Annotated in this window: 45 protein-coding genes, 1 pseudogene and 1 riboswitch (1 of these 47 only partly in view); of the genes and pseudogenes, 25 read left to right on the plus strand and 21 right to left on the minus strand. The window is 50.0% G+C overall.

The window, feature by feature from the left end:
* Positions 1–1,823, minus strand: the 5' portion of a protein-coding gene (locus AACS05_RS13290; protein ID WP_045443927.1) for an ATP-dependent DNA helicase. 88 nt of this gene lie to the left of the window's left edge; only the first 1,823 of its 1,911 coding nucleotides appear in the window; its start codon is at positions 1,821–1,823; the stop codon falls past the left edge of the window.
* 130 nt (positions 1,824–1,953) lie between these two features.
* Between AACS05_RS13290 and AACS05_RS13295 the strand changes: the two genes are divergently transcribed.
* The gene (locus AACS05_RS13295) at positions 1,954–2,298 is read left to right on the plus strand and encodes a RidA family protein (RefSeq protein ID WP_045443929.1); all 345 of its coding nucleotides are present in this window, start codon (positions 1,954–1,956) and stop codon (positions 2,296–2,298) included.
* Between the two features lie 6 nt (positions 2,299–2,304).
* Here AACS05_RS13295 and AACS05_RS13300 read toward each other — a convergent pair whose 3' ends face one another.
* Positions 2,305–2,490: a YoaH family protein gene (locus AACS05_RS13300; protein ID WP_045443940.1), complete on the minus strand. Its 186-nt coding sequence runs from the start codon at positions 2,488–2,490 to the stop codon at positions 2,305–2,307.
* Between the two features lie 83 nt (positions 2,491–2,573).
* Between AACS05_RS13300 and pabB the strand changes: the two genes are divergently transcribed.
* The 4 genes from pabB to AACS05_RS13320 all read left to right on the plus strand — a co-directional run bounded on the left by pabB (position 2,574) and on the right by AACS05_RS13320 (position 7,794).
* Positions 2,574–3,935 (plus strand): aminodeoxychorismate synthase component 1, encoded by a 1,362-nt coding sequence (pabB, locus tag AACS05_RS13305; protein ID WP_045443943.1) that lies wholly within the window; start codon positions 2,574–2,576, stop codon positions 3,933–3,935.
* A gap of 3 nt (positions 3,936–3,938) precedes the next feature.
* Positions 3,939–4,517, plus strand: a complete 579-nt coding sequence (locus AACS05_RS13310; protein ID WP_045443946.1) for a CoA pyrophosphatase — start codon at positions 3,939–3,941, stop codon at positions 4,515–4,517.
* Positions 4,518–4,700: 183 nt separating this feature from the next.
* The gene (gene sdaA / locus AACS05_RS13315) at positions 4,701–6,065 is read left to right on the plus strand and encodes an L-serine ammonia-lyase (protein WP_045443949.1); all 1,365 of its coding nucleotides are present in this window, start codon (positions 4,701–4,703) and stop codon (positions 6,063–6,065) included.
* Positions 6,066–6,195: 130 nt separating this feature from the next.
* A complete protein-coding gene (locus AACS05_RS13320) occupies positions 6,196–7,794 on the plus strand; it encodes an EAL domain-containing protein (protein ID WP_045443961.1) in 1,599 nt (532 codons plus the stop codon).
* Between the two features lie 6 nt (positions 7,795–7,800).
* Here AACS05_RS13320 and yoaE read toward each other — a convergent pair whose 3' ends face one another.
* Complete coding sequence (gene yoaE / locus AACS05_RS13325; protein WP_045443964.1) at positions 7,801–9,360, minus strand: CNNM family cation transport protein YoaE; 1,560 nt, start codon at positions 9,358–9,360, stop codon at positions 7,801–7,803.
* Entirely contained in the window at positions 9,348–9,557 is a 210-nt protein-coding gene (locus AACS05_RS24995; protein ID WP_071828967.1) for a protein YoaL, read from the minus strand. Before AACS05_RS24995 ends, yoaE begins: the two co-directional genes overlap by 13 nt.
* 262 nt (positions 9,558–9,819) lie before the next feature.
* Here AACS05_RS24995 and manX point away from each other — a divergent pair, with 262 nt between their 5' ends.
* The 5 genes from manX (at position 9,820) to mntP (ending at position 14,008) form a co-directional block, all read left to right on the plus strand.
* The gene (gene manX / locus AACS05_RS13330; RefSeq protein WP_045443967.1) at positions 9,820–10,785 is read left to right on the plus strand and encodes a PTS mannose transporter subunit IIAB; all 966 of its coding nucleotides are present in this window, start codon (positions 9,820–9,822) and stop codon (positions 10,783–10,785) included.
* A gap of 58 nt (positions 10,786–10,843) precedes the next feature.
* Positions 10,844–11,644, plus strand: a complete 801-nt coding sequence (locus AACS05_RS13335; RefSeq protein WP_045443971.1) for a PTS mannose/fructose/sorbose transporter subunit IIC — start codon at positions 10,844–10,846, stop codon at positions 11,642–11,644.
* Positions 11,645–11,656: 12 nt separating this feature from the next.
* Complete coding sequence (locus AACS05_RS13340; protein ID WP_045443974.1) at positions 11,657–12,508, plus strand: PTS mannose transporter subunit IID; 852 nt, start codon at positions 11,657–11,659, stop codon at positions 12,506–12,508.
* A gap of 60 nt (positions 12,509–12,568) precedes the next feature.
* Positions 12,569–13,027, plus strand: coding sequence for a DUF986 family protein (locus AACS05_RS13345; protein ID WP_045443977.1), 459 nt, complete (start codon positions 12,569–12,571; stop codon positions 13,025–13,027).
* Positions 13,028–13,224: 197 nt separating this feature from the next.
* Positions 13,225–13,325, plus strand: a riboswitch (yybP-ykoY riboswitch).
* Positions 13,326–13,441: 116 nt separating this feature from the next.
* Positions 13,442–14,008, plus strand: coding sequence for a manganese efflux pump MntP (gene mntP, locus AACS05_RS13350; RefSeq protein ID WP_045449666.1), 567 nt, complete (start codon positions 13,442–13,444; stop codon positions 14,006–14,008).
* On the opposite strand, the gene rlmA is transcribed toward mntP, so the two are convergent.
* From rlmA to mgrB, 6 genes are all read right to left on the minus strand, one after another.
* Entirely contained in the window at positions 14,005–14,814 is an 810-nt protein-coding gene (gene rlmA / locus AACS05_RS13355; protein WP_045443980.1) for a 23S rRNA (guanine(745)-N(1))-methyltransferase, read from the minus strand. The genes mntP and rlmA overlap by 4 nt on opposite strands.
* Before the next feature lie 63 nt (positions 14,815–14,877).
* Positions 14,878–16,623 carry a peptidoglycan glycosyltransferase FtsI gene (gene ftsI / locus AACS05_RS13360; protein ID WP_045443983.1) on the minus strand — a complete coding sequence of 582 codons (1,746 nt, stop codon included), beginning with the start codon at positions 16,621–16,623 and terminating at the stop codon, positions 14,878–14,880.
* A 219-nt stretch (positions 16,624–16,842) separates the two neighbouring features.
* Complete coding sequence (gene cspE / locus AACS05_RS13365; RefSeq protein ID WP_001062678.1) at positions 16,843–17,052, minus strand: transcription antiterminator/RNA stability regulator CspE; 210 nt, start codon at positions 17,050–17,052, stop codon at positions 16,843–16,845.
* A 12-nt stretch (positions 17,053–17,064) separates the two neighbouring features.
* Positions 17,065–17,208, minus strand: a complete 144-nt coding sequence (locus AACS05_RS13370) for a DUF2627 domain-containing protein (protein ID WP_003034983.1) — start codon at positions 17,206–17,208, stop codon at positions 17,065–17,067.
* Positions 17,209–17,846: 638 nt separating this feature from the next.
* Positions 17,847–18,128: a YebO family protein gene (locus tag AACS05_RS13375; RefSeq protein ID WP_045443989.1), complete on the minus strand. Its 282-nt coding sequence runs from the start codon at positions 18,126–18,128 to the stop codon at positions 17,847–17,849.
* Positions 18,129–18,202: 74 nt separating this feature from the next.
* The gene (mgrB, locus tag AACS05_RS13380) at positions 18,203–18,346 is read right to left on the minus strand and encodes a PhoP/PhoQ regulator MgrB (RefSeq protein ID WP_045443992.1); all 144 of its coding nucleotides are present in this window, start codon (positions 18,344–18,346) and stop codon (positions 18,203–18,205) included.
* Between the two features lie 164 nt (positions 18,347–18,510).
* On the opposite strand from mgrB, the gene AACS05_RS13385 reads away from it, so the two are divergent.
* Complete coding sequence (locus AACS05_RS13385) at positions 18,511–18,750, plus strand: YobH family protein (RefSeq protein WP_045444005.1); 240 nt, start codon at positions 18,511–18,513, stop codon at positions 18,748–18,750.
* A 119-nt stretch (positions 18,751–18,869) separates the two neighbouring features.
* Here AACS05_RS13385 and kdgR read toward each other — a convergent pair whose 3' ends face one another.
* Positions 18,870–19,661, minus strand: coding sequence for a DNA-binding transcriptional regulator KdgR (gene kdgR, locus AACS05_RS13390; protein WP_045444008.1), 792 nt, complete (start codon positions 19,659–19,661; stop codon positions 18,870–18,872).
* A gap of 175 nt (positions 19,662–19,836) precedes the next feature.
* Between kdgR and AACS05_RS13395 the strand changes: the two genes are divergently transcribed.
* Positions 19,837–21,210, plus strand: coding sequence for an MFS transporter (locus AACS05_RS13395; protein WP_045444011.1), 1,374 nt, complete (start codon positions 19,837–19,839; stop codon positions 21,208–21,210).
* 48 nt (positions 21,211–21,258) lie between these two features.
* On the opposite strand, the gene htpX is transcribed toward AACS05_RS13395, so the two are convergent.
* The 4 genes from htpX to AACS05_RS13415 all read right to left on the minus strand — a co-directional run bounded on the left by htpX (position 21,259) and on the right by AACS05_RS13415 (position 25,682).
* Positions 21,259–22,140, minus strand: a complete 882-nt coding sequence (gene htpX / locus AACS05_RS13400; RefSeq protein ID WP_045444014.1) for a protease HtpX — start codon at positions 22,138–22,140, stop codon at positions 21,259–21,261.
* A 193-nt stretch (positions 22,141–22,333) separates the two neighbouring features.
* Positions 22,334–24,382, minus strand: a complete 2,049-nt coding sequence (gene prc / locus AACS05_RS13405) for a carboxy terminal-processing peptidase (protein ID WP_045444017.1) — start codon at positions 24,380–24,382, stop codon at positions 22,334–22,336.
* 19 nt (positions 24,383–24,401) lie between these two features.
* The gene (gene proQ, locus AACS05_RS13410; protein ID WP_045444020.1) at positions 24,402–25,088 is read right to left on the minus strand and encodes an RNA chaperone ProQ; all 687 of its coding nucleotides are present in this window, start codon (positions 25,086–25,088) and stop codon (positions 24,402–24,404) included.
* 96 nt (positions 25,089–25,184) lie between these two features.
* Positions 25,185–25,682, minus strand: a complete 498-nt coding sequence (locus tag AACS05_RS13415) for a GAF domain-containing protein (protein ID WP_045444023.1) — start codon at positions 25,680–25,682, stop codon at positions 25,185–25,187.
* A 128-nt stretch (positions 25,683–25,810) separates the two neighbouring features.
* Between AACS05_RS13415 and yebS the strand changes: the two genes are divergently transcribed.
* The 5 genes from yebS to AACS05_RS13440 all read left to right on the plus strand — a co-directional run bounded on the left by yebS (position 25,811) and on the right by AACS05_RS13440 (position 31,953).
* Positions 25,811–27,094, plus strand: a complete 1,284-nt coding sequence (gene yebS / locus AACS05_RS13420; RefSeq protein ID WP_045444026.1) for a membrane integrity lipid transport subunit YebS — start codon at positions 25,811–25,813, stop codon at positions 27,092–27,094.
* Positions 27,063–29,696, plus strand: a complete 2,634-nt coding sequence (locus AACS05_RS13425; protein ID WP_045444028.1) for a PqiB family protein — start codon at positions 27,063–27,065, stop codon at positions 29,694–29,696. The genes yebS and AACS05_RS13425 overlap by 32 nt, the downstream gene beginning before the upstream one ends.
* 203 nt (positions 29,697–29,899) lie before the next feature.
* Complete coding sequence (gene rsmF, locus AACS05_RS13430; RefSeq protein ID WP_071828971.1) at positions 29,900–31,321, plus strand: 16S rRNA (cytosine(1407)-C(5))-methyltransferase RsmF; 1,422 nt, start codon at positions 29,900–29,902, stop codon at positions 31,319–31,321.
* Positions 31,322–31,421: 100 nt separating this feature from the next.
* Complete coding sequence (locus AACS05_RS13435; RefSeq protein WP_167493956.1) at positions 31,422–31,658, plus strand: YebV family protein; 237 nt, start codon at positions 31,422–31,424, stop codon at positions 31,656–31,658.
* Positions 31,659–31,761: 103 nt separating this feature from the next.
* Entirely contained in the window at positions 31,762–31,953 is a 192-nt protein-coding gene (locus AACS05_RS13440) for a YebW family protein (RefSeq protein ID WP_045444034.1), read from the plus strand.
* Here the strand turns inward: AACS05_RS13440 and pphA are convergent, their stop codons facing one another.
* Positions 31,954–32,595 (minus strand): protein-serine/threonine phosphatase, encoded by a 642-nt coding sequence (gene pphA / locus AACS05_RS13445; protein ID WP_045444037.1) that lies wholly within the window; start codon positions 32,593–32,595, stop codon positions 31,954–31,956.
* 560 nt (positions 32,596–33,155) lie between these two features.
* On the opposite strand from pphA, the gene AACS05_RS13450 reads away from it, so the two are divergent.
* On the plus strand, positions 33,156–33,560 hold the full coding sequence (locus AACS05_RS13450; protein ID WP_045444040.1) for a DUF1398 domain-containing protein: 405 nt from the start codon (positions 33,156–33,158) through the stop codon (positions 33,558–33,560).
* A 238-nt stretch (positions 33,561–33,798) separates the two neighbouring features.
* Here the strand turns inward: AACS05_RS13450 and AACS05_RS13455 are convergent, their stop codons facing one another.
* Positions 33,799–34,131 carry an EmrE family multidrug efflux SMR transporter gene (locus AACS05_RS13455; RefSeq protein WP_045444043.1) on the minus strand — a complete coding sequence of 111 codons (333 nt, stop codon included), beginning with the start codon at positions 34,129–34,131 and terminating at the stop codon, positions 33,799–33,801.
* 433 nt (positions 34,132–34,564) lie between these two features.
* Between AACS05_RS13455 and AACS05_RS13460 the strand changes: the two genes are divergently transcribed.
* The 4 genes and pseudogenes from AACS05_RS13460 (at position 34,565) to AACS05_RS13475 (ending at position 36,541) form a co-directional block, all read left to right on the plus strand.
* A complete protein-coding gene (locus AACS05_RS13460; RefSeq protein WP_045444046.1) occupies positions 34,565–35,413 on the plus strand; it encodes an alpha/beta fold hydrolase in 849 nt (282 codons plus the stop codon).
* 142 nt (positions 35,414–35,555) lie between these two features.
* Positions 35,556–35,962: pseudogene (locus tag AACS05_RS13465) on the plus strand (hypothetical protein); the annotation flags it as partial.
* A complete protein-coding gene (locus AACS05_RS25000; protein WP_048221302.1) occupies positions 35,949–36,209 on the plus strand; it encodes a hypothetical protein in 261 nt (86 codons plus the stop codon). The pseudogene AACS05_RS13465 and the gene AACS05_RS25000, both read left to right, overlap by 14 nt.
* Entirely contained in the window at positions 36,206–36,541 is a 336-nt protein-coding gene (locus tag AACS05_RS13475; protein WP_223306999.1) for a tyrosine-type recombinase/integrase, read from the plus strand. The genes AACS05_RS25000 and AACS05_RS13475 overlap by 4 nt, the downstream gene beginning before the upstream one ends.
* Before the next feature lie 336 nt (positions 36,542–36,877).
* Here AACS05_RS13475 and AACS05_RS13480 read toward each other — a convergent pair whose 3' ends face one another.
* From AACS05_RS13480 to yobA, 3 genes are read right to left on the minus strand one after another with little or no spacing between them, the layout of a single operon-like run.
* Positions 36,878–37,216 (minus strand): YebY family protein, encoded by a 339-nt coding sequence (locus AACS05_RS13480; RefSeq protein ID WP_045444052.1) that lies wholly within the window; start codon positions 37,214–37,216, stop codon positions 36,878–36,880.
* 15 nt (positions 37,217–37,231) lie between these two features.
* Entirely contained in the window at positions 37,232–38,104 is an 873-nt protein-coding gene (copD, locus tag AACS05_RS13485) for a copper homeostasis membrane protein CopD (protein ID WP_045444054.1), read from the minus strand.
* Positions 38,105–38,107: 3 nt separating this feature from the next.
* Entirely contained in the window at positions 38,108–38,482 is a 375-nt protein-coding gene (gene yobA / locus AACS05_RS13490; RefSeq protein ID WP_045444057.1) for a CopC domain-containing protein YobA, read from the minus strand.
* 144 nt (positions 38,483–38,626) lie between these two features.
* Between yobA and AACS05_RS13495 the strand changes: the two genes are divergently transcribed.
* From AACS05_RS13495 to exoX, 3 genes are all read left to right on the plus strand, one after another.
* The gene (locus AACS05_RS13495; protein ID WP_045444060.1) at positions 38,627–38,857 is read left to right on the plus strand and encodes a DNA polymerase III subunit theta; all 231 of its coding nucleotides are present in this window, start codon (positions 38,627–38,629) and stop codon (positions 38,855–38,857) included.
* A gap of 106 nt (positions 38,858–38,963) precedes the next feature.
* The gene (locus tag AACS05_RS13500) at positions 38,964–39,620 is read left to right on the plus strand and encodes a carbon-nitrogen hydrolase family protein (RefSeq protein ID WP_045444063.1); all 657 of its coding nucleotides are present in this window, start codon (positions 38,964–38,966) and stop codon (positions 39,618–39,620) included.
* Between the two features lie 22 nt (positions 39,621–39,642).
* A complete protein-coding gene (exoX, locus tag AACS05_RS13505; RefSeq protein WP_045444066.1) occupies positions 39,643–40,305 on the plus strand; it encodes an exodeoxyribonuclease X in 663 nt (220 codons plus the stop codon).
* Here the strand turns inward: exoX and AACS05_RS13510 are convergent.
* The coding region (locus AACS05_RS13510) for a prolyl oligopeptidase family serine peptidase (RefSeq protein WP_223307000.1) at positions 40,287–40,873 on the minus strand (587 nt) is incomplete at its 5' end. The genes exoX and AACS05_RS13510 overlap by 19 nt on opposite strands.

Below are 40,873 nucleotides of genomic sequence, written 5' to 3' on the forward strand. Positions count from 1 at the left end.
GCGCCATAGGGTCGCATCACCAGCCGGTTGTCACAAATCACCAGCACACCGCGATCGTCAGCATCACGTATCAAACGCCCCACCCCCTGTTTCAGGGTGATAACCGCATCCGGGAGCTGGACTTCGTCAAAAGGATCGCCGCCGCGCAGGCGGCAATCTTCCATTCGCGCTTTCAACAATGGATCGTCCGGTGAGGTAAACGGCAGCTTGTCGATAATAACCAGCGAAAGCGTATCACCACGCACGTCCACCCCTTCCCAGAAACTACTGGTAGCCACCAGTAAAGCATTCCCCGCGCTAACAAACTGTTGCAGCAGTTGCCCTTTGCTGGTCTCTCCCTGCAACAACACGGGAAGCGTCATGGTGGCGCGAAACTGTTCCGCCAGGTCGCGCATCATCGCGTGCGAGGTACACAGCATAAAACAACGACCGTTGTTCGCCTCGATGATTGGCCGCAACATAGATGCCAACTGGCGCGCCGCCCCTGGCTGATTGGTTTGCGGTAGATTACGTGGTACGCACAGCAGCGCCTGACGCGTGTAATCAAAGGGGCTAGGCAGCAGCATCGACTCTGCCTGTTCAATACCCAGCCGCGCCGTAAAGTGGTGGAGATCATCGTTTACCGACAACGTCGCTGAGGTGAAAATCCAGCAGCCCGGTTTTTGTTCCATCACTTCTTTGAATTTATCCGCCACCGTGAGTGGCGTCAGCGCCAGGGTGAAATGGCGCGAGGTGCATTCATACCAGTAGCTGAACCCTGGCTGGTTAATCTCTTTTAGCCGTTTCAAACGGGTGCGATACAACGTGGCTCGCTCAAACGCCGCATCCAGCAGTGCCGAACGTCCCAGAGAAAGTTTTGCCACGTCGTAACACAGCTCCAGGGTATCATCGAGCAGTAAAAATGCTCTCTGCACACGCTGATCCGCCAGCAGCTCCCGCAGGTTGCCGCGATAGCCCGGCTCACCCAGTTGCAGGCGAAAATCCTGTGCGCTTTGAGCAAGACGGTCAGCACACTTTTGTAGCTGTTGAGTATCTTTCAGCTCGGTGCGATACGCGATGGTAATGTCCTTTGCCAGGTCGAGAAGTTGGCGGCTGGAGAGTGACTGACCAAAATACTGGCTGGCGATATCCGGTAGCTGATGGGCTTCATCGAAGATCATCACGTCAGCCTCAGGGATCAGTTCACCGAACCCACTCTCTTTCACCACCATATCGGCAAGAAACAGATGGTGGTTTACCACTATAACGTCTGCGTCCATCGCTTTTTTACGCGCTTTGACAACAAAGCACTCTTTATACAGCGGGCAGTCGCTGCCCAAACAGTTGTCGTTGGTGCTGGTCACCAGCGGCCAGGCCTGTGAATCTTCGGCCACACTGACACAGGTGCTGATGTCTCCATCGAGGGTTTGATTTGACCACGATCGTAACAGAATAACGTCGCTTAATATCTGGACCGGCAGGTCACCGCCCGCCAGTGCCTGTTGTTCAAGTCGCTCCAGGCAAAGGTAGTTGGAGCGCCCTTTCAATAGCGCCAGTTTGCCGGTGAATTTCAACGCTTTTGCCACAGTAGGCAGATCGCGGCTGTAAAGCTGATCCTGCAGTGCTTTCGATCCGGTAGAGATGATGACTTTCTTTCCAGCGCGCAGCGCGGGGGCAAGATAGGCGTAGGTTTTCCCTGTTCCGGTCCCGGCCTCTACGACAAGCGGCTGTGATTTTTCAATGGCATGCGCGACGGCCAGGGCCATCTGTCGTTGTGGTTCACGTGGTTTAAAACCCGGTATCGCTTTAGCCAACTGACCGTCTGCTGCAAAATCGTCCGTCACACTACCCCCTGTTCATTTGAACAGGGATTATGTCAGGCCATCGGGTCTTTCGCCAGTTGAAGAGGTGACGTCAGACTGACATTATGGCAGTCTTGCGGCGTAAAAATGGAAATTTAACGAGGAAAAATGTATGACTATCGTGCGTATTGATGCCGAGGATCGTTGGTCTGACGTGGTGATTCACAACAACACGTTGTATTACACCGGTGTGCCGGAAAATCTGGATGCAGACGCATTCGAACAAACGGCAAACACGCTGGCGCAAATTGATGCTGTGCTGGAAAAACAGGGCAGCAACAAGTCACGTATTCTTGATGCTACCCTGTTTCTGGCTGACAAGAACGATTTTGCCGCTATGAATAAGGCCTGGGATGCCTGGGTTGTTGCCGGTCACGCCCCGGTACGCTGCACCGTACAAGCCGGGTTAATGAACCCAAAATACAAAGTTGAGATAAAGATTATCGCTGCGGTGTAACCGACGTTACTCGTCTTCGTCTTCATCTTCAAAACGCGCCACGATCCGTTCGCCGGTATGGCTGGCGCGTAATTCAGCAGCCACTTTCGTAATCGCCTCGCCACTGCTCATCCCCTGGGATATCAGTTCATGAATGCGTTCAACCGCCTGTTGCTGCTGATCGTGCGTGAGTGAAGGTAAACCTGCAATCATGGTGAACTCCTGCTAAATTATTAGCGCTAATTATTTCATGCTACCCGGCACATAGCCAGTGAAGTAGCAACGAGTCAGGACTGATGAAGACGTTATCTCCCGCTGTAATCACACTACCCTGGCGTCTGGACGCCGCTGAGCACTATTTTGCCACATTAAGCCACCAGCCCTGGGCAATGCTTTTGCATTCAGGCCATGCCGACCATCCGCATAGTCGCTTTGATATTCTGGTCGCCGACCCCATCACAACGCTGGTCACACGTGCTGAAGAGACCGTTGTGCATGACCGGCACGGTACTATGCAAACGGTTGATGATCCGATGACGGTCTTACACTCGGCGCTGACATCGCTGGCTATTCAGCCCGATTATAATCCCGATCTTCCGTTTCAGGGAGGCGCGCTGGGTCTGTTTGGCTATGATTTAGGCCGCCGTTTTGAATCTCTGCCAACGGAAGCCGAACAGGATATCACGCTACCGGACATGGCGGTTGGCATTTACGATTGGGCGCTGATTGTCGATCATCAGTTGCAAAAGGTGTCACTACTTAGCCACTCCGATGTGCAGGCACGACGCCGTTGGCTGGAAAATCAACAGATATCCGTGCGCGAACCGTTTTCGTTAACATCCTCGTGGCGGTCCAATATGACCCGTGCGCAGTACGGTGAAAAATTCCGTCAGGTGCAGCGTTATCTGCACAGCGGCGATTGCTATCAGGTCAATCTTGCCCAGCGCTTTCAGGCGCATTATCAGGGCGATGAGTGGCTGGCGTTTGTACGTCTAAACCATGCGAACCGCGCCCCGTTCAGTGCATTTTTACGTTTTGAGGAAGGGGCGATTCTCAGCCTTTCGCCTGAACGTTTTATTCAGTTAGAAAACCAGCACATCCAGACGCGTCCCATTAAAGGCACATTACCCAGACTGGACTCCCCTGATGCCGATCGCCTGCAGGCTCAAACACTGGCGAACTCTCCAAAGGATCGGGCGGAAAATCTGATGATCGTCGACTTGATGCGCAACGATATAGGCCGCGTTGCCGTGCCAGGCTCGGTAAACGTACCAGAACTCTTTGTGGTTGAGCCGTTCCCAGCCGTGCATCATCTGGTCAGTACCATCACCGCGCATTTGCCAGAGACGTTGCATGCAACAGATTTGCTACGCGCAGCCTTCCCAGGAGGGTCAATTACCGGCGCGCCGAAAGTTCGGGCAATGGAAATTATTGATGAACTGGAGCCACAAAGACGTAACGCCTGGTGCGGCAGTATTGGTTATCTGAGTTTTTGCGGCAATATGGATACCAGTATCACCATCCGTACTCTGACAGCTGTAGACGGACAGATCTACTGCTCTGCGGGCGGCGGCATTGTTGCAGACAGTCAGGAAGACGCGGAATATCAGGAAACGTTTGATAAAGTGAATCGTATTTTGCACCAACTGGAGAACTAAACAGTGGAATACAGCAACCTGACGCTTGATGATTTTTTATCGCGCTTCCAGCTTTTGCGTCCGCAAATAAACCGGGAAGCGTTAAACCAGCGCCAGGCAGCTGTACTTATTCCTGTAGTCCGGCGCGCGCAACCAGGACTCCTGTTGACCCAACGTTCCGTTCATCTACGCAAGCACGCCGGACAGGTCGCTTTTCCCGGCGGTGCCGTGGACAGCAGCGATGCTTCACTGATTGCCGCCGCGTTGCGCGAAGCACAGGAAGAAGTCGCGATTCCGCCCGAATCAGTGGAAGTGATCGGCGTTTTGCCTCCGGTCGACAGCGTAACGGGCTTCCAGGTCACTCCGGTAGTGGGGATAATTCCACCTAATTTGCCCTATCGGGCCAGCGAAGATGAAGTTTCCGCCGTTTTTGAAATGCCGTTGGCACAGGCCCTGCATTTGGGACGCTACCATCCACTGGATGTTTATCGTCGTGGCGATTCTCATCGGGTCTGGCTCTCCTGGTATGAGCATTATTTCGTCTGGGGAATGACCGCTGGGATAATTCGTGAGCTGGCGCTGCAAATTGGCGTGAAACCCTGACTATACTTATCTTTACGCGCAGAAGACACAACCTGAAACTCCCGTCACAACATTAGTAAAATCGCGGTTATCTATTAGTTTAATTCATGTGAATAGTTAAGCCGATCGCCGCGTTCCCTCTTACACTATGCGCAGTTATAACATCGTTACTGGAAAGCCCAGTCGCCCTGTAGGAGTATTATCGTGATTAGTCTATTCGACATGTTTAAGGTGGGGATTGGTCCCTCATCTTCCCATACCGTAGGGCCTATGAAGGCAGGTAAACAGTTCGTCGATGACCTGGTCGAAAAAGGATTACTGGACAGCATTACTCGTGTTGCCGTCGACGTGTATGGTTCACTGTCGCTCACGGGTAAAGGTCACCACACCGATATCGCCATTATTATGGGTCTGGCAGGTAATGAACCTGCGACCGTAGACATTGACAGCATTCCCGGATTTATCCGCGACGTAGAAGCGCGTGGTCGCCTGCTGCTTGCGCAAGGCCAGCACGAAGTTGATTTCCCGCAGAATGACGGAATGCGTTTTCACAACGGTAACCTGCCGTTGCATGAAAACGGTATGCAGATCCATGCGTACAACGGCGAAACCGTCGTTTACAGCAAAACATACTATTCGATCGGCGGTGGATTCATCGTTGATGAAGAACATTTTGGCCAGGATGCAGCGAATGAGGTCAGCGTGCCTTATCCGTTCAAGTCCGCAACCGAAATGCTGGAGTACTGTAACAGCACTGGCTTGTCGCTCTCTGGCATGGTGATGCAGAACGAACTTGCGCTGCACAGCAAGAAAGAGATTGAAGAGTACTTTGGCAACGTCTGGCAAACCATGCAGGCCTGTATTGACCGTGGGATGAATACCGAAGGGATTCTGCCGGGTCCGTTGCGCGTTCCTCGCCGAGCTTCTGCCCTGCGCCGTATGCTGGTCTCCAGCGATAAACTCTCCAGCGATCCGATGAATGTGATCGACTGGGTGAACATGTTTGCGCTGGCCGTTAACGAAGAGAACGCCGCCGGTGGCCGCGTGGTGACTGCACCAACCAACGGTGCCTGCGGCATCGTGCCTGCGGTACTGGCTTATTATGACCATTTCATTGAGTCCGTCAGCCCGGATATTTATACCCGCTATTTCCTGGCGGCCGGTGCAATTGGCGCATTATACAAAATGAACGCCTCTATCTCTGGCGCGGAAGTGGGCTGTCAGGGCGAGGTTGGCGTGGCATGCTCGATGGCTGCGGCAGGTCTGGCGGAACTGCTGGGTGCAAGTCCTGAGCAGGTTTGTGTTGCTGCCGAAATCGGTATGGAGCACAACCTGGGGCTGACCTGTGATCCGGTTGCCGGACAGGTTCAGGTGCCTTGTATTGAACGTAACGCGATTGCCTCCGTTAAGGCTATCAACGCTGCACGAATGGCAATGCGTCGTACCAGCGCCCCGCGCGTCTCGCTGGATAAAGTCATTGAAACAATGTACGAAACCGGCAAGGACATGAACGCCAAATACCGTGAAACATCACGCGGTGGCCTGGCGATTAAAGTCCAGTGTGACTAATACTTATTTTTCGCCCATCTGCGACGGATGGGCGAATTTACTTCCTCATCCTCGTCTAGCGTAATTTTCCCCACTACACTTGCTCTGTTGCTGTTGGCTAATGTGACCAACGGCTTATCGGGCGGCCCGCATGCAAACAGCACAACGGATCATCAAAACTTATCGTCGTAACCGCTTAATCGTCTGCACAATTTGTGCACTGCTGACGCTCATACTCACATTGTCTGCCCGATTTATTTCGGAGCGTAATTTAAATCACCATTACACTGTCACTTTTGCCAATCATGCCGTAGAAGCGCTGGATAACGTGCTCCTTCCCCTACAGGCCGGACGCGATGTGCTACTGCCGTTGATAGGTTTGCCCTGTTCCGTGGCGCGTTTACCCCTGAGCAAACATGCCGCCAGACTACAGACAGTGCGCTCTATAAGCCTGATCCAGCGCGGCATTCTCTATTGCTCAAGCATTTTTGGTTATCGCAATACCCCAATTCGCCAGCTACAACCTGAGTTGCCCAGCCGGGAGCCGCAGCTTCTGTTGTCTACCGACCATTCGCTTATCAAAGGCAGCCCTATTCTTACGCAATGGTATCCGTCGTCTGTTGATGGTGAAGATGGCGTTCTGGAGATCGTCAATATTGATTTGTTATCAACGATGCTGCTTGAGCCTCAGCCGCCGCAGATAACCAAAGCAAGTCTGACTGTCGGCAACCGTCACCTGCTTTACGGTCAAGGTGTTGTAGATACGCTGCCTGCACTTGATGATGAAAAAAGTTACCAGTTGTCATCACAACATTTTCCTTTCGCAATCAGCGTTACAGGCCCTGGGGCCAGCGAGCTGGCGTTAAAAAATCTGCCTACTCAATTACCCTTAGCGGTGATGCTCAGCCTGTTAGTGGGCTACCTTGCATGGCTGGCTACGGCCAACAGAATGAGTTTTTCCTGGGAAATCAATCTGGCCCTCGCTGCACGCGAGTTTGAGTTATTTTGCCAGCCTCTGCTAAATGCCAGCACCCAACAGTGCACCGGTGTTGAAATCCTCTTGCGCTGGAATAACCCCCGTCAGGGCTGGATTTCGCCTGAAGTTTTCATTCCTATTGCTGAAGAGCACAACCTGATCGTACCGCTGACCCGCCATGTCATTGCAGAAACCATTCAGCAACGACACGTTTTCCCGATGAGCAGCCAGTTTCATATCGGTATCAACGTTGCCGCCAGCCATTTTCGCCATGGAACGCTGTTAAAAGATCTCAACCAATACTGGTTCAGCCAGCACCCTATTCAGCAGTTAGTCATTGAGTTGACTGAGCGTGATGCCTTGCTTGATGTGGATTATCGGGTAGTGCGCGAATTACATCGTATGGGGATTAAACTGGCCATTGACGATTTTGGTACCGGAAACAGCTCACTCTCCTGGCTGGAAAAGTTACGTCCGGATATTCTGAAGATTGATAAATCATTCACCTCCGCGATTGGCACTGACGCCGTGAACTCGACGGTTACCGACATCATCATCGCGCTGGGGAAAAAACTAAATATTGAACTGGTGGCTGAAGGGGTAGAAACGCAGGCGCAGGCACAACATTTGCGGCGTCATGGCGTGCATGTATTGCAGGGATTTCTCTATGCCCAGCCGATGCCGCTGCGTGATTTTCCTAAATGGTTGGCGGGCAGTGCACCACCAACCGCCCGGCATAAGGGCCATATCATGCCCCTTATGCCGTTTCGCTGAACCTAATTATACGTCTTCGTCGTGAGCCGATTGTTCTTTAACAATGCGAACTAAATCCACACGGTAATCGTTGGCTTCGACAATCGTAATGCTCAGCGGAGCGACCTCAATAACATCCCCGACACGCGGAATGTGGCCGTTAACCGCAATCACCAATCCAGCCACCGTGGCGATATCCTGGTCTTCATCCACCAGCGTATCAACGTCCAGCGCCTGCTGCAGAGCATGCAGATCGGTTCCACCTTTCACCAGCCAGCTACCCGCTTCGGCAACTATCTCGGGCGTTTCATCGGCATCCGGGAACTCACCGGCGATGGCTTCTAATACATCCAGCGGTGTCACCAGCCCCTGGACGACGCCGAACTCGTTAGTGACGATAACAAAGCTACCGCGGGCGCGACGCAATACACCTAACAAATTAATCGGATCCAGCGTTTCCGGTACAACGATAGCCGGAGAGGCTGAAGCAATTGCAGCCACGTCTACGCCATCCTCAAGCGCCACCAACAGCTCTTTTGCCCGAACGATACCGATAATTTCGTCAAGCTCACCACGACACACCGGGAACAGGCTGTGCGGAGAAGAGAGCAGCTGTTCTCGGATTTCCGCCACGCTCAGGTCAGCATCAACCCAACTGATTTCACCACGCGGCGTCATAATGCCACGTAATGAACGCGATGCCAGGGACAGAACGCCGTTGATCATGTAACGCTCTTCTTCAACGAACTCCCCTTCTGGTACAGGTACCGGCACCGGATTGTCAGATTCAAGCTGCGCACCGGTCTGACGCTTACCGCCCATCAGACGCAGAATGGCATCGGCCGTACGTGCACGCAGCGGCAATGTCGACTGGTGGCGAATAAAGTTACGGCGGGCAATCTGGTTAAACAGTTCGATAATGATCGAGAAGCCAATGGCCGCGTACAGATAACCTTTCGGAATGTGGAAGCCAAACCCTTCGGCGACCAGACTCAAACCGATCATCAGCAGGAAGCTCAGACACAGCACCACGACCGTTGGATGTTGATTCACAAATCGTGTCAGCGGCTTTGATGCCAGCAGCATTACCGCCATCGCTATCACGACAGCAGCCATCATAACCGGCAGATGGTTCACCATACCCACCGCGGTAATTACTGCGTCCAGGGAGAAGACCGCATCCAGGATAACAATCTGCGTCACTACGACCCAGAAGCTCGCATAGCCTTTTGACTGGCCGGTATCGTGTTCTCGGTTTTCCAGCCGTTCATGTAGCTCGGTAGTGGCCTTGAACAAGAGGAAGATACCCCCCAGCAGCATAATCAGGTCTCGCCCGGAGAACGCGTACTCCATCACCGTGAAAAGCGGTTTTGTCAGCGTCACCATCCAGGAAATAACGGACAGCAAGCCTAAACGCATAACCAGTGCCAGTGACAACCCGATCAGACGTGCTTTATCCCGCTGTTTAGGCGGCAGTTTATCAGCCAGAATCGCAATAAAGACCAGGTTATCAATACCCAGAACAATTTCGAGAACAACAAGCGTGAGCAAACCCACCCAAATCGAGGGGTCCATTAAGAATTCCATGACAAGCTCCTGCTTAAAGAATGACCAAACTGCGCCCTGAACATCTCAGGCGTTAAAGCAATATGCAGAAAAATTTTGTGGCAAAAAGTGCCAAACTGACAGGCGTGATACGGCCTAAAGGTGAAATGACGTCGGTGACGATCCATACGGTGGGCTACTACCCTATACTCCTGAGTTATTAAACATATGCTAAACATAACAGAGACAACCGTTTTTTAGCAAAGATTTACCTTCCTTTGCAATAAGTTGTTTCGGAGATATTTTACTCTTCGAAATTTCTTTTCATCGGAAGTTAATTTACGGATCTTCATCACACAAAATAATTTTTTCGATATCTAAAATAATTCACGAAATCATATGTTTTTCTTTGTAACCCTTATCTGAATCGATTCGATTGCGGACGACGATTCAAAATACATCTTCATGTTGATGTGTTAACGATAATAAAGGAGGTAGCAAGTGACCATTGCTATTGTAATAGGCACACATGGTTGGGCTGCAGAGCAGTTACTTAAAACAGCAGAAATGCTGTTAGGCGAGCAGGAAAATGTCGGCTGGATCGATTTCGTTCCAGGCGAAAATGCCGAAACGCTGATTGAAAAGTACAACGCTCAGTTGGCAAAACTCGACACCAGTAAAGGCGTGCTGTTTCTCGTTGACACATGGGGAGGCAGTCCGTTCAACGCTGCGAGCCGCATTGTCGTCGATAAAGAGCATTACGAAGTGATCGCCGGCGTGAACATTCCGATGTTGGTAGAAACGTTCATGGCGCGCGATGACAACCCAAGCTTCGACGAATTAGTCGCTCTGGCGGTTGAAACCGGTAGCGAAGGCGTGAAAGCGCTGAAAGCAAAACCGGTTGAAAAAGCCACGCCAGCCCCGGTTGTAGCACCAAAAGCTGCAACGCCCGCAAAACCAATGGGACCGAACGATTATATGCACATCGGCCTGGCGCGTATTGATGACCGTTTAATCCACGGTCAGGTGGCAACTCGCTGGACCAAAGAAACTAACGTAACCCGTATTATCGTCGTCAGTGATGAAGTCGCAGCAGATACCGTACGTAAAACGCTGCTAACTCAGGTTGCTCCCCCAGGTGTTACGGCGCACGTGGTTGATGTCGCAAAAATGATTCGCGTCTACAACAACCCAAAATACGCTGGCGAACGTGTGATGCTGCTGTTCACTAATCCGACCGACGTAGAACGTATCGTCGAAGGTGGCGTGAAAATTACCTCCGTGAACATTGGCGGCATGGCTTTCCGTCAGGGTAAAACTCAGGTAAATAACGCAATTTCCGTTGATGAAAAAGACATCGAAGCCTTCAAGAAACTCAACGCGCGCGGTATTGAGCTCGAAGCCCGTAAAGTTTCTACCGATCAGAAATTGAAAATGATGGATTTGATTGCCAAAGCGGCGAAATAACCACCTGGCATTTACTTAGTTTTCACACTTAAGTCTGTATAGCAATAGGAGAAGTACAATGGAGATTACCACTCTTCAGATTGTGCTGGTGTTCATCGTCGCATGTATCGCGGGTATGGAGTCGGTGCTCGATGAATTTCAGTTCCACCGTCCGCTGGTGGCCTGTACGCTGATTGGCGCCGTTCTCGGGGATATGAAAACCGGTATTATCATCGGTGGTACCCTGGAAATGATCGCCCTCGGCTGGATGAACATCGGTGCAGCTGTTGCGCCGGATGCCGCACTGGCCTCAATTATTTCTACTGTTCTGGTTATCGCGGGCCATCAAAGCATTGGTGCCGGTATCGCGCTGGCTATACCACTGGCAGCAGCAGGCCAGGTTCTGACCATCATTGTTCGTACCATCACCGTTGCATTCCAGCACGCCGCGGATAAGGCAGCCGAAAGTGGCAACCTGACGGCGCTATCCTGGCTGCATGTGTCCTCTCTGTTCCTGCAGGCAATGCGTATCGCTATCCCGGCGGTTATCGTGGCGATTTCTGTTGGGACCAGTGAAGTCCAGAGCATGCTGAATGCCATTCCTGAAGTGGTTACCGGTGGCCTGAACATTGCTGGTGGTATGATCGTCGTAGTCGGTTATGCAATGGTCATCAACATGATGCGTGCAGGCTATCTGATGCCATTCTTCTACCTCGGCTTCGTCACTGCGGCGTTTACTAACTTCAACCTGGTTGCTCTGGGTGTGATTGGCGCAGTTATGGCCATCCTCTACATTCAGCTGAGCCCGAAATATAACCGCGTAGCCGGTGCGCCAGCGCAGGCTGCTGGTAATAACGATCTTGATAACGAACTGGACTAGCAGGTGAGCGAAATGGTTGATATGACTAAAACTACCACCGAGAAAAAACTCACTCCGAGTGACATTCGTGGCGTGTTCATTCGTTCTAACCTGTTTCAGGGGTCATGGAACTTCGAACGTATGCAGGCGCTGGGTTTTTGCTTCTCCATGGTACCGGCTATCCGCCGTCTGTATCCGGAGAACAACGACGCACGTAAACAGGCTATTAAGCGTCACCTGGAATTCTTCAACACCCACCCGTACGTAGCGGCACCAGTACTCGGCGTAACGCTGGCGATGGAAGAGCAGCGTGCTAACGGCGCAGATATCGACGATGGTGCTATTAACGGTATCAAAGTTGGTCTGATGGGACCGCTGGCAGGCGTGGGCGACCCTATTTTCTGGGGAACCGTTCGTCCGGTATTTGCCGCACTTGGCGCCGGTATCGCAATGAGTGGCAGCTTGCTGGGTCCGTTGCTGTTCTTTATCCTGTTTAACCTGGTTCGTCTGGCTACGCGTTACTACGGCGTGGCTTACGGTTACCGCAAAGGTGTCGATATCGTTAAAGATATGGGCGGCGGCTTCCTGCAGAAACTGACTGAGGGGGCGTCAATCCTCGGCCTGTTTGTCATGGGAGCATTGGTTAACAAGTGGACGCATGTAAACATTCCGCTGGTGGTTTCCACTATCACCGGTCAGGATGGTCAGACTCGCGTTACCACCGTGCAGACTATCCTTGACCAGCTGATGCCGGGCCTGGTGCCTCTGCTGCTGACCTTCGCCTGTATGTGGCTGCTACGTAAGAAAGTTAACGCCCTGTGGATCATCGTTGGCTTCTTCGTCATCGGTATCGCGGGTTACTCTGTCGGCCTGCTCGGCCTGTAAGAGTGCTGTACATCACCGGGGGCATGCCCCCGGTTTTTCTATTTAGAGGGTTGAGGATTCATGACTATCACGGACCTGGTGCTGGTTCTTTTTATCTTATCGCTACTGGCGTTTGCTATTTACGATCAGTTCATCATGCCCCGCCGTAATGGCCCTACTCTGCTCGCAGTTCCCCTGCTTCCTCGTAGCCGTGTTGATAGCGTCATCTTCATTGGGCTGATCGTTATTCTTATCTACAACAACATCACCAGCCACGGGGCGCAATTCACCACATGGTTATTATGTGCACTGGTACTAATGGGGATATATCTGTTCTGGATCCGTACCCCAAAAATCATCTTTAAACAAAAAGGATTCTTCTTCGCCAATGTCTGGATTGAATATAACCGGATAAAAGAAATGAATTTATCTGAAGATGGCGTACTGGTAATGCAATTAGAACAGAGACGATTGCTCATTCGCGTACGAAATATAGACGATCTCGAAAAAATATATAAACTTTTAATTTCAAATCAATAAGTTAAAAAGATAGCCTGAACTATGTTTTTTTGTATTTCACCGAAAACACAACATAGCTAAGGCTATATTCTGGCGCTATGAATGTTATTTATTTAACGTTTTATCCACACTTAAATCTAAATGAAAATCGTTTTCAATTAGAAGTCAAATAATATTTCCCCCTTTCTTGTTTTATATTCTCAAAATATGTTAAGGTTGCGCCCGTCGTTGGGGAGTAGCCGATTTCCAGAATCCGGAAATGTACGTGTCAACATACTCGTCGCAAGACGTGGCACGTACGGACTAATCATAATTAGTCAGGCGAGACCATAGACACATCAACTGCAATGCATGCTTTATGAACCGCGTGTTCTGGCATGTATGGTTACTGGGGGCAGTGATGTGTTATATGGATACCCCGGTCAGGACGCTGTTATGAATATCACCGCTACTGTTCTTCTCGCTTTCGGCATGTCGATGGATGCCTTCGCAGCATCGATTGGCAAAGGTGCCACCCTACATAAACCCAAATTCTCAGAAGCCCTGCGTACTGGCCTTATTTTTGGCGCAGTTGAAACACTCACGCCGCTGATCGGCTGGGGTATGGGCATGCTGGCAAGTAAATTTGTACTCGAATGGAACCACTGGATTGCGTTCATCCTGCTGATTTTTCTGGGCGGACGAATGATCATTGAAGGCTTCCGCGACAACGATGATGAAGATGAAGAGCCGCAGCGTCGACATGGTTTCTGGCTGCTGGTCACTACCGCGATTGCCACCAGTCTGGATGCGATGGCTGTCGGTGTGGGTTTGGCTTTCCTGCAGGTAAACATCATCGCAACTGCCCTGGCCATAGGCTGTGCCACGCTAATAATGTCTACACTGGGAATGATGATTGGTCGCTTTATCGGCCCGATGTTGGGCAAAAGGGCTGAAATTCTGGGTGGGCTGGTACTGATTGGCATCGGTGCCCAGATCCTCTGGGCACATTTCCACGGTTAATTTTCACGCTGCCAGATATGAATGCTAAAGTCTGTCTGGCAGTCAAATGTCGTTTTCCCCGCCAGCGTCTCCCAGACCTCCGGTTTTGCCCGCCAGGCGAACGGTGTCATTTGCAGTAATGCCACTGCCTCACTGCCGCTCAGTTGCATCTGATATCCCAGCGCAATGCTCTGTTGCAGGTCAAAGCCTTCCAGTTGCTCGGTATGGGGCGCATGCAGGCGCACGTCGTCATAGATCAGCCCTTTCAGCTCCATTAAATGACGCGGTCCCGGCGTGGCCGTAATCACCCATCCGCCAGGTTTAACAACCCTGGCAAGCTCTTGCGCCTTGCAGGGGGCATAAATCCTGACAATGGCGTCCATTGATGCATCAGCAAATGGCAAACGATGACTTGATGCTACGCAAAATGTCACCTGCGGATACCGCCTGGCTGCGGCCTTAATCGCCACTTTTGAAACATCCAGACCGAATGTTGAGTTGCCCGTTATCGCGTCGGCAAAAGCATGCGTGTAATACCCTTCCCCACAGCCGATATCAAGAATCGCCGCCTGCTCTGACACGAGTCTTTCTTTCAGTACATTCACAATCGCATCGCGCAGCGGCTGATAATGTCCGGCATCGAGAAATGCCCGGCGTGCTTGCATCATTTCTGCGCTGTCACCGGGATCGCGCGACCGCTTATGCTGAACAGGAAGTAAGTTGACATACCCTTCTTTAGCCACGTCAAACTGATGCCGTTGAGGGCATATAAAGCTGTTTTTATCTTGAGTAAGAGATTGATGGCAAAGGGGACAGGAAAACGACATGACAACTCCGGCTGATGACTTCGGGGCGCAAGTGTAACGCGAATTACGCCCCGGGAAAATAACTTACAACGATGGTGCAGAGAGCTTATCGTCGTGCATAACCAGCAAATGGCTCGAGTCGGCGGGCATTCCATCCGGTTTAACGTTCTCCAGACGCAGAACGTCCCCCATTATCTGGCTAAATACAGGAGCCGATACTGCGCCACCATAGTAAGCCCCATTTTGTGGGTTGTTGATAACGACCACCAGTGCAAATTTAGGGTCGCTTGCCGGAGCGACACCTGCGGTATAGGCCACGTATTTATCGACATATTTACCGTCATCGCCAATTTTTTTCGCCGTACCGGTTTTAACCGCAACCCGATAATCTCTCACCGCAGCCTTTGTTCCCCCGCCACCAGGTAAAGCGACACTTTCCATCATATGTTCAACTTGATGAACTAACGCTTCCGGCATGACGCGTCTGCCAATGACCGGAGGGTCGATACGGGTGATGGAAAGCGGTCGGTAAATGCCAAAGCTGCCAATCGTGGCATAAACATGCGCCAGCTGTAGCGGCGTCACCATCAAACCGTAACCAAACGCGAAAGTTGCACGGTCCAGATCGCTCCAGTAACGCCTCTGGGGCATTAGACCGTTGCTTTCACCGGTTAATCCCAACCCGGTAGGATCGCCAAAACCAAAGCTTTTGTAGGTATCAAGCAAGCGCTGTACGGGCATTGCAAGTGAGAGATGGGAGACACCAGTATCGCTCGACTTTTGCAAAATACCGGTCAAAGATAGTTCAGGATAAAATCCTACGTCACGAATGCGATGCCCATCGACATAAAAAGGATGAGTATCAATCACGCTGTCTGGCTGCACAATTCCCTGTTGAAGAGCCGTCATAATTACCAGCGGCTTGACGGTAGAACCAGGCTCAAAAGTATCGCTAATCGCACGATTGCGAAAATCATCCAGCACCGCACCGTCGCGGTTGTTGGGGTTGAAGTCAGGGAAACTTGCCATAGAGAGAATTTCACCCGTGGCAATACTGACCAGCACTGCAGCACCGGACTCTGCCCTGTTCCACGAAACAGCATTGTCCAGCGCGTCCTCGGTTACTGTCTGCAAACGTTCATCAATACTAAGCTGCAATTCATGTGCAGGTACCGGCATTACTTCGGTGATATTTTCTATTACATGCCCAAATTTGTCTTTACGTACCAGCCGGGAACCCGGTTTACCCATCAACTGGGCATTGAAGCTTTTCTCAATCCCTTCGATACCTTGACCATCAATGTTAGTAAAGCCAATCAGGTTGGCAGCGACATGCCCTGCGGGATAGAAGCGACGGGTCTCTTCGCGCAGATTGATACCCGGAAGATTGAGCTTATCGATCCATTCAGCTTGCTGAGGTGAAATCTGTCGAGCCAGGTAGATAAAACGCCCGGCAGGATTGCTGTTAACCCGTGCAGCCAGTGTACTAAGCGACAGATGCAGCGTCTTTGCCAGCGCTTGCCAGCGTTCGCTATATCCAACTCCCCCCTTGCTAATAATGATCTTAGGATCGGCCCAGACAGCATTAACCGGTACGCTTACTGCCAGCGGACGCCCTTCTCTGTCAGTAATCATTCCGCGTGGCGAGGCCGTTGTCACCTCACGTAAAGAACGCATATCTTCCTGTTTTACCAGACTCGTTGGCGTAACAATTTGCAGCCATGCCACCCGACCAAGTAACAACCCCAGACTCAACAATATTGCCACGCAGAGCAGGGCAAAACGTACGGGAGTAAAATTGCGTGTATCGCCGTCGTTTCTCTTTTTCACCCGACCTCCAGCAAGATAGTTTTTCAGGTGACTGATTTAACGGGAATTGACGAGAGAAAGCGGGAAAAACAATGCTACGAACATCGTGCCTTTGCAACAAAGCGCTAATGGGAGGGCATTCAGAAATGTTTTGACGTAATTTGAATTAAAAAGCCCCGCATATGCGAGGCTTTATATCTGAGGTTGACGCGCCTGGGCGCTTCAAATCAGTGGTATCGATCAGATAGCTGTTACGTTAACAGCAGCCGGACCTTTCTGGCCGTCCTGAATTTCGAACTCAACGTTCTGGCCTTCAGCCAGAGTTTTGAAGCCGTTACCCTGGATTGCAGAGAAGTGTACGAACACGTCTTTGCTGCCGTCAGCAGGAGTAATGAAACCAAAACCTTTAGACTCGTTGAACCACTTAACTTGACCTTTAATCTTTGCCATTTGCAAAATTCCTTAGAGTATTTTCTTCGCCCGCAGGCATAACATAGATAAAACTGAGACATTACTGCTTGAGGCACTAATATAAGGTTCGGCAGAGAAGCGGTATTCAACGTCAACGTGTTTACTCAGGACTTCTTTACTGAAAATGCCACACATAAACAGAACTGTACCTCGTTTAACCCAAAACGTGTTATCACATACAACGATAATAATGGCAAGCCATTTTTAAACGTGTCTCGATCGGTCGCACAAATCCAGAAGTTCATCAAACAGCGACTGCACAGTTATGCGCCAAATCGAGTAAGGATATATCCATACCGCCCTCGCCCTGCCCCAACTGGCTTGCGCCATTGCCGGGACATTTCTACCATAGCTCAATAGGTTCGGTTGTTCCAGATTCTCTGATGCGTCGTGTGCTGAATATCATTTTTTATGCTTAGTAATGCATAAATTATCACAACGGTAAAAATGGGATCCGCATTCTGATTTTGCAGAAAAATAATGAAAGAATGATGACAATGCACAAAAAAGTTAGAGAAACGTTTCGCTGATAATAAAAACGATCGCTATCACAAAAATGCAATAATCATATTATTAACGTATGGATAATTATATTTAAGCCATTTCAGGAATAAGGAATTAATTGGTCAGGAGGTCTGGAGAAGTGACGTTGTGTGCATGATCACACGTGTATTGCACAACCGAAACAGCGGAAAATGATCTTGATATTGTTGTCGACAGGATGAAGCATCTGAGAACAATGTCAGCAGACTCTCACCCTGTCTTTCTGGTTACTACCGTTCTGCTACCAGGCGGATGATGTCGTCATCTTCATCCTGTTTTTGCACCGCAGGCTCTGCTGCCTTCTCGGGCTCGTTAGCTTCACAAAGACGACGAAGTAAAGCGTTCTGTCGTTTTTGCTGCTCCAACAATGCTTCGAGCAACTCAATCTGCTCATTAGTACGTGAACTTGCACGATTGATGAAAAACCACAGCACAAGCCCGATTACCAGAACCACCACCGATACAACTAAAGACGCAAAATTCAACACGCCAGAGTTCAAAACTTCGTTCATTTCACCACCTCAATGTAGACAGCGTAGTTTACCACTGCCGCACAAGAAGGTAATCAACTGTTGCAAAAATGCGCTTACCAGGGAATAAATTTATTGATGGCGCAAATGCCGCTGAAAAATTGTACGTCCTGATCGCACATGATGTTGAACACCTGCGCCCACATCAGTATGCCCACCAGCACGACAACAATCAGAACCACCCATCGAATTTTTTTCACTCCAACTCCACTCTCCGAATCCAGATTTTATGCTGTTAAATTATCACGCGTTACCTAAACCCAGCGTTAACTGTAGCGGCATTAAATATTTTTAGGAATGATTCACTTGTTTCATCCAGTGTACAAGCTAATCTTATAATAACGAGAAAAGATAAGAGGTTGTAATGCGTCTGATTATTCGCGCTATTGTATTGTTGGCTCTGGTTTGGATTGGTTTATTACTCAGTGGCTACGGAGTTTTGATAGGAAGCAAGGAGAACGCGGCAGGTCTCGGTCTGCAATGCCAGTATCTGACCGCACGTGGCACCAGTACCGCACAGTACGTTCACAGCAACAGCGGTATCATCGGTCTGTCTGATTGCCCCGTGTTACGCAAAAGCACAGTGGTTGTCGATAACGGTTAATATAAGAGCAATATAGCCGGTAAGTTATTTATTACATCTTCAACTTATATTGATGATGACTATTAAAAAAGCCCCGGAAAAATATCTGGGGCTTTTTAACATGTCGAAAACTAGCCAGATCAGAATGGGTAGTCGTTATAACCCATTTGTTCTGAAATTTTACGCGCTGCTGTGTGCAACATCGCGACATACTCATGTAAGCGCTCTTCGGAGAAACGCAAGGTCGGGAATGAAATACTCAGTCCCGCAATCACGACACCGAAACGGTCAAACACTGGTACGCCGATGCAACGCAGACCTTCTTCCTGCTCTTCATTATCTTCGCCGTAGCCCTGCTCACGCACTTTATCTAACAACAACAGCAGCTCATCAGTATTGGTTATTGTGCGCTCAGTGCTGCGTTTGTACTCAATACCATCGAGGATCTGCTTCACTTCCTCACGGTCACGCCAGGCCAGCAGTACTTTACCAATAGCTGTACTGTACAATGGGTTACGGCGACCTACGCGAGAATACATGCGTAAATTGTACATCGAGTCGATTTTATGAATGTAGACAATGCTGTCTTCGTCCAGAGCCCCCAGATGCACAGTCTCTTTTGTCAGACGCGAAAGTTCGCGCATCTGAATGTCAGCGCTTCTAATCAAGTCAACGTTTTGCAACGCGCGAGCGCCCAACTCAAACAATTTCAGGGTCAGCGAATATTTCTCAGACTCCCCTTCTTGTGCCACATACCCCAGCGTTTTCATTGTCTGCAAAAAGCGATAAACGGTGCTTTTCGACATCATGACGCGTTGCGACAGTTCGGTAATACCAATTTCGCGCTCTTCACCCAGCGCCTGCAGGATGCCAAAAACCTTCAGCACGGAAGATACAGAATCGGGTTGTTTATCCAGATCTGCGATTGCCATTTATCACCTCATTACGAGTGTTTTATAAAAATCAGAACCGGTTTTTATTATAATTTCACGCAATGCCCCTCGCAATCCATCTTTGCTTACTTAGTTACAAATCTGCGACATAACGCCTGAATATCAATGCTAATATCATTATTCTCATCATCATACCCGACAACATTGACTTCCTATGGAAAGAATCCAGGCCGATGGCCTGCCATTGCCCCAGCGATATGGCGCAATTTTAACCATTATTATTGGTATCTCTATGGCAGTGCTGGATGGTGCAATTGCTAACGTTGCTCTTCCGACGATTGCCGCAGATCTTCAGGCCTCCGCAGCCAGTTCAATTTGGGTCGTTAACGCCTATCAAATTGCGATTGTCGTCTCACTCCTGTCACTCTCATTTTTGGGCGATATGTTTGGCTACCGACGTATTTATAAATGTGGGTTGGTCATTTTTCTGTTCGCTTCATTATTTTGTGCCTTATCAGATTCCTTACAAATGCTAACGCTGGCGCGAGTGGCTCAAGGTTTTGGCGGGGCAGCGCTAATGAGCGTTAATACGGCGCTGATAAGACTTATTTATCCCCAACGCCAGCTTGGCCGGGGGATGGGCATTAACTCCTTTATTGTGGCGGTCTCTTCAGCAGCCGGTCCTACAATTGCCGCGGCAATACTGTCCGTTGCGTCATGGAAATGGTTATTTTTGATTAACGTGCCGTTGGGGATTATTGCGTTACTACTGGCAATGCGTTTTTTACCGGCCAATGCTGCCCGGCAGTCAACACCACGTTTTGACTTACCGAGCGCGGTGATGAATGCCCTGACCTTCGGATTGCTGATTACCGCACTCAGTGGATTTGCGCAGGGACAGTCTTTGACGCTCATTGGTATAGAACTGGCGATGATGATCGTGGTCGGTTTTTTCTTTATTCGCCGTCAACTGTCATTGCCAGTCCCTCTGCTGCCGGTCGACTTGCTGCGTATCCCACTTTTCTCATTGTCTATCGGCACGTCTATCTGTTCTTTTTGCGCTCAGATGTTAGCTATGGTGTCACTCCCCTTTTACCTGCAAACCGTGTTGGGTCGCAGTGAAGTGGAAACAGGTTTGCTATTGACTCCCTGGCCGCTAGCCACCATGGTCATGGCCCCACTTGCTGGCTATTTAATTGAACGGGTACATGCCGGACTATTGGGGGCAATGGGGCTGGCGACAATGGCTGTTGGCCTTTTCTCGCTGATGCTACTACCCGCTTCACCGTCTGATTTTAATATCATCTGGCCGATGATACTTTGTGGCGCCGGATTTGGCCTTTTCCAGTCACCAAATAACCATACTATCATCATGTCGGCCCCCCGGGATCGTAGCGGAGGCGCAAGCGGTATGTTGGGGACGGCACGTTTGCTGGGACAAAGCAGCGGTGCGGCGTTAGTCGCGTTGATGCTGAATCAGTTTGGTGACAGCGGGACGCACATGTCGTTAATGACGGCAGGTATTCTGGCCACGGTCGCCGCGATTGTGAGTGGTTTACGTATTACGCAACCTCGGGTTCAGGGGTAAAAAAAAAAGCGCGTCCAGGGACGCGCTTTTCTCTCATGCTTCCGCAGGTTATTTCAGGTATTCCCCACTGCGCAACGCTTCAATACGTTTATCCAACGGAGGGTGGGTCATAAACAACTCACTCAACGATTTAGATTTACCATTGATGCAGAACGCCATCATGCTGGTTGCTTCCTGTGGCTCATAGCTGGTTTTCAGACGCTGCAGTGCAGCAATCATTTTCTCACGACCAACCAGTTTTGCTGAACCCGCATCCGCATGGAATTCACGATGACGCGAGAACCACATGGTAATAATGCTCGCCAGAATACCAAACACCAGTTCCAGCACCGTCGCTACCGCAAAATAAATTAACGGGTTGCCGTTGCTGCCCTCACCTTCTTCACGGTTTCCGCCCATAAAACCAGCGGCAATCTGCGCGAGAATACGCGAGATAAAGATTACGAAGGTGTTCACCACGCCCTGAATCAGCGTCATGGTGACCATATCGCCATTGGCAATGTGGCTTATCTCATGTGCAATAACGGCTTCAGCTTCATCCGGGCTCATGTTTTGCAGCAAGCCCGTACTGACCGCCACCAGTGACGCATCACGGCGCGCACCAGTGGCAAACGCGTTAATATCTGGCGCATGGTAGATAGCAACCTGCGGCATAGCGATACCAGCCTGACGAGCCTGTGTGGCTACAGTATTCATCAGCCAGCGTTCTCTTTCATTACGGGGCTGTTCAATCACTTCCCCGCCAACGGACTTTAACGCCATCCATTTTGACATCAGCAGCGAAATGAAGGAACCACCAAAACCAAACAGCAGTGCCATGATCAACAAGCCTTGAACGCTGCTTGACTGGATCCCTGTCAGGCTCAATACCAGCCCGAAAACGACCATCACAGCCAGGTTCGTCAGCAGGAAGAGCGCGATTCGCATCATAATTTTCTTTTAACCTCAATTTAACAAAACGCACTATGCGATTACCCATATCGTATGGGTCTTACAGCTATTTTCAAGCATGCATACGTGCTAAGTCACCAGAAAGACACAACTTTACATTTTATCGTATCAGGCTGACGACTTCATGCGCTTGTTAAAAAAAACAGGCACAATTTCTTGTGCCTGTTTGTTTTTACTGACTTGTTGCGGGCTGTTCCGCTGGCTTATCTTTTTCCAGATGCGCCAGATCGAGCGCGATTTTAACCGTTTCATCCAGGTACGGATCCGGCTCCTGGTAATCCTTCGGCAGATCGTCCAGTTTCTTCAGCGGCGGCTTGCCTTCACGTTTAAAACGATCGTTTATGCGCGCCAGACGCATCGCGTCATCTTCGTTATTCTCTTTCTCACGCTGGGCGTAATTAAGAGAAGCGATGTTGCGCTTATCCTTCATTGCATTGAAACGGGCAATATCTTTCATGATGTACTGGAACTCAGGATCGTTCACAATACGTGCATTATGCTCTTTCAGCAATTCAGGACCGAACGGCGTCAAATTATCCGACTTCGTATAGGTCGCCGCATCGATGCTATCCCAAGGCAAAGCGTTATCTTCAAACTTCTCACCGGTTTCTGTTTCTTCATTACCTGTCGGCATGATGATATCCGGCGTAACGCCCTTACGCTGCGTACTGCCACCGTTTACACGGTAGAACTTCTGAATAGTGTACTGAACTGAACCCAGCGCAGGCCATTCCGGACGTAACATCTGATCGTAGATACGGTTCAGAGAACGGTACTGCTGTACCGTGCCTTTCCCGAAGGTCGGTTCACCGACAATCAACGCACGACCGTAGTCCTGCATTGCCGCAGCAAAAATCTCCGATGCCGAGGCACTGAAGCGGTCAACCAACACCACCAGCGGACCTTTGTAGTAAACAACGCCGTCGGTATCGCTGTCTTCGCGCACCTTACCGTTATTATCACGAACCTGAACAACCGGACCAGAAGGAATAAACAGACCGGAAAGCGAAACGGCTTCAGTAAGCGCCCCACCACCATTAGTACGCAGATCGATAATCACACTGCTGACATTCTGTTTTTCCAGCTTCTGCAGCTGAACTTTGACATCGTCCGTCAGACCGACATAGAAGCCCGGAATATCCAGTACGCCGACTTTTTCTTTGCCAACGGTTTTCACGGACATTTTAACAGCACGATCTTCCAGACGAATGCGTTCACGCGTCAGCGTTACAGTACGCGTCTTAGTGCCTTTACCGGCAGGCAGGATCTCAAGACGAACCTTGCTGCCTTTTGGTCCTTTGATCAGCGCTACAACGTCATCAAGACGCCAGCCAATGACATCAACCATGCCTTTACCCGACTGACCTACGCCGACAATGCGATCGCCTACGCTAATCGCCTTGCTCTTGGCCGCCGGGCCACCCGCAACCATAGAATTAATGACGGTATAGTCATCATCCATTTGCAGAACGGCACCAATACCTTCCAGAGACAAACTCATTTCGGTATTGAACTGTTCAGTGTTACGCGGGGACAAGTAGTTAGTATGCGGATCGATTTCGCGCGCAAAAGCGGTCATAGCCAGTGAGAACACGTCTTCACTGTTAGTCTGCGCCAGTCGGCGGATCGCAAATTTGTAACGACGCGTCAGCGTTTCACGAATTTCTGCATCGGTCTTGCCGGTCAGTTTCAGGCTAAGTTCGTCGAATTTAACTTTGCCGTCCCACAGAGCATTAAGCTCTGCTTCGCTTTTCGGCCACGGCGCTTTGCTGCGATCAAGATTAAAGGTGTCGTTACCGGTGAAATCCATTGGACGCGCCAGCACGCTTAATGCGTACTGATAGCGTTCAAATCGACGTTTTTGCGCCAGATTATAGAGATCGTAAAACACATCCAGCTTGCCCGTACGCAGTTCATCGGCCAGGACGGCTTTCTTTTTGGCAAACTGCTCTATATCACTCGCCAACAGCACGTTATGGCTGTAGTCGAGCAAATTCAGATAGCGGTCAAAAATTTTTGCCGAAAACGCCTGATCCAGATCGAACTGGCGATAATGTGAACGCGTAAAGCGCGATGTTACACGTTCACTCACTGTCGCATGCTGCGTTTCTTCCTTTAAAACGGGGATTTGATCGGCACGCGTAATGTCTTCCACAGCGAATGCCTGGCCTGCTAATGCAAGCAGACCAGCTAACGCGGTAAGCCTAAAAAAAGTGTTCATGCCAGGCCAGGCCTCCGTTTCAGAACACCAGGTGTTCTGCGCGTACAATCAAAGACATACCCGAATTCAGCTGTACACGGACGCCATCTTTGGTGATTTCTAATACGGTGGCATCCATCGCATTATTTCCTGCTTTTACCTTCAAAGACTGCCCTACCTTCAGCACTGAAATATCAGAGACTGGGGTATGCTGTTCTTCACGAGGAGCACGCGGTGCCTGAGCAGCCGGTTTTTCAGCGCGAGGATTACGCGGAGCGGCATCTTTACGACGCGGAGCAGGACGCGGCTTACGCTCACGACGCGGTGCGTCCTCTTTTTCACCCGCAGCAGCGGCCGCTTCGCGTTTTTTCGCCTGTTGCTCTGCACGCTGCGCCTGAACGCGAGCTTTTGCTTCTTCAAGCTGTTTACGCGCATGCTCAACGTGCTGCTCATCCAGCTCACCACATGGGTTGCCGTCGAGGTCAACACGCGTTGCGCCCAGCTTAACGCCATACAGATAGCGCCAGCTTGAAGTATATAGACGTAAGGCAGAACGAAGCTGAGTCTTGCTGAGGTTCATTTCACCCTCAACACGCTCTACCAGATCCTGAAAAATGCCAATTTTCAGCGGGCGCGCTTCGCCTTCCGCACTAAAACACTGCGGGAAGCGTTCGGCCAGAAACGCGATGACTTCTTTACTACTATTCAACTTAGGTTGATTTTCCATGAAATTTCCTGATTACAACGGACGTAGCCAACAAGCGCAGGCATGAACAGGCGTCATTATAATGACGCCATCAGTAATTGCTACGTTATCCGTTGATTATCCTGCGACGGGAGCAAAGAATTTTTTGTAATCCGTCGTTGCAAGCACGGTTTCAAGCTGTGCCACGAGCGTACGCAGCCCCTGTTCATCTTCTTCAGTAAAGCGGCCAAAAGCCGTGCTATCAATATCCAGCACGCCTATTATCTGATTTTCGACCGTTATCGGCAGTACAATTTCAGCGTTGCTGGCCGCATCGCAAGCGATATGCCCATCAAAAGCATGAACGTCTTCAATGCGCTGAACCTGGTTCTGCGCCACTGCGGTGCCGCATACCCCCCGACCAACCGGAATACGTACGCAGGCGATCTTGCCCTGGAAAGGGCCAAGCACCAGCGTGTCGTTTTCGAGCAGGTAAAAACCAGCCCAGTTCACTTCTGCAAGACGCTCGTACAACAAAGCGCTGGTATTCGCCAGCGTTGCCAGAAAACTGGTTTCACCTGCCATTAATGCGCGAAAATCACGGTTCAGATCCGTGTATAGCTCTATTTTGTTCATTATGTAATCACTTAGTTGTCTTACTCAAAACTGCAGCCTACTAAAATAAACATTAAATGCGTTAATGCTCAAGATCATTCCCGTCATGAGTTAAGATAACATTACTCTAACACTTTGATCTGCGATACATGGCCTTAAATACTCCGCGCACCAAGCCATCGAAAAAAATAGCGATCAGGTCCATCGGTGAGGCGCTACCCCGCGCACATTATCAGCGGTGCCCTGAATGTGACACGCTATTTAGCTTGCCGAAAATGCGTTCGCACCAAAGTGCATACTGCCCTCGCTGTCAGGCAAAAATCCGTGACGGACGCGACTGGTCATTGACGCGACTGGCGGCGATGGCCGTTACAATGTTGCTACTGATGCCCTTTGCCTGGGGAGAACCACTGTTACACATCTATTTATTGGGCATCCGTATTGACGCTAATGTGGTACAGGGTATCTGGCAAATGACCCGGCAAGGCGATCCGCTAACCGCATCCATCGTGCTATTTTGCGTAGCCGGCGCGCCGATAATACTCGTCTCCTCAATCGCATATCTGTGGTTTGGTAATATTCTCGGTATGAACCTGCGCCCAGTATTGCTGATGTTGGAAAGACTTAAAGAGTGGGTCATGCTGGATATCTATCTGGTGGGTATTGGCGTCGCTTCAATCAAAGTGCAAGATTATGCTTTTCTGCAACCCGGCGTGGGGCTTTTTGCATTTATCGCGTTGGTGATCCTCAGTATTCTGACGCTATCGCACCTCAATGTTGAGCAACTGTGGGAACGTTTTTATCCGCAAAGACCAGCCCGTCGCCCTGATGAAAAGCTTCGCGTCTGCCTTGGCTGTCACTTTACAGGCTATCCCGATGCTCGCGGACGTTGCCCCCGTTGCCATATTCCGCTGCGCTGGCGCAGGAATCAGAGCATCCAAAAGTGCTGGGCTGCACTGTTAGCCTCGATTGTCTTTCTCCTGCCTGCTAATCTGCTGCCTATATCGGTCATATACGTTAACGGATCCCGGCAGGAAGACACTATTCTCTCGGGGATCATGTCTCTGGCCAACAGTAATGTCGGCGTCGCGGCAATCGTCTTTATCGCCAGTATCCTGGTGCCTTTCACCAAAGTGATTGTGATGTTTACTTTGTTGTTCAGCATCCACTTTAAATGTGAACAAGGATTACGCACGCGCATCTTATTACTGCGCATGGTGACCTGGATTGGCCGCTGGTCAATGCTGGATCTCTTTGTTATCGCCTTAACTATGTCGCTGATTAACCGCGATCAGATACTTGCTTTTACTATGGGACCGGCTGCGTTTTATTTCGGCGCAGCGGTAATATTGACTATTCTTGCTGTGGAATGGCTGGACAGCCGCTTACTTTGGGATGCACATGAGTCAGGAAACGCCCGCTTCGCAGACTGAAGCACAGATTAAAACAAAACGCCGCATTTCTCCGTTCTGGCTGCTGCCGATCATTGCATTGATGATCGCAGGGTGGCTTATCTGGGGAAGCTATGAAGATCGCGGCAACACCGTAACCATCGACTTTATGTCTGCGGATGGCATTGTACCGGGCCGTACTCCCGTTCGTTACCAGGGTGTCGAAGTTGGTACAGTGCAGGATATCAGTCTCAGCAAAGATCTGCGTAAGATTGAGGTTCGGGTTAGCATCAAATCCAGCATGAAAGATGCTCTGCGTAAAGACACACAATTCTGGCTGGTGACGCCGAAAGCATCGCTGGCAGGCGTCTCTGGCCTTGATGCACTGGTTGGCGGTAACTATATCGGAATGATGCCCGGAACCGGTGAAGCAGAGGATCATTTTGTCGCGCTTGATACGCAACCAAAGTACCGCCTGAACAACGGCGATTTGATGCTTCATCTGCATGCGCCCGACCTCGGCTCCCTCAACAGTGGTTCATTGGTTTACTTCCGCAAGATACCGGTAGGCCGGGTGTATGACTACACCATAAATCCCAACAATCAGGGCGTGACTATCGACGTACTGATTGAGCGCCGATTTACCAATCTGGTGAAAAAAGGCAGCCGTTTCTGGAATGTTTCCGGTGTAAATGCGGATGTCAGCCTCAGCGGCGCGAAGGTCAAACTGGAAAGCCTCGCTGCACTGGTTAATGGCGCGATCGCCTTTGATTCACCGGAGGATTCGCAACCCGCCGTCGCAGACGATACGTTCGGTTTGTACCAGGACCTGGCACACAGCCAACGCGGCGTGATAGTGAAACTCGAACTCCCCAGTGGCGATGGTCTAAAAGCAGGTTCAACGGCACTGATGTATCAGGGGCTGGAGGTAGGCGAACTCACTAAACTGGATTTGAATCCAGGGGGTAAAGTCACCGGTGAGATGACGGTCGACCCCAGCGTCGTCACGCTGCTGCGGGAGAACACGCGTATCGAATTACACAGCCCCAAATTGTCGTTGAGCGATGTGAATCTCAGTTCACTGCTCACGGGTAAAACCTTCGAACTGGTGCCCGGTGAGGGCGAGCCTCGAAGCCAGTTTGTGGTTGTTCCCGGCGAGAAATCCTTGCTTCATGACCCGGGCGTGATGACGTTCACCCTGACGGCACCGGAAAGCTATGGCATTGATGCCGGGCAACCGTTGATCCTGCACGGTGTACAAGTCGGACAAGTTATTGAACGAACCCTATCCAGCAAAGGCGTCTCTTTTACCGTCGCCATCGAACCGCAACATCGCGACCTGGTGCTGGGTGACAGTAAATTTGTGGTCAATAGCCGGGTGGATGTCAAAGTAGGTATTGATGGCGTGGAGTTCCTCGGCGCCAGTGCCAGCGAATGGATTAGCGGAGGCATTCGCATTTTACCGGGTACGAAAGGTGAAATGAAAAGCAGCTATCCGCTGTATGCCAATCTGGAAAAAGCCATCGAAAACAGCCTGAGCGATCTACCGACCACCACGCTCAGCCTGCGTGCCGAAACGCTGCCGGATGTGCAAGCTGGCTCAGTGGTGTTATACCGTAAATTTGAGGTGGGCGAAGTTATTAGTGTACGTCCTCGTGCCGAGGCGTTTGACATCGATCTGCATATCAAACCTGAATATCGCAATCTGTTGACCAGCAACAGCGTGTTCTGGGCTGAAGGTGGCGCAAAAGTTCAACTCAACGGCAGCGGTTTGACCGTTCAGGCATCCCCTCTGTCGCGCGCGCTCAAGGGTGCGATTAGCTTCGATAACCTGAGCGGAGCCAGCGCCAGTCAGCGCAAAGGCGACAAACGTATCCTGTATGCCTCTGAAACCGCTGCGCGTGCTGTGGGGGGGCAAATTACCTTGCACGCATTTGATGCCGGTAAGCTCGCCGCGGGCATGCCGATTCGCTACCTGGGTATCGATATCGGTCAGATCCAGACTCTTGAACTGATCACTGCTCGTAACGAAGTTCAGGCGAAAGCGGTACTATACCCGGAGTATGTCCAGACTTTTGCACGTGCCGGCACCCGCTTCTCGGTCATTACTCCACAAATCTCCGCCGCAGGCGTGGAGCATCTGGATACAATCCTGCAACCTTACATTAATGTTGAACCAGGACGAGGCAATCCACGCCGCGATTTCGAACTACAAGAAGCCACTATTACTGATTCGCGTTACCTTGATGGCCTGAGCATCGTGGTGGAAGCATCAGAAGCTGGATCGCTGAATATCGGTACACCAGTCCTGTTCAGAGGGATTGAAGTGGGAACCGTCACCGGACTGACGCTGGGTTCACTTTCTGACCGCGTAATGATCGCCATGCGTATCAGCAAGCGCTATCAGCATCTGGTGCGTAATAATTCCGTGTTCTGGCTGGCCTCCGGTTACAACCTCGACTTCGGCCTGACTGGCGGCGTCGTGAAAACCGGTACCTTCAACCAATTCATTCGCGGCGGTATCGCCTTCGCTACCCCACCGGGTACTCCACTGGCTCCAAAAGCACAAGAGGGTAAACACTTCCTGTTGCTGGAGAGCGAACCGAAAGAATGGCGCGAATGGGGTACCGCCCTGCCGCGCTAATGTCCCCTGCTCCGGCGTACGCGCGCCGGAGCGTTTATACCCTTCATACTTCAAGTTGCAGGTGAGTTGGTTTCACTCGCTTACCGCGTTACTGGCCTGTGGCTTCGACCCTTAGCGGCCAGCGCAAGCGTTGTTGTCCTGCAACTCGAAATATTCAGGGTATATGCTAAACTGCGCACCTGTTTTTTTGCCGGTGCGACCAAGTGGCTTATTTTCCAGACGCCTTTCTGACTCAAATGCGTGAAGCAATGCCTTCCACGCTCTCTTTCGATGACTTTCTTGCCGCCTGCCAGCGTCCGTTACGCCGCAGCATTCGCGTGAATACACTAAAAATCTCCGTTGCCGATTTTCTCGACCTAACTGCACCTTACGGCTGGTCGCTCACGCCAGTTCCCTGGTGTGAGGAAGGTTTCTGGATCGAACGTGGTGATGAAGAGTCAGTGCCGCTGGGCAGCACCGCTGAGCATTTAAGCGGTCTTTTTTATATTCAGGAAGCCAGCTCAATGCTGCCGGTTGCCGCGCTGTTTGCCGAAGGTAATATGCCGGATCGTGTGATGGATGTCGCAGCAGCTCCTGGCTCTAAAACTACACAAATAGCGGCAAAAATGAATAACAAGGGCGCAATCCTGGCGAATGAGTTTTCCGCCAGTCGCGTTAAAGTGCTGCATGCCAATATCAGCCGCTGCGGGATCAGTAACGTCGCCTTAACCCACTTTGACGGGCGCGTGTTTGGCGCTGCTCTTCCGGAAACTTTTGATGCGATTTTACTGGATGCTCCGTGTTCCGGCGAAGGCGTGGTGCGTAAAGATCCCGATGCGCTGAAAAACTGGTCCGTTGAAAGTAATCTTGAGATTGCCGCCACGCAGCGCGAACTGCTCGACAGCGCATTTCACGCCTTACGTCCCGGTGGCACGCTGGTTTATTCAACGTGCACTTTAAACCGTGACGAAAACGAATCCATCATGCAGTGGCTGATAGAAACTTATCCAGATGCCGTCGAGTTTCTTCCATTGGGTGACTTATTTCCTGGAGCCGAACGTGCCCTCACGCCGGAGGGATTTCTACATGTATTCCCGCAAATTTACGACTGTGAAGGGTTCTTTGTCGCGCGTTTGCGCAAAACCGCCGCGATTCACGCCCTGCCAGCCCCAAAATACAGGGTTGGAAACTTTCCATTCAGTCCGCTGAAAGGACGTGAAACTGCGCAAATCACCGCCGCGGCGAATGCCTGTGCAATACAATGGGATAATAATCTGCGTCTCTGGCAACGTGATAAAGAGGTCTGGCTATTCCCCGTAGAAATTGAAGCGCTGATTGGTAAGGTCCGTTTTTCCCGTCTCGGGATCAAGCTGGCTGAAACCCATAATAAAGGATACCGCTGGCAGCATGAGGCAGTGATCGCCCTTGCTAATCCGAATCACAATAATGCGTTCGAACTGACCCTTGAGGAAGCGGAAGAGTGGTATCGCGGCAGAGATGTCTATCCGCAAACCTCTCCGGCAACCGACGACGTGCTGGTCACATTCCAGCAGCAGCCAATTGGTCTGGCGAAGCGTATTGGTTCGCGATTAAAGAACAGTTATCCGCGCGATCTTGTCCGGGATGGCAAACTCTTTACAGGATAACGCACATTTTTACTGGCGCTTTTGCTGACGTTGACTACGCTGAAAAATGGACGACCCAACTGGTCGTACCACAACCAGCAAATCAACGGAGAGCACGATGATGAAAACCAGTGTGCGCATTGGCGCTTTTGAAATCGACGACGCCGAGTTACATGGCGAATCGCCGGGAGACCGAACGTTAACCATTCCGTGCAAATCCGATCCGGATTTATGCATGCAACTGGATGCCTGGGACGCCGATACCAGCATCCCGGCACTCCTTAATGGGGAACATTCTGTTCTATTCCGTCAGCACTACGATCGTAAGTCAGATGCCTGGATCATGCGTTTTGCCTGATTCAAAAAGAACCCGTCGCCAGGCGGGTTATTTCTTTTCTTAATTACCCCCTCGCTTCAACCTCTTCTACACTATCGGTACGGCAGTACAATTTGAGGATGTAATGTTCACGCTGGTTCTTTTTGTTTGCTACCTGGATGGCGGTTGTGAAGATATCGTGGTCGATGTCTACAATACGGAACAGCAGTGCCTTATTTCGATGGACGATCAGCGTATTCGCAACGGAGGATGTCTACCTGCGGATGGCTATATCGACAGTTTCTGGCGCCCGGCGCAGGAATACAGCGATTTTTGATTATTGTAACTGCACCAGCGTAAGCTCACCGCCAAACACCGCGCCGGTATCAATATAGTGCAGGTTATCGATATCCAGCCGATGGCGTAGCGGCGTATGGCCAAACCAAAAATGATCCGCCCCACGTATCCCCCCGCGTTTGCTCATCAACCTTTCGCGATCCCAAAGAACACGTTGTAAATCAACATCTTTCTGCCACTGATAATTCTCGTCAGGGTAATCAGCATGGGCAATAACATGTATACCGGTCTGACAGTGAAGTTCCAGAATCCAGGGTAATTGTTGACAGAATTCAAGTGCGATTCGCGCGCTCGGTTGTGGCGCACGGGTAAACCAGGATCCCCCATTCAGCAACCACAGCAACTGCTCGCCCGTCGCCAGCGCATCCAGTGCCATCTGCTCGTGATTGCCTCTGACCGCCACAACCCAGGTTTTACGCAGTAATTTCAGGCAGCGGAGGCTGTCTGGCCCACGGTCAATAACATCCCCGACAGACACCAACAGATCCTGCCACGGGTCAAAACGGCACTGGCGCAATTTATCCACCAGCATGGAGAAACAGCCGTGGATATCCCCGACGACCCAGACATGACGCCAGCGTGTACCTTCCACTCTCTGGTAGATATTACCAGGCAGCCCCATTTGACCTCCTGCACAGAAAATTATCTACACATTCAGGAAAACCATGCGCGATACTCACATGAGCCTTCCCTTTCAACGCCTTCATGCAGTTAGCCTGTACGAATTTGTTCAGAAAATCTCTGACAATGTCCAGATTATCTGGCTCTAAATGTCCGCCACCATCCGGGTATTTGGATTATCTTCTCCAGCCAGGGAAAATCGTATTTATTCCCCAGAATAATCGACGTAGTTAGAGTATAGTAAAAGAAATCTGAACAAATTAACGAGACGGTTATTATTTTGTTTAAAAACCTCCACATCATTAATTAATGAGAGATTAAAAAACATATTTACAATCAACTTACACTATACGTTCGAGAAGATACTTTTTTACTCCCCAGCTCCGTTTCGCAATGACCGAGATATATACGCAATGTCATCATCATGATGATAACATTCATGGAGCAGGAGTCTGCAGGTTGAATGGGCTTACAAACGGGCACTGGTCTGATCAGATTGAATAGACTAAGCTAATCATGCACACTACGCGCCCTCACAACTAACAAGAGGTTACTTTCCTGATGGATCAGGTTGCCATTCTCCAACAGATGTTCGAGCAAGTGAGAAAGGAGTTAAATTTTTCCTGGTTTTATTCTGAATTGAAGCGACACAACATTGCGCATTATATCTACTATCTGGCTACAGATAACATCAGGATCGTCACGCATAATGACGACGTTTTGTTAATAAGAGGATACAGAAACTTATTAAAAATCAGTACGATTAAGAACGTCGAACTTATAAAAGAAGCGGCACGGATTCATATCTCCGGGAAGTCAACATTTCGGGAGTACTGCATCACACTTGCCAGTGCTGGTGTTTTTCGCTGGGTAACCGATGTCAATGATAATAAACGTTGTTATTATTCTTTTGATAATTCACTTTTATATATTGAAGATATCGAGAACAATAAACCCCTCATATAATGCTTTGGGCCCTTGGTCTGGGGCCCTTAATGGAAACGGCAGAATGTAAAAAATCGCAGGTGCATTTTGCATCTGCGACTGTGAAAATACATCCTGATAGTCAGTTCTCTCAATACGCAGACGTCACCGAAGTTGTTCAGGCTTCGGCAACCTGCTAAGCGTATCAAGTGAGAGGAGGAATTACCCCACACCCGGTTCATGCGGTGATCTTAGAGCCTATCCCATTGGGCTATTTTATTTAATGTACTGCGCTTCGCGATAACAAATTAATAATGAGAACACCTGCACAAATTAGTGCCATTCCGATAATAGCGGGCAAATCCAGTCGTTGCCCATGTATAACCCAGGCAAGAAGACTGATCAGCACAATACCCACACCAGACCAGATAGCATATGCAATTCCTGTAGGTATATGCGCCAGCGTCTGGGAAAGCAGCCAGAATGAAGCACAGTAACACACAATCGTACCAACAGAAGGCCATAGCCGAGTGAACCCATCGGTAAACTTCATTAACGTTGTCCCGGTCACTTCAGCCAGAATAGCCGCACCAAGATAGATATAAGTATTCATAACCATTCATTTTTTAAACAAGACAAAGAAAGATTCTACTATATCTTCACCTTACATGATCTTTTCTTGCTGCAGCTTCTTTCTGTATACATATGTTGCGGTTTCGAAAGAACATGGAAATTCGGCTGTTTTCGAGCTCCTGTGCGCTAAAACCGGGGAGAGCTTCACGGTTAGCGTGATATTAAAAATTATGCTTCATACCTGCCATGGCACAGCTGTCCCTGTACCCCTTATTCCTCATCCGAGCACTATTTGCTGATCTAATTTTCTGCGCAAATGAATTGTGATTGTTAAAAAACGTGTGGTATAACGAATGAACAGCAAAGATCAGAATTCGGACAGATTTCGGGCATAGAACCTTAAGTGTTTGAAATCAAAGTCTGATAAAAAGAGACCGAATAAAGCTTCACGAACAACAAGCCAGGAGTTGGAAGTGACGGTCGGAACAATTCAGTCAGATAAATTTCAGCTTGGATATAAGGTCATTGGCTTAGGGGCTGCGGCAATTATTGTTGGTAGCAACCTGTATTATTCCCGCACTTTCTCGACTGACCTGGCAAAGCGTTTTTGCCTATACTTTATCGATCATCGAGCCTATGCTCCGGCAAGCAAACCCGTTCAAGAGGATGATTTCTCCTTAGATAAGGTCGTTAGTGATATTGAATTGTCTCGTGTTGCCCTTGGCGTTGATAGAATGGCGATCATCGGGCACTCTGGAAACGGATTCATGGCACTGGAATACGCGCGTCTGTATCCTAGCCGGGTATCACATGTAATACTCATTAGCACTCCACCCAATTTGAGCGCCGATCTCAATGATAAATCGGAACAAAGATTCAAGACAGAAGCGTCTAAGCTCCGTCAGGAAATATACGATAAAGAAATATCCCTGCTTTCATCGGATGCAAAAAAGCACCCGCAGGAGCAATTCAAATATCTTCTCCTCCGAACCGGTCCCCGGTCTTGGTTAGACCCATTTTTTGACGCGGCTCCACTCTGGCGTGATGTTATCACGCACGATGTCGGATTTGACTTGCTCTGGGGAAAGGTGTTTCCCGACTTCGATATGAAAAGTGTTGCAGCAGCGATCAGCGCGCCCGTTTTCTTGGCCCTTGGTCGTCACGACTATATCAATCCACCAATCGAATCGTGGAAAGAGTATCAAGGCTATTTCAGAAACATTGAGATCGAAATTTTTGAGAAAAGCGGCCACACGCCGCAACTTGAAGAACCGGAGAGGTTCAACGAGGCCCTGATAAGATTCATTCAACGTCATCAATAGGGATTGTCGCGGAAATACTGATTATCTGACTGGATCGCCGCAATCTGATTTCGTTCAACAATTGCTATCGCAAAACCGTCCTTGCGGCGACGTCTCCATTCATCAGAGCGGGCGCTTTTTTCCGGCATGCCGCCTTTGTAAATCAGTAAACATCGACTCTCTGGCAGATGATTTCCGCGTACGTATCGATACTGTGCAGGATGTTGGCAGCGCCAAAGCACTCCGAACTGATATCGAAAGCGCGAAGGTTACGCTGGGTTCAGCCTTGTTCACCGAATTGAAGAACAAAGCAGTTAAGCGCTATTGCCTGGTGGATGCACATAACAAGGTAGAAGCCGAGATCAACTCCCTGCCTACTCCGAACGAACCGGATGCAGCAGAACGGTTTGGGGAAGTTGAGCGAGTTCTTGTAACGGCGAAAAGTCACAGGGTGGCGAACTGAACGATCAGTTCAGCATCCTCCTGGCAGATATGAAACCGGTAATATGTGGGCTAACTGAGCTGGAATGGGTCGCCCTCCCCTTGAGGAGATGTAATGCGACTGATTAACCGAGGCAATCAGCAATCCCTGTTAGCGCGTCAGGCATGCGACATCAAGCTGGCCATTCATCACGCTCCGGAACTTCACGGTAAAGAATATAAGGTTCAGCCTGATGCCATCTGTGTGGATCCGAGCAAAACGAATCTTCGTCCCAAAAAATCGACAGGAAAGACGCTATTTCTCAGGCCATCGTGGTCAATAACTACATTGAAAGGAATCCGGCAGAGCCGACAAGAACGCCGACGCCCAAAGTGAAGCGTGAGCGTCTTTTGCTTGAGCAGTTCGAGATAATAAGGGATGCCGCAACCGCCCATTCCGAATGGGCTGCAAATGCATGTGGTCTGGCACTTGTCACCGGGCAAAGAAGAGAGGACGTATCGTTGTTCAGATTCAGCGATATCAGGGATTCTACAGAGTTAAAGTTTGGCCCCAACCCTCCTCCTTTCCATGAGATCAGGAGCTTGGCGAGCAGACTGTGTGAAAGGGAGCGTGGAGAGGATTTCGCACAGAGACTGCTGGGGCATAAAAATTTAACAATGACCAAAAAATACCTGGACGCACGCGGTGCAGAATATGTTATGGTTTAGACAGGATATGGAAATTTCGAGTAATTTTCGTGGGGTTTCGTGAAAGCACCGAGAAAACCCAACGAAAATAAGCTCATAAAAAGAGACCGAATACGATTCCTGTATTCGGTCCAGGGAAATGGCTCTTGGGAGAGAGCCGTGCGCTAAAAGTTGGCATTAATGCAGGCTAAGTTACCCTGCCATTTAAGAATAGATGACAGCGCCAGGTTTTCCAGTCCGTGACTAAAGTGGCCTGAAAAAAAGGACGATTGTCACCCGCAACAACGCAAAAACCGCAAGTTCTCCTGAGAGTTCCTTGCGGTTTTTTATTGGAAATCAGAGAGGTATATCTGACAACTAACAGAGCTTTTCTGCACGTTCGATAAACGGCGCAAGGCTCATTTTTTCGCCTGGTTTTGCCGGATCATCAATCTGAATAATGTCGATCGGTTTTGCCGTCGTTTTACCGTTTTCAACCTGCTCTCTGGCAATATCATTCAGTGGGTATTGCACCAACGTGCTGGGATTAATGACATACAGTGCGTTGCCAGGCCGACAGGTCAACATCACCTCTTCACGATTAAACGCCCACTTATCTTTACCAACCTCAAAACGGCTGACGGTAATGACCTGTGGTGCAGCCAGTGCAGCTCCTGAACTTGTCAGGAGTAATAAAGAGATAACTATTTTTTTCATACGTTTGCCAGTCCATCAGAAAGGTTCAAGAGTTGCAAACAGGCTGACAATCGCCAGCACGACAGCCCCTATTCCCCATTCAAGCTTCGTCATCCAGATAAAGTAGAGAGTCATACAGCGGTTATCTTGCTGCATGCGTGGTACGAGAACATACCGATTCACGAGTGCAATCGCCACCATTAGCGCGACCAGGGCACATTTTAACAAAAGCAATTGCCCATACGCTGCGTGCCAGGGGACTGACAAACCGACAATAAACAGCACATTCGCCATGCCGGTAAGCAATACGCCGATAACAAAAAGATGCCCGTAGCGGGAAAATCGCATCATAGCGCTAATAGCCTGCTGTCGCCAACGGCCCTTAGCCATCCTCATACAGTAAATAACTGGCAGCAGGCCGCCAAACCAGGCTGCAGCGCATATCAGATGTAACGCATGATTAAGCTGCTGTATAGCCCGCACGACGCCGTCATGTAGGGTTGCATGTCCGACACCAGCCAATAAGATAAACTGGGCAATTGTCATAATCAGCAACAACCGTGACATGCTGTGCGGCACAATGATAGTTACCACCAGCGTGACCAGCGCGAGAATAATCTGCCATAACCACACGCCACCAAACTGCGTTTGCAGAACCGCTCCCCATATTTCTACAGAGATAACATCCTGCCAGCCCGATCCCATTAATCCACCCTGGATCGCCAACATCAGCGTTGCGCTAATAAAACTCCATGTCGCGGCATGCCGTTGCAAACGCAAAAAGCGGCGCATCATCAAGCGACGGACTGAGACAGGAGCCAGCCATGCACCGTAAAGCGCACAGCCAAATACCAGCATTAAAGTGGTGAAATGGATAAAACGCAGAACGACCCAGGTAAGTGCCAGCATGGTTTATTTCACGCTAAAGGTATATTGCCCTTTCGTCTTGTGACCATCCACTGATACAACATGCCAGTCAACCGTATATTTCCCGGTATCCAGTGACTGAGCGAGCGGAATGATCAGTTGCGTCTTATCTTGTTCATTGCGCGTCGGCTTGCCGGTTTTGATCTGTGTCTGTTTTGGGCCTGTAAGCGTTGCGCCACTGAACGCAGGCTCAACGCCTTCAGAAAAATTAAGAGTCAACGCCTGGGGAGAGGCTATGATCTGCGCATCCGCCTCAGGACTTTGCGTTGTCAAATGCGCATGAGCCAGCGCTGCGGGAGTTGCCAGAGCGGAAGTCAGTGCGATGAGGGCATAGCGAAGTAAAGATGCAGTAGAAAGCATATCAACTATTCCTTTTTGTTATGTCTAATTTGTAGAGAATAACCTTCTACAATGATCGAGTCGAGAATCATCATTTCTGGCTTGCCATTAATGCACTCTCTTAGTAACTTTTGCGCGCCAATGAATAGAGATAAGGAGAAGCCCATGAACATCAACCTGGCTAAACTTGAACAAGATGAGATGGATAAGGTCAATGTTGATCTGGCCGCGGCAGGTGTCGCATTCAAAGAGCGCTATAACATGCCTGTCGTTGCAGAAGTCGTCGAGCGCGAGCAACCTGAACATCTACGCGACTGGTTTCGCGAGCGGCTGATCGCACACCGTTTGGCATCGGTTTCCCTCTCACGTTTACCTTACGAGCCGAAAGTTAAATAAACCTTATATTACGTTACAATTCCTTACATGGTGGCTGCTAAAGTATAAGCACATTCTTAATCTATAATTTAAGGATGATTGTAGACACTATGAAAAGGAAGTCATTATGTCACACTGGAAAATTGCCGCAGCACAGTACGAACCTCTACAGACAACGTTAACAGAACATGTCGCGCATCACCTGCAATTCATCAGAGCAGCTGCCAAATGTCAGTGTGAATTGCTGGTTTTCCCCTCCCTTTCGCTGTTGGGATGCGTCGATGGGGATGATTTTCTTCCGGCACCTCCTGATGAGGCTCTCCTGCAACCTCTGGCCCATGCCGCTGCGAGTTATCGCATGACCATTATTGCGGGGTTACCGGTTGAGCATAACAACCAGTTTGTGAAGGGCATTGCCCTTTTTTCACCCGGACTGGCATCACCGTTAACATTTCATCAGAGCCATGGAGCCTGTATTGCCAGACAGCGAAATACCATAAGCGTTGTCGATACTCAGCCGGAAGGCATTGATATTGACCCTGAGTTTTCGCTGTTCACCACCAGCCAGTGTATCAGCGAACCTGAGCTTCTCTCCTCCACCTCGCGACTGCAAAGTTTTTCGCATAAATTCGCCATTGCAGTGCTGATGGCCAATGCGCGCGGCAGCAGCGCTTTATGGGATGAGCGCGGTCGTTTGATTGTGCGCGCCGACCGCGGTTCACTGCTCTTAACCGGTCAACGCACCTCTCAGGGTTGGCAAGGTGATATCATTCCATTACGCTAGTCGTTTTGGTCAGGAGCTTGGCATGTTGCGCATAATAGATACAGAAACCTGTGGCCTGCAGGGAGGCATTGTTGAGATTGCTTCTGTCGATGTAGTAGACGGACAGATTGTCAATCCAATGAGCCACCTGGTGCGCCCTGACCGTCCCATTAGTCCTCAGGCGATGGCAATTCACCGTATTACCGAATCCATGGTGGCGGATAAACCCTGGATTGAAGACGTCATCCCGCATTATTACGGCAGCGAGTGGTACGTAGCGCACAATGCGAGTTTTGACCGTCGTGTATTGCCAGACATGCCCGGAGAGTGGATTTGCACCATGAAGCTTTCCCGCCGTCTGTGGCCGGGAATTAAATACAGCAATATGGCACTCTATAAATCCCGCAAACTGAATGTACAGACGCCTTCCGGTCTGCATCATCACCGTGCCCTTTACGATTGCTACATCACTGCGGCATTGCTGATCGACATCATAAACACGTCGGGTTGGTCGGCAGAGCAAATGGCCGACATCACCGGTCGCCCGGCACTGTTGACCACATTTACCTTTGGCAAATACCGCGGCAAAGCGGTATCAGAAGTGGCTGAACGCGATCCGGGCTATTTGCGCTGGCTGTTTAATAACCTTGACAGTATGAGCCCGGAACTACGACTAACGCTTAAGCACTATCTCGATAACGCCTGAGTTGTTGCCTGCCCGGGTAGTGTCCCTTGCGCCAGTCCTATCAAAAAAGCGAACTCAAGGGCCACGCCTTCATACGATTTAAAGCGACCAGATTTGCCCCCGTGCCCGGAGTCCATATCCGTACACAGTAGCAGCAGGTGGTCATCCGTTTTCAGCTCCCGCAGTTTCGCTACCCACTTTGCCGGCTCCCAGTATTGCACCTGAGAATCATGTAGCCCGGTGGTGACCAACAGATGTGGATAGGCTTGCGCGGTGACATTATCGTACGGGCTGTAGCTTTTCATGTAAGCATAGTACTCCGCGTCCTGCGGATTACCCCACTCTTCAAATTCCCCGGTGGTCAGTGGAATTGACTCATCCAGCATCGTGGTCACGACATCGACGAACGGTACCTGTGCAATAACACCATGAAACAGCTGCGGGCGTTCGTTAATTGCAACCCCCATTAGCATCCCACCAGCGCTTCCCCCCATGCCATAACACAGTGAAGGTGCACCGTAACCCAGTTTTAATAGTGCCTCGCAAACATCGAGATAATCATTAAAGGTATTTTTCTTTTGCAGAAACT

The organism is Citrobacter sp. S-77 (genome assembly GCF_963864895.1).
Lineage (GTDB): Bacteria > Pseudomonadota > Gammaproteobacteria > Enterobacterales > Enterobacteriaceae > Citrobacter > Citrobacter murliniae.

Excerpts from the sequence above, each read along its gene's own strand:
- yebS (WP_045444026.1), top strand. The coding sequence starts at position 25,811 with ATGGCCTTAAATACTCCGCGCACCAAGCCATCGAAAAAAATAGCGATC.
- AACS05_RS13480 (WP_045444052.1), bottom strand. The coding sequence starts at position 37,216 with ATGAAAAAAATAGTTATCTCTTTATTACTCCTGACAAGTTCAGGAGCT.
- AACS05_RS13295 (WP_045443929.1), top strand. The coding sequence starts at position 1,954 with ATGACTATCGTGCGTATTGATGCCGAGGATCGTTGGTCTGACGTGGTG.
- AACS05_RS13450 (WP_045444040.1), top strand. The coding sequence starts at position 33,156 with ATGGATCAGGTTGCCATTCTCCAACAGATGTTCGAGCAAGTGAGAAAG.
- prc (WP_045444017.1), bottom strand. The coding sequence starts at position 24,382 with ATGAACACTTTTTTTAGGCTTACCGCGTTAGCTGGTCTGCTTGCATTA.
- AACS05_RS13345 (WP_045443977.1), top strand. The coding sequence starts at position 12,569 with ATGACTATCACGGACCTGGTGCTGGTTCTTTTTATCTTATCGCTACTG.
- AACS05_RS13395 (WP_045444011.1), top strand. The coding sequence starts at position 19,837 with ATGGAAAGAATCCAGGCCGATGGCCTGCCATTGCCCCAGCGATATGGC.
- kdgR (WP_045444008.1), bottom strand. The coding sequence starts at position 19,661 with ATGGCAATCGCAGATCTGGATAAACAACCCGATTCTGTATCTTCCGTG.
- copD (WP_045444054.1), bottom strand. The coding sequence starts at position 38,104 with ATGCTGGCACTTACCTGGGTCGTTCTGCGTTTTATCCATTTCACCACT.
- proQ (WP_045444020.1), bottom strand. The coding sequence starts at position 25,088 with ATGGAAAATCAACCTAAGTTGAATAGTAGTAAAGAAGTCATCGCGTTT.
- AACS05_RS24995 (WP_071828967.1), bottom strand. The coding sequence starts at position 9,557 with ATGTTTAGCATATGTTTAATAACTCAGGAGTATAGGGTAGTAGCCCAC.
- AACS05_RS13370 (WP_003034983.1), bottom strand. The coding sequence starts at position 17,208 with ATGTGTGGCATTTTCAGTAAAGAAGTCCTGAGTAAACACGTTGACGTT.
- yobA (WP_045444057.1), bottom strand. The coding sequence starts at position 38,482 with ATGCTTTCTACTGCATCTTTACTTCGCTATGCCCTCATCGCACTGACT.
- pabB (WP_045443943.1), top strand. The coding sequence starts at position 2,574 with ATGAAGACGTTATCTCCCGCTGTAATCACACTACCCTGGCGTCTGGAC.
- AACS05_RS13500 (WP_045444063.1), top strand. The coding sequence starts at position 38,964 with ATGTCACACTGGAAAATTGCCGCAGCACAGTACGAACCTCTACAGACA.
- AACS05_RS13455 (WP_045444043.1), bottom strand. The coding sequence starts at position 34,131 with ATGAATACTTATATCTATCTTGGTGCGGCTATTCTGGCTGAAGTGACC.
- pphA (WP_045444037.1), bottom strand. The coding sequence starts at position 32,595 with ATGGGGCTGCCTGGTAATATCTACCAGAGAGTGGAAGGTACACGCTGG.
- mntP (WP_045449666.1), top strand. The coding sequence starts at position 13,442 with ATGAATATCACCGCTACTGTTCTTCTCGCTTTCGGCATGTCGATGGAT.
- htpX (WP_045444014.1), bottom strand. The coding sequence starts at position 22,140 with ATGATGCGAATCGCGCTCTTCCTGCTGACGAACCTGGCTGTGATGGTC.
- AACS05_RS13435 (WP_167493956.1), top strand. The coding sequence starts at position 31,422 with ATGAAAACCAGTGTGCGCATTGGCGCTTTTGAAATCGACGACGCCGAG.
- exoX (WP_045444066.1), top strand. The coding sequence starts at position 39,643 with ATGTTGCGCATAATAGATACAGAAACCTGTGGCCTGCAGGGAGGCATT.
- AACS05_RS25000 (WP_048221302.1), top strand. The coding sequence starts at position 35,949 with ATGCGACTGATTAACCGAGGCAATCAGCAATCCCTGTTAGCGCGTCAG.
- AACS05_RS13385 (WP_045444005.1), top strand. The coding sequence starts at position 18,511 with ATGCGTCTGATTATTCGCGCTATTGTATTGTTGGCTCTGGTTTGGATT.
- AACS05_RS13425 (WP_045444028.1), top strand. The coding sequence starts at position 27,063 with ATGAGTCAGGAAACGCCCGCTTCGCAGACTGAAGCACAGATTAAAACA.
- AACS05_RS13320 (WP_045443961.1), top strand. The coding sequence starts at position 6,196 with ATGCAAACAGCACAACGGATCATCAAAACTTATCGTCGTAACCGCTTA.
- AACS05_RS13335 (WP_045443971.1), top strand. The coding sequence starts at position 10,844 with ATGGAGATTACCACTCTTCAGATTGTGCTGGTGTTCATCGTCGCATGT.
- AACS05_RS13300 (WP_045443940.1), bottom strand. The coding sequence starts at position 2,490 with ATGATTGCAGGTTTACCTTCACTCACGCACGATCAGCAGCAACAGGCG.
- AACS05_RS13340 (WP_045443974.1), top strand. The coding sequence starts at position 11,657 with ATGGTTGATATGACTAAAACTACCACCGAGAAAAAACTCACTCCGAGT.
- rlmA (WP_045443980.1), bottom strand. The coding sequence starts at position 14,814 with ATGTCGTTTTCCTGTCCCCTTTGCCATCAATCTCTTACTCAAGATAAA.
- yoaE (WP_045443964.1), bottom strand. The coding sequence starts at position 9,360 with ATGGAATTCTTAATGGACCCCTCGATTTGGGTGGGTTTGCTCACGCTT.
- AACS05_RS13440 (WP_045444034.1), top strand. The coding sequence starts at position 31,762 with ATGTTCACGCTGGTTCTTTTTGTTTGCTACCTGGATGGCGGTTGTGAA.
- AACS05_RS13495 (WP_045444060.1), top strand. The coding sequence starts at position 38,627 with ATGAACATCAACCTGGCTAAACTTGAACAAGATGAGATGGATAAGGTC.
- cspE (WP_001062678.1), bottom strand. The coding sequence starts at position 17,052 with ATGGCAAAGATTAAAGGTCAAGTTAAGTGGTTCAACGAGTCTAAAGGT.
- AACS05_RS13375 (WP_045443989.1), bottom strand. The coding sequence starts at position 18,128 with ATGAACGAAGTTTTGAACTCTGGCGTGTTGAATTTTGCGTCTTTAGTT.
- AACS05_RS13415 (WP_045444023.1), bottom strand. The coding sequence starts at position 25,682 with ATGAACAAAATAGAGCTATACACGGATCTGAACCGTGATTTTCGCGCA.